57 protein-coding genes and 2 pseudogenes (1 of these 59 only partly in view) are annotated in these 54,365 nt (G+C 62.2%); 32 read left to right on the top strand and 27 right to left on the bottom strand.

The annotated features are described in order from the left end of the window. From UW3_RS0122800 to UW3_RS0122765, 8 genes are all read left to right on the top strand, one after another. On the top strand, positions 1-519 hold the 3' end of the coding sequence (locus UW3_RS0122800) for an MFS transporter (RefSeq protein ID WP_010225948.1). The gene continues 771 nt to the left of window position 1, outside the view; 519 of the gene's 1,290 nt are visible here — the last part of the coding sequence; the start codon falls outside the window, past its left edge; its stop codon occupies positions 517-519. Between the two features lie 161 nt (positions 520-680). Further along, the gene (locus tag UW3_RS0122795) at positions 681-1,679 is read left to right on the top strand and encodes a phosphate ABC transporter substrate-binding protein PstS (protein ID WP_010225946.1); all 999 of its coding nucleotides are present in this window, start codon (positions 681-683) and stop codon (positions 1,677-1,679) included. 139 nt (positions 1,680-1,818) lie between these two features. Then, on the top strand, positions 1,819-4,107 hold the full coding sequence (locus tag UW3_RS0122790) for an ABC transporter permease subunit (RefSeq protein WP_026001473.1): 2,289 nt from the start codon (positions 1,819-1,821) through the stop codon (positions 4,105-4,107). Positions 4,108-4,178: 71 nt separating this feature from the next. Further along, positions 4,179-5,795: a phosphate ABC transporter permease PstA gene (gene pstA, locus UW3_RS0122785; RefSeq protein ID WP_174242345.1), complete on the top strand. Its 1,617-nt coding sequence runs from the start codon at positions 4,179-4,181 to the stop codon at positions 5,793-5,795. A 97-nt stretch (positions 5,796-5,892) separates the two neighbouring features. Continuing rightward, positions 5,893-6,726, top strand: coding sequence for a phosphate ABC transporter ATP-binding protein PstB (pstB, locus tag UW3_RS0122780; RefSeq protein WP_010225943.1), 834 nt, complete (start codon positions 5,893-5,895; stop codon positions 6,724-6,726). A 121-nt stretch (positions 6,727-6,847) separates the two neighbouring features. Further along, a complete protein-coding gene (gene phoU / locus UW3_RS0122775) occupies positions 6,848-7,606 on the top strand; it encodes a phosphate signaling complex protein PhoU (RefSeq protein ID WP_010225942.1) in 759 nt (252 codons plus the stop codon). Positions 7,607-7,758: 152 nt separating this feature from the next. Beyond that, complete coding sequence (locus UW3_RS0122770) at positions 7,759-8,655, top strand: response regulator (protein ID WP_010225941.1); 897 nt, start codon at positions 7,759-7,761, stop codon at positions 8,653-8,655. A gap of 244 nt (positions 8,656-8,899) precedes the next feature. After that, positions 8,900-9,796, top strand: coding sequence for a peptidoglycan DD-metalloendopeptidase family protein (locus UW3_RS0122765; protein WP_010225940.1), 897 nt, complete (start codon positions 8,900-8,902; stop codon positions 9,794-9,796). A 6-nt stretch (positions 9,797-9,802) separates the two neighbouring features. Here UW3_RS0122765 and UW3_RS0122760 read toward each other — a convergent pair whose 3' ends face one another. The 3 genes from UW3_RS0122760 to phoB all read right to left on the bottom strand — a co-directional run bounded on the left by UW3_RS0122760 (position 9,803) and on the right by phoB (position 13,358). After that, the gene (locus UW3_RS0122760) at positions 9,803-11,143 is read right to left on the bottom strand and encodes a hemolysin family protein (protein WP_010225939.1); all 1,341 of its coding nucleotides are present in this window, start codon (positions 11,141-11,143) and stop codon (positions 9,803-9,805) included. Between the two features lie 113 nt (positions 11,144-11,256). Beyond that, the gene (gene phoR, locus UW3_RS0122755; RefSeq protein ID WP_232531903.1) at positions 11,257-12,531 is read right to left on the bottom strand and encodes a phosphate regulon sensor histidine kinase PhoR; all 1,275 of its coding nucleotides are present in this window, start codon (positions 12,529-12,531) and stop codon (positions 11,257-11,259) included. A 137-nt stretch (positions 12,532-12,668) separates the two neighbouring features. Continuing rightward, positions 12,669-13,358 (bottom strand): phosphate regulon transcriptional regulator PhoB, encoded by a 690-nt coding sequence (gene phoB / locus UW3_RS0122750; RefSeq protein ID WP_010225936.1) that lies wholly within the window; start codon positions 13,356-13,358, stop codon positions 12,669-12,671. A 146-nt stretch (positions 13,359-13,504) separates the two neighbouring features. On the opposite strand from phoB, the gene UW3_RS0122745 reads away from it, so the two are divergent. Beyond that, on the top strand, positions 13,505-13,879 hold the full coding sequence (locus UW3_RS0122745; RefSeq protein ID WP_010225933.1) for a COG4315 family predicted lipoprotein: 375 nt from the start codon (positions 13,505-13,507) through the stop codon (positions 13,877-13,879). A 57-nt stretch (positions 13,880-13,936) separates the two neighbouring features. Here UW3_RS0122745 and ubiA read toward each other — a convergent pair whose 3' ends face one another. Next, on the bottom strand, positions 13,937-14,824 hold the full coding sequence (gene ubiA, locus UW3_RS0122740) for a 4-hydroxybenzoate octaprenyltransferase (protein ID WP_010225931.1): 888 nt from the start codon (positions 14,822-14,824) through the stop codon (positions 13,937-13,939). Next, positions 14,824-15,387: a chorismate lyase gene (locus UW3_RS0122735; RefSeq protein ID WP_026001472.1), complete on the bottom strand. Its 564-nt coding sequence runs from the start codon at positions 15,385-15,387 to the stop codon at positions 14,824-14,826. The genes ubiA and UW3_RS0122735 overlap by 1 nt, the downstream gene beginning before the upstream one ends. Positions 15,388-15,554: 167 nt before the next feature. Here UW3_RS0122735 and rubA point away from each other — a divergent pair, with 167 nt between their 5' ends. The 10 genes from rubA (at position 15,555) to UW3_RS0122685 (ending at position 20,876) form a co-directional block, all read left to right on the top strand. Next, the gene (gene rubA / locus UW3_RS0122730) at positions 15,555-15,722 is read left to right on the top strand and encodes a rubredoxin RubA (RefSeq protein WP_010225928.1); all 168 of its coding nucleotides are present in this window, start codon (positions 15,555-15,557) and stop codon (positions 15,720-15,722) included. Between the two features lie 32 nt (positions 15,723-15,754). Further along, positions 15,755-16,903: an NAD(P)/FAD-dependent oxidoreductase gene (locus UW3_RS0122725; RefSeq protein ID WP_010225926.1), complete on the top strand. Its 1,149-nt coding sequence runs from the start codon at positions 15,755-15,757 to the stop codon at positions 16,901-16,903. Between the two features lie 188 nt (positions 16,904-17,091). Continuing rightward, entirely contained in the window at positions 17,092-17,367 is a 276-nt protein-coding gene (locus UW3_RS0122720) for an HU family DNA-binding protein (RefSeq protein WP_003213368.1), read from the top strand. Positions 17,368-17,548: 181 nt separating this feature from the next. After that, complete coding sequence (locus UW3_RS0122715; RefSeq protein ID WP_010225925.1) at positions 17,549-17,767, top strand: hypothetical protein; 219 nt, start codon at positions 17,549-17,551, stop codon at positions 17,765-17,767. Continuing rightward, on the top strand, positions 17,764-18,096 hold the full coding sequence (locus tag UW3_RS0122710) for a hypothetical protein (protein ID WP_010225924.1): 333 nt from the start codon (positions 17,764-17,766) through the stop codon (positions 18,094-18,096). The genes UW3_RS0122715 and UW3_RS0122710 overlap by 4 nt, the downstream gene beginning before the upstream one ends. Next, positions 18,093-18,473 (top strand): hypothetical protein, encoded by a 381-nt coding sequence (locus UW3_RS27525; RefSeq protein WP_010225923.1) that lies wholly within the window; start codon positions 18,093-18,095, stop codon positions 18,471-18,473. The genes UW3_RS0122710 and UW3_RS27525 overlap by 4 nt, the downstream gene beginning before the upstream one ends. Next, entirely contained in the window at positions 18,470-19,000 is a 531-nt protein-coding gene (locus UW3_RS27520; protein WP_010225922.1) for a hypothetical protein, read from the top strand. The genes UW3_RS27525 and UW3_RS27520 overlap by 4 nt, the downstream gene beginning before the upstream one ends. Continuing rightward, on the top strand, positions 18,997-20,004 hold the full coding sequence (locus UW3_RS0122695) for an SEL1-like repeat protein (RefSeq protein WP_010225921.1): 1,008 nt from the start codon (positions 18,997-18,999) through the stop codon (positions 20,002-20,004). Before UW3_RS27520 ends, UW3_RS0122695 begins: the two co-directional genes overlap by 4 nt. Beyond that, positions 19,995-20,384: a hypothetical protein gene (locus UW3_RS0122690; RefSeq protein ID WP_010225920.1), complete on the top strand. Its 390-nt coding sequence runs from the start codon at positions 19,995-19,997 to the stop codon at positions 20,382-20,384. The genes UW3_RS0122695 and UW3_RS0122690 overlap by 10 nt, the downstream gene beginning before the upstream one ends. Before the next feature lie 117 nt (positions 20,385-20,501). Then, positions 20,502-20,876 (top strand): helicase, encoded by a 375-nt coding sequence (locus tag UW3_RS0122685; RefSeq protein WP_010225918.1) that lies wholly within the window; start codon positions 20,502-20,504, stop codon positions 20,874-20,876. Between the two features lie 22 nt (positions 20,877-20,898). On the opposite strand, the gene UW3_RS0122680 is transcribed toward UW3_RS0122685, so the two are convergent. The 6 genes from UW3_RS0122680 to exbB all read right to left on the bottom strand — a co-directional run bounded on the left by UW3_RS0122680 (position 20,899) and on the right by exbB (position 27,626). Further along, complete coding sequence (locus tag UW3_RS0122680; protein ID WP_010225916.1) at positions 20,899-22,299, bottom strand: aminoacyl-tRNA deacylase and HDOD domain-containing protein; 1,401 nt, start codon at positions 22,297-22,299, stop codon at positions 20,899-20,901. Between the two features lie 78 nt (positions 22,300-22,377). Continuing rightward, positions 22,378-24,453 carry an ATP-dependent DNA helicase RecG gene (gene recG, locus UW3_RS0122675; protein WP_010225915.1) on the bottom strand — a complete coding sequence of 692 codons (2,076 nt, stop codon included), beginning with the start codon at positions 24,451-24,453 and terminating at the stop codon, positions 22,378-22,380. 9 nt (positions 24,454-24,462) lie between these two features. Next, the gene (locus UW3_RS0122670) at positions 24,463-25,383 is read right to left on the bottom strand and encodes a hydrogen peroxide-inducible genes activator (RefSeq protein WP_010225913.1); all 921 of its coding nucleotides are present in this window, start codon (positions 25,381-25,383) and stop codon (positions 24,463-24,465) included. A 93-nt stretch (positions 25,384-25,476) separates the two neighbouring features. Then, entirely contained in the window at positions 25,477-26,214 is a 738-nt protein-coding gene (locus UW3_RS0122665; RefSeq protein ID WP_010225912.1) for an energy transducer TonB, read from the bottom strand. Continuing rightward, complete coding sequence (gene exbD, locus UW3_RS0122660) at positions 26,211-26,636, bottom strand: TonB system transport protein ExbD (RefSeq protein ID WP_010225911.1); 426 nt, start codon at positions 26,634-26,636, stop codon at positions 26,211-26,213. Before exbD ends, UW3_RS0122665 begins: the two co-directional genes overlap by 4 nt. A 3-nt stretch (positions 26,637-26,639) precedes the next feature. Next, on the bottom strand, positions 26,640-27,626 hold the full coding sequence (gene exbB, locus UW3_RS0122655) for a tonB-system energizer ExbB (protein ID WP_010225910.1): 987 nt from the start codon (positions 27,624-27,626) through the stop codon (positions 26,640-26,642). Between the two features lie 195 nt (positions 27,627-27,821). Here exbB and UW3_RS0122650 point away from each other — a divergent pair, with 195 nt between their 5' ends. Then, positions 27,822-28,679: an SDR family oxidoreductase gene (locus tag UW3_RS0122650; RefSeq protein WP_010225909.1), complete on the top strand. Its 858-nt coding sequence runs from the start codon at positions 27,822-27,824 to the stop codon at positions 28,677-28,679. Positions 28,680-28,682: 3 nt separating this feature from the next. On the opposite strand, the gene UW3_RS0122645 is transcribed toward UW3_RS0122650, so the two are convergent. From UW3_RS0122645 to UW3_RS0122625, 5 genes are all read right to left on the bottom strand, one after another. Further along, complete coding sequence (locus tag UW3_RS0122645; RefSeq protein ID WP_010225908.1) at positions 28,683-29,420, bottom strand: hypothetical protein; 738 nt, start codon at positions 29,418-29,420, stop codon at positions 28,683-28,685. Between the two features lie 61 nt (positions 29,421-29,481). Continuing rightward, positions 29,482-29,862: a RidA family protein gene (locus UW3_RS0122640; RefSeq protein ID WP_003229509.1), complete on the bottom strand. Its 381-nt coding sequence runs from the start codon at positions 29,860-29,862 to the stop codon at positions 29,482-29,484. Positions 29,863-29,885: 23 nt separating this feature from the next. Beyond that, entirely contained in the window at positions 29,886-31,994 is a 2,109-nt protein-coding gene (gene spoT, locus UW3_RS0122635) for a bifunctional GTP diphosphokinase/guanosine-3',5'-bis pyrophosphate 3'-pyrophosphohydrolase (protein ID WP_010225903.1), read from the bottom strand. Positions 31,995-32,054: 60 nt separating this feature from the next. Continuing rightward, the gene (gene rpoZ, locus UW3_RS0122630; RefSeq protein WP_010225901.1) at positions 32,055-32,321 is read right to left on the bottom strand and encodes a DNA-directed RNA polymerase subunit omega; all 267 of its coding nucleotides are present in this window, start codon (positions 32,319-32,321) and stop codon (positions 32,055-32,057) included. 160 nt (positions 32,322-32,481) lie between these two features. After that, entirely contained in the window at positions 32,482-33,360 is an 879-nt protein-coding gene (locus tag UW3_RS0122625; RefSeq protein WP_010225899.1) for a LysR family transcriptional regulator, read from the bottom strand. A 246-nt stretch (positions 33,361-33,606) separates the two neighbouring features. Here UW3_RS0122625 and UW3_RS0122620 point away from each other — a divergent pair, with 246 nt between their 5' ends. From UW3_RS0122620 to UW3_RS0122605, 4 genes are all read left to right on the top strand, one after another. Next, positions 33,607-34,989, top strand: coding sequence for a glutamine synthetase family protein (locus tag UW3_RS0122620; protein WP_010225896.1), 1,383 nt, complete (start codon positions 33,607-33,609; stop codon positions 34,987-34,989). Positions 34,990-35,006: 17 nt separating this feature from the next. Then, positions 35,007-36,500, top strand: coding sequence for an aldehyde dehydrogenase (locus UW3_RS0122615; protein WP_010225894.1), 1,494 nt, complete (start codon positions 35,007-35,009; stop codon positions 36,498-36,500). Between the two features lie 14 nt (positions 36,501-36,514). Then, on the top strand, positions 36,515-37,294 hold the full coding sequence (locus UW3_RS0122610) for a gamma-glutamyl-gamma-aminobutyrate hydrolase family protein (protein WP_010225892.1): 780 nt from the start codon (positions 36,515-36,517) through the stop codon (positions 37,292-37,294). A gap of 112 nt (positions 37,295-37,406) precedes the next feature. Beyond that, on the top strand, positions 37,407-38,927 hold the full coding sequence (locus UW3_RS0122605) for an APC family permease (RefSeq protein WP_010225890.1): 1,521 nt from the start codon (positions 37,407-37,409) through the stop codon (positions 38,925-38,927). Between the two features lie 21 nt (positions 38,928-38,948). On the opposite strand, the gene gmk is transcribed toward UW3_RS0122605, so the two are convergent. Both gmk and UW3_RS0122595 read right to left on the bottom strand, forming a co-directional pair. Beyond that, a complete protein-coding gene (gene gmk, locus UW3_RS0122600; protein ID WP_010225888.1) occupies positions 38,949-39,569 on the bottom strand; it encodes a guanylate kinase in 621 nt (206 codons plus the stop codon). Between the two features lie 13 nt (positions 39,570-39,582). Beyond that, positions 39,583-40,446, bottom strand: coding sequence for a YicC/YloC family endoribonuclease (locus UW3_RS0122595; RefSeq protein WP_010225886.1), 864 nt, complete (start codon positions 40,444-40,446; stop codon positions 39,583-39,585). A 236-nt stretch (positions 40,447-40,682) separates the two neighbouring features. Here UW3_RS0122595 and rph point away from each other — a divergent pair, with 236 nt between their 5' ends. Together rph and UW3_RS0122585 are read left to right on the top strand one after the other, a co-directional pair. Beyond that, positions 40,683-41,405, top strand: a complete 723-nt coding sequence (gene rph / locus UW3_RS0122590; protein WP_010225884.1) for a ribonuclease PH — start codon at positions 40,683-40,685, stop codon at positions 41,403-41,405. A gap of 24 nt (positions 41,406-41,429) precedes the next feature. Beyond that, complete coding sequence (locus UW3_RS0122585; RefSeq protein ID WP_010225882.1) at positions 41,430-41,798, top strand: DUF4870 domain-containing protein; 369 nt, start codon at positions 41,430-41,432, stop codon at positions 41,796-41,798. Positions 41,799-41,864: 66 nt separating this feature from the next. Here UW3_RS0122585 and UW3_RS0122580 read toward each other — a convergent pair whose 3' ends face one another. Further along, the gene (locus UW3_RS0122580) at positions 41,865-42,644 is read right to left on the bottom strand and encodes an exodeoxyribonuclease III (RefSeq protein WP_010225880.1); all 780 of its coding nucleotides are present in this window, start codon (positions 42,642-42,644) and stop codon (positions 41,865-41,867) included. 80 nt (positions 42,645-42,724) lie between these two features. On the opposite strand from UW3_RS0122580, the gene pyrE reads away from it, so the two are divergent. Further along, the gene (pyrE, locus tag UW3_RS0122575; RefSeq protein WP_010225878.1) at positions 42,725-43,366 is read left to right on the top strand and encodes an orotate phosphoribosyltransferase; all 642 of its coding nucleotides are present in this window, start codon (positions 42,725-42,727) and stop codon (positions 43,364-43,366) included. Between the two features lie 106 nt (positions 43,367-43,472). Here pyrE and argB read toward each other — a convergent pair whose 3' ends face one another. From argB to coaBC, 5 genes and pseudogenes are all read right to left on the bottom strand, one after another. After that, complete coding sequence (gene argB / locus UW3_RS0122570; protein ID WP_010225876.1) at positions 43,473-44,378, bottom strand: acetylglutamate kinase; 906 nt, start codon at positions 44,376-44,378, stop codon at positions 43,473-43,475. A 29-nt stretch (positions 44,379-44,407) separates the two neighbouring features. Then, positions 44,408-45,784, bottom strand: a pseudogene (locus UW3_RS0122565) (phosphomannomutase/phosphoglucomutase); the annotation flags it as partial. A 149-nt stretch (positions 45,785-45,933) separates the two neighbouring features. After that, a complete protein-coding gene (locus UW3_RS0122560; protein ID WP_148276810.1) occupies positions 45,934-46,746 on the bottom strand; it encodes a hypothetical protein in 813 nt (270 codons plus the stop codon). Beyond that, positions 46,743-47,198, bottom strand: a complete 456-nt coding sequence (dut, locus tag UW3_RS0122555; protein WP_010225872.1) for a dUTP diphosphatase — start codon at positions 47,196-47,198, stop codon at positions 46,743-46,745. The genes UW3_RS0122560 and dut overlap by 4 nt, the downstream gene beginning before the upstream one ends. Positions 47,199-47,204: 6 nt before the next feature. After that, a complete protein-coding gene (gene coaBC / locus UW3_RS0122550) occupies positions 47,205-48,413 on the bottom strand; it encodes a bifunctional phosphopantothenoylcysteine decarboxylase/phosphopantothenate--cysteine ligase CoaBC (RefSeq protein ID WP_010225871.1) in 1,209 nt (402 codons plus the stop codon). A gap of 133 nt (positions 48,414-48,546) precedes the next feature. Between coaBC and radC the strand changes: the two genes are divergently transcribed. Further along, complete coding sequence (radC, locus tag UW3_RS0122545; protein ID WP_010225870.1) at positions 48,547-49,221, top strand: RadC family protein; 675 nt, start codon at positions 48,547-48,549, stop codon at positions 49,219-49,221. Here the strand turns inward: radC and UW3_RS0122540 are convergent. After that, positions 49,218-50,807, bottom strand: a complete 1,590-nt coding sequence (locus tag UW3_RS0122540) for an ABC transporter substrate-binding protein (protein WP_010225869.1) — start codon at positions 50,805-50,807, stop codon at positions 49,218-49,220. The genes radC and UW3_RS0122540 overlap by 4 nt on opposite strands. Before the next feature lie 362 nt (positions 50,808-51,169). Between UW3_RS0122540 and rpmB the strand changes: the two genes are divergently transcribed. Further along, complete coding sequence (gene rpmB / locus UW3_RS0122535) at positions 51,170-51,406, top strand: 50S ribosomal protein L28 (protein ID WP_010225868.1); 237 nt, start codon at positions 51,170-51,172, stop codon at positions 51,404-51,406. A gap of 11 nt (positions 51,407-51,417) precedes the next feature. Then, positions 51,418-51,573, top strand: a complete 156-nt coding sequence (gene rpmG / locus UW3_RS0122530) for a 50S ribosomal protein L33 (protein ID WP_010225867.1) — start codon at positions 51,418-51,420, stop codon at positions 51,571-51,573. Between the two features lie 96 nt (positions 51,574-51,669). Here the strand turns inward: rpmG and UW3_RS0122525 are convergent, their stop codons facing one another. Then, positions 51,670-51,873 carry a hypothetical protein gene (locus UW3_RS0122525; RefSeq protein WP_010225866.1) on the bottom strand — a complete coding sequence of 68 codons (204 nt, stop codon included), beginning with the start codon at positions 51,871-51,873 and terminating at the stop codon, positions 51,670-51,672. 81 nt (positions 51,874-51,954) lie between these two features. Further along, positions 51,955-52,314 carry a cupin domain-containing protein gene (locus UW3_RS0122520; RefSeq protein WP_010225865.1) on the bottom strand — a complete coding sequence of 120 codons (360 nt, stop codon included), beginning with the start codon at positions 52,312-52,314 and terminating at the stop codon, positions 51,955-51,957. 197 nt (positions 52,315-52,511) lie between these two features. Here UW3_RS0122520 and UW3_RS0122515 point away from each other — a divergent pair, with 197 nt between their 5' ends. After that, positions 52,512-54,005 (top strand): aldehyde dehydrogenase, encoded by a 1,494-nt coding sequence (locus UW3_RS0122515; RefSeq protein WP_010225864.1) that lies wholly within the window; start codon positions 52,512-52,514, stop codon positions 54,003-54,005. 86 nt (positions 54,006-54,091) lie between these two features. Then, positions 54,092-54,365, top strand: a pseudogene (locus tag UW3_RS29890) (MFS transporter); the annotation flags it as partial.

Here is a 54,365-nt window from a genome sequence, read left to right as displayed (position 1 = left end):
TGGCTGCTGTCGGCCGGCATCGTCGTGGTGATCCTGATGACTCCGGCGCTGTTGCAGAGCCTCTATCAGGTCAGCCCCACCGATTCGCTGAAGGCCAATAGCCTGGCCATCGTCCTGCTCAGCCTGGGGTGCATCGGCACCGGGACACTGGCCGACCGTTTTGGCGCTGGCCGGGTGTTTATCGTCGGTAGCCTGGCGTTGCTGGTGACCTCCTGGACCTTCTATCACACCTTGCCCACCCATCCCGAATGGCTGTTCCCCCTGTATGCCCTGACCGGCCTGTGTGTCGGCATTGTCGGCGCCGTGCCTTACGTCATGGTCAAAGCCTTTCCGCCTGTAGTCCGTTTCAGCGGCCTGTCGTTTTCCTACAACCTGGCCTACGCGATCTTTGGCGGTCTGACGCCAATGGTGGTCACCGCGCTGCTCAAGCTCAGCCCGATGGCGCCTGCCTATTATGTCGCTGGCATCTGCGCCATTGGTCTGTTGGTGGGAATTTATCTGACGGCGAAAAAGCGCTGAAAGCGCTCTAAAACAAGCCTCGCAACATTTTGCAAAGGCCATCACCGCTCGCCGGTGATGGCCTTTCATCTAATTGTCACATTCGATTCATAGAGTAGTCATACGGCCTGCAGATACTTGGGCCCGATCCATCTCACCCCAATTCCTGCTAGGAGCAAGGCATGAAACTGAAGCGTTTGATGGCGGCCCTGACTTTCGTCGCCGCTGGCGTTGCCACCGCCAATGCGGTTGCCGCTGTTGACCCTGCTATTCCGACCTACACCAAGACCACCGGTGTGTCGGGCAACCTCTCCAGCGTCGGTTCCGATACCCTGGCCAACCTGATGACCCTGTGGGCTGAGGCCTACAAAAAGGAATATCCGAACGTAAACATCCAGATTCAGGCTGCCGGCTCCTCTACTGCGCCACCCGCGCTGACTGAAGGTACCGCCAACCTCGGCCCGATGAGCCGTAAGATGAAGGACGTCGAGCTGCAGGCCTTCGAACAGAAGTATGGCTACAAGCCAACCGCCATCCCGGTTGCCGTCGACGCCCTGGCCGTGTTCGTGCACAAGGACAACCCGATCAAAGGCCTGACCATGGCCCAGGTCGATGCCATCTTCTCCTCGACCCGCCTGTGCGGTGCCAAGGCCGACGTGAAAACCTGGGGCGACCTGGGCGTGACCGGCGACCTGGCCAACAAGCCAGTGCAGCTGTTCGGCCGTAACTCGGTGTCCGGCACCTATGGCTACTTCAAGGAAGAAGCCCTGTGCAAAGGCGACTTCAAGCCGAACGTCAACGAACAACCGGGCTCGGCTTCGGTCGTACAGTCGATCAGCAGCTCGCTGAACGGCATCGGTTACTCGGGCATCGGTTACAAGACCGCCAGCGTCAAGACCGTGCCTCTGGCCAAGAAAGAAGGCGGTGCCTTCGTTGAAGACAACGAAGCCAACGCCCTGAACGGTACTTACCCGCTGTCGCGTTTCCTCTACGTCTACGTCAACAAGGCGCCGAACAAGCCTCTGGCCCCGCTGGAAGCCGAGTTCGTCAAGCTGGTCCTGTCGCAAGCCGGCCAGCAAGTCGTGGTCAAGGACGGTTACATCCCGCTGCCTGCCAAAGTGGTTGATAAAGCCCTGGCGGACCTGGGTCTGAACCACAACGGCAACGTTGCGAAGAAGTAAGTGAAAGACCGGCGGGGTCGGGTTTTGTCCCGGTCTCGCCACTCATTGCGAGTCCGCTGCCAGGGGTATCTGCGCGGCGGGCTTTTTTGCGTCACTGCATTGTCATGTTTTTGTCATACGGGACCGCTAGGGTGTGCGCATGAATGATCTGGCCAACTCCACAATGACCCAAAATTCTCCCCCCGTGCGGATTGACTTCAATACGCCCGAACTGCAACGCAAGCGGCGCATGCGTGCGCTCAAGGACCGCCTGACCCGCTGGTATGTACTGGTGGGCGGGCTTGCCGTGCTGGCGGCAATCACCCTGATCTTCTTCTACCTGGCCTACGTGGTCGTGCCGCTGTTCCAGGGCGCGACCCTGACCAGCAAGAAGGCCCTGGAGCCGACCTGGCTGCAGCAGGACGCCGGCAAGCCACTGATGATTGCCCTTGAAGAGCAGAACCTGGTCGGCATGCGGGTTTCCGACAAGGGCCAGGCGCTGTTCTTCGACACCAAGACCGGTGCCGAGCTCAAGCGTGTGGATCTGCCGGTGCCTGCCGGTACCCAGGTGACTTCGATCGGTGCCGATCAGCCGGGCAACCCGTTGGTGGTGCTGGGCCTGTCCAACGGCCAGGCGCTGGCGTTCAGCCACAGCTACAAGATCACCTACCCGGACAACAAGAAAACCATCAGTCCGGCCATCGACTTCCCGTATGGCCAGGAGCCGTTCACCCTGGACGACCAGGGCCGCGCGCTGGAACATGTCAGCCTCAACGTCAATGGCGAGACCCTGGTAGTGGCCGGCTCTACCGGTGCGCACCTGCAGGTGGTGTCGCTGAGCCGTGAAGAAAACATGATGACCGGCGAAGTCACCAGCGAGCAGAGCCGCATCGACCTGCCGCAGATGACCGAACCGGTCAAAGCCATCTTCATCGACCCACGTCAGCAATGGCTGTATGTAATCAACGGTCGCGCCCAGGCCGACGTTTTCAGCCTGCGCGACAAGAGCCTCAACGGTCGCTACAAGCTGCTCGACGACGGCAATGCCGAAGTCACTGCCAGCACCCAGCTGGTGGGCGGTATCTCGCTGATCATCGGTGACTCCAAAGGCGGCCTGGCCCAGTGGTTCATGGCTCGCGACCCGGATGGCGAGCAGCGCTTCAAGCGCATTCGCGAATTCCAGATGGGCAAGGCGCCGATCGTGCAGATCGATGCCGAAGAACGCCGCAAGGGTTTCGTCGCCCTCGATGCCGACGGCAAGCTCGGGGTGTTCCACAGCACCGCGCACCGTACCCTGCTGGTCGAACCGGCCGCGGAAGGCGCGGGCATCCTGGCGCTGTCGCCGCGGGCCAACCGCATCATCATCGAAGAAGGCGGCAAGCTGCTGCCGCTGAGCCTGAAGAACCCGCACCCGGAAGTGTCCTGGAGCGCGCTGTGGAGCAAGGTTTGGTACGAGAACTACGACGAGCCCAAGTACGTTTGGCAGTCGACCGCCTCGAACACGGACTTCGAACCCAAGCTGAGCCTGTCGCCGCTGACCTTCGGTACTCTCAAGGCTGCGTTCTACGCGATGATCCTGGCCGCGCCGCTGGCCATTGCTGCCGCCATCTACACCGCCTATTTCATGGCTCCGGGCATGCGCCGCAAGGTCAAGCCGGTGATCGAGCTGATGGAAGCGATGCCGACGGTGATTCTCGGCTTCTTCGCCGGCCTGTTCCTGGCGCCATTCCTTGAAGGTCACCTGCCAGGTGTGTTCAGCCTGTTCCTGTTGATGCCGCTGGGCATCCTGGTCGCCGGCTTCACCTGGAGCCGTCTGCCCGAGTCGCTGCGCCTGCGGGTGCCGGATGGCTGGGAAGCGGCGATCCTGATCCCGGTGATCCTGTTCACCGGCTGGTTTGCCCTGTACATGAGCCCGTTCATCGAGACCTGGTTCTTCGACGGTGACATGCGCCTGTGGATCACCAACGATCTGAAGATTACCTATGACCAGCGCAACGCCCTGGTCGTGGGCATTGCCATGGGCTTCGCGGTGATCCCGAACATCTACTCGATCGCCGAAGACGCCGTATTCAGCGTGCCGCGCAGCCTGACCCTGGGGTCGCTGGCGCTCGGTGCCACGCCGTGGCAGACCCTGACCCGCGTGGTCATCCTGACCGCAAGCCCGGGGATCTTCTCCGCGCTGATGATCGGCATGGGCCGCGCCGTGGGTGAAACCATGATCGTGCTGATGGCCACCGGCAACACCCCGGTCATGGAAATGAACCTGTTCGAAGGTATGCGCACCCTGGCGGCCAACGTTGCGGTGGAGATGCCCGAATCGGAAGTCGGTGGCAGTCATTACCGCGTGCTGTTCCTCGCCGCGCTGGTGCTGCTGATGTTCACCTTCGTGATGAACACCTTGGCCGAGCTGATTCGCCAGCGTCTGCGCAAGAAATACTCGTCGCTTTGATAGAAAGGTAGCGATCCGTGAAAAAGGATTCCCTCAAAAGCTGGTTCAAGAGCGGCGCCCCTGGCGTCTGGATGAGCGGTGGCGCGGTCGCCATCGCGGTGATCATGACCATTGGTCTGCTCGCCGTGATCGCCGTGCGCGGCCTTGGCCACTTCTGGCCGGCCGACCTGCTGCAAGCCAGCTACAACGTGCCTGGCCAGGCCAACCACATCGTCGTCGGCGAAGTGGTGCAGAAGGAAGAAGTACCTCGCGCGCGTCTGAAGGGTGCCGGCTTGCCGGTGCCTGACGAAGGCCCTGAGTTCATGACCCGCGAGCTGATCAAGATCGGTAACCGCGACCTCAACGGCAGCGACTTCACCTGGGTGGTTGGCGAATGGCTGACCGACCAGCAGAAGCCGGTCGACCTGATCGCCCTGGAGCGCCGCGAGTGGGGCAACTTCTACGGCTACCTGGTCAGCGTCAAGGAGAACGGCAAGGTGGTCGCCGAAGGCCAGGCCGCCTGGAGCGAACTGCAGAACCGCCTCAAGCGTGCCGACAAGCTGGCCGGCGAGCTGCAGAGGCTTGAGAAGAAAGACATCGGTGCGATCAACTACGGCCTTGAGCGCCTGCGCCTGCAGACCCGCAAGCTGGAACTGGATGGCAAGCTGGATGCCGCTGCCCAGGCTGATATCGAAGCCGAGCGCGCCGAGCTGAACAACCGCTACAAGGCCATCGAAGAGCGCCTGGGCGGCCTGCACCAGGACTTCGGCCGCGACAGCCTGGTAGCCAAGGACGGTAATGGTCGTGAGGTGGAAATCAACCTGAGCAAGGTGGTGCACGCCTACCAGCCAAACGGCATGGGCGTATTCACCAAGCTGGGTGTGTACTTTGCCAAGGTCTGGGAATTCCTCAGCGACGACCCGCGTGAAGCCAACACCGAAGGCGGGATCTTCCCGGCGATCTTCGGTACCGTGATGATGACCCTGATCATGGCCGTGATCGTCACCCCGTTCGGCGTACTGGCGGCGGTGTACCTGCGTGAGTATGCGCGTCAGGGCCCGGTGACCCGCTTGATCCGTATCGCGGTGAACAACCTGGCGGGTGTTCCGGCAATCGTTTACGGCGTGTTCGGCCTGGGCTTCTTCGTCTATGTGCTGGGTGGCTCGCTCGACCGGTTGTTCTTCCCCGAAGCCTTGCCCGCGCCGACCCTGGGTACCCCGGGCCTGCTCTGGGCTTCGCTGACCCTGGCGCTGCTGGCGGTGCCGGTGGTGATCGTGGCCACCGAAGAAGGCCTGGCGCGAATTCCGCGCACGGTCCGTGAAGGCTCGTTGGCGCTCGGTGCGACCAAGGCCGAGACTTTGTGGAAGATCGTCCTGCCGATGGCCAGCCCGGCGATGATGACCGGCATGATCCTCGCCGTGGCCCGCGCCGCCGGTGAAGTGGCGCCGCTGATGCTGGTGGGGGTGGTGAAGCTTGCGCCTTCGCTGCCGGTGGACGGCAACTACCCGTACCTGCACCTGGACCAGAAGATCATGCACCTGGGCTTCCACATCTATGACGTCGGCTTCCAGAGCCCCAACGTCGAGGCCGCGCGGCCGCTGGTGTACGCCACCGCGTTGCTGCTGGTGCTGGTAATCGCCACGTTGAACCTCTCGGCGGTCTGGATTCGTAACCACCTGCGCGAGAAGTACAAGGCGCTGGATAGTTGACTGAAAGCTATTAGCCATAAGCGGCAAGCTACACGCCGCTTTTGCTCAAACTTGCAGCGTGCAGCTAGAAGCTTGCAGCTACAAACGGAGTGAAATCATGCAACATGAAACCCATTCTCACGGTATCGACATGTCGGCCCTGGGTCGCGACAAACAGAGCCTGCGCCTGGCTGAAGAAACCGTAGCCATCGAAGTGCCTGGCCTGAGCCTGTACTACGGCGACAAGCAAGCCCTGTTCGATGTCAGCATGAACATCCCCAAGCAGCGCGTGACCGCCTTCATCGGCCCGTCCGGCTGCGGTAAATCGACCTTGCTGCGTACGTTCAACCGTATGAACGACCTGGTTGACGGCTGCCGCGTCGAAGGTGCGATCAACCTCTACGGCAACGACATCTACCGCAAGGGCGAAGACGTGGCCGAGCTGCGCCGCCGGGTTGGCATGGTGTTCCAGAAGCCCAACCCGTTCCCCAAGACCATCTACGAGAACGTGGTCTACGGCCTGCGCATCCAGGGCATCAACAAGAAGCGCGTGCTCGACGAAGCGGTTGAGTGGGCGTTGAAGGGCGCGGCACTGTGGGATGAGGTCAAGGACCGCCTGCATGAGTCGGCGCTGGGTCTGTCCGGTGGCCAGCAGCAACGTCTGGTGATTGCCCGCACCATCGCCGTGGAGCCAGAAGTGCTGCTGCTCGACGAGCCCTGCTCGGCACTCGACCCGATCTCGACGCTGAAGGTTGAAGAGCTGATCTACGAGCTCAAGTCCAAGTACACCATCGTCATCGTTACCCATAACATGCAACAGGCGGCGCGGGTCTCCGACTACACCGCGTTCATGTACATGGGCAAGCTCGTCGAGTTCGGTGATACCGACACATTGTTCACCAATCCGGCGAAGAAGCAGACCGAAGACTACATCACTGGCCGTTACGGTTAACGGCAGTTGCAAGTTTAAAGCCGCAAGCTGCAAGAAAGTGGCGAGCGTGAAGCCCGGGAACGACACGAACAAACTTGAAGCTTGAAGCTTGCTACTTGAAGCTTTTTCGCGGAGCGAAAGCATGATCGATAAAGACAGCCTTACCCACCATATCTCCCAGCAGTTCAACGCCGAACTCGAAGAGGTTCGCAGCCACCTCCTGGCGATGGGCGGCCTGGTCGAGAAGCAGGTCAACGACGCGGTTACCGCGCTGATCGAGGCCGATTCTGGCCTGGCCCAGCAGGTGCGCGAAGTCGACGAGCAGATCAACCAGATGGAGCGCAATATCGACGAAGAGTGCGTGCGCATTCTTGCCCGGCGCCAGCCGGCGGCGTCCGACTTGCGTCTGATCATCAGCATTTCCAAGTCGGTGATCGACCTGGAGCGCATCGGCGACGAGTCGACCAAGATTGCCCGCCGCGCCATCCAGCTGTGCGAGGAAGGCGAGTCGCCGCGTGGTTATGTCGAAGTGCGTCACATCGGTGACCAGGTGCGCAACATGGTCCGTGATGCCCTCGATGCCTTTGCCCGTTTCGATGCCGACCTGGCACTCTCGGTCGCTCAGTACGACAAGACCATCGACCGCGAGTACAAGACCGCGCTGCGCGAGCTGGTCACTTACATGATGGAAGATCCACGCTCGATCTCGCGTGTTCTCAGCGTGATCTGGGCCTTGCGTTCGCTGGAGCGTATCGGCGACCACGCCCGTAATATCTCCGAACTGGTGATCTACCTGGTACGCGGCACCGATGTGCGTCACCTGGGCCTCAAGCGTATGCAAGAAGAGGTTCAGCGCAGTGGTGAAAGCGCTAATGTTCCGGGCAAATCTGACGATAACTAAGACTGCCCGAGAATGAACGCCCGGCCTTGGCCGGGCGTTTTCGTTTGCGGGTGAGGCAGCCGCGAACGAAACAACGAGTCCCGGCGTGACCCAATGTTTGGCAAATGGCCATCAGTCAGCGTTATGCTAGTCGGGATTCAATAGGAGTGGCGATGAGTAAAGTCAGTGTGTTGGTTGTGGATGATGCGCCGTTCATTCGCGACCTGGTCAAGAAGTGCCTGCGTAACTACTTCCCCGGTATCGTCATCGAAGACGCGGTCAACGGTCGCAAGGCCCAGACCTTGCTGAGCCGTGAGACTTTCGACCTGGTCCTGTGCGACTGGGAAATGCCGGAAATGTCCGGTCTTGAACTGCTGACCTGGTGCCGCCAGCAGGAGTCGATGAAGACCTTGCCGTTCATCATGGTCACCAGCCGCGGCGACAAGGAGAACGTCGTCCAGGCGATTCAGGCCGGGGTTTCGGACTTTGTCGGCAAGCCATTCACCAACGAGCAACTGCTGACCAAGGTGAAGAAAGCCCTGACCAAGGTTGGCAAACTCGACACCTTGCTGGCCAGTGCGCCGACCCGCGCCAGTTCGGCCTTTGCCAACGACTCGCTGAGCGCCCTGACCGGCGGCCGTGCCGAAACGGTCAAGCCGACAGCGCCAGCGGCCCCCGTGGCAGCGGCCAAACCGTTGGTGAGCGCTCCCAAGCCTGGCGCTGCGGCACCGGCAGGTCGTGGCCAGGGCCAACTGCGTTTGCCAAGCGGCGTTCAGCCGTGCGTGATCAAGGCGCTGAGCCTCAAGGAGGCGCTGCTGGTGGTGCGTCGTGGCGAAACCCTGCCACAGGTACTGGAAGGTGCGGTACTCGACCTGGAGCAGGGCGAGAACGCCGAGATCGCGCGTCTTAACGGCTACCTGCATGCGATTGCCGCGCTGGAGCCCAAGCCGGACAGCGACTGGCTGCAACTGACCTTCAAGTTTGTTGACCAGGATGCGCAGAAGCTCGACTACCTGTCGCGCTTGATCGCCCGCGGATCGGCGCAGAAGCACTTCGTACCGGGGGCCTGACGGCCCTGTGGGAGCGGGCCTTGCCCCGCGATCGAGCGCGCAGCGGTCGCAATCCAGACAACACCTGATGTATTGACTGGGCTGGCCTCCTCGCGGGGCAAGCCCGCTCCTACAGGAGCCGGCCTTGCCGGCGATCAATGCACCGCTCGTCTCCTGGCACACCCCTGAAACACTCTCGCCGCATCCCCGCCAAAATCTGCTGCTAGGCTTCGACAGACCATCAACTGTCAAAAAGCCACTACTCATGCCTGCACGCACGCTGCTGTTCTGCGCCTTGCTCACGGCTTGCAGCCCTGTGCTGGGCATCACCCTGTACAAAAGTACCGACGCTTATGGCGTGGTGTCTTATTCCGATCGCCCGATTCCCGGCAGCCGGGCATTTGTCTTTGGCGACAGGATGGTCGAACAGCTGGACACCCAGGTGCAGTTGCAGGTCAGCCGGTTTGCCGGTGGTGTGCGCTTCAGTGCGCGCAACGACACTTACGCGCCAGTCGAGGTGGAGCTGCGTTTGCAGCGCATGGGCAATGTGCAGGGTGGGGCGTCACGGCTGGTACGGGGGGTAATACCGGCGCGCACGACGATGCCGTTGACCCTGCTAAGTGCGCGGCAGCCCGGCAGGCCGGTGAGCTACAAGGAGAAATTCTCTTACGCCCTGGGCAACCCGGGCCAGCGCCAACTGGCCTTCCGCTACCCCTTGCCCTGGCGTGGCGGGCCCTTTCGCCTGTCCCAGGGGCCCAATGGCCGCTACAGCCACTTCGGGCCCAAGGGTCGCTATGCCATGGACATCGCCATGCCCGAGGGCACGCCGATCATCGCCGCCAGGGCAGGGGTGGTAATCAAGACTGAAAACAGCCAGAGCGGCCGTGGCAGCCATCCTTCGGGCAATTTCGTACGGATCCTCCACGAAGACGGCACCATGGGCGTGTATCTGCACCTGATGCGCGGCTCGGTGGTGGTCAGGGAAGGGCAGCGGGTGGTGTATGGCACGCCGCTGGCCAAGTCCGGCAATACCGGCAACAGCAGCGGGCCGCATCTGCATTTTGTGGTGCAGCGCAACGTCGGGCTGGCGCTGGAGTCGATTCCCTACCAGTTCAACCAGCCCGTCGGTGGGTTGCCGAATTTTACCGCCGGCAACCCCTGAGGCGGCTCAATCGAGCTTGAGCACCTTGGCCAGGACGATCTTCGGGCCTTTCATCTTCTTGATGATGATGCGCAGGCCTTCGACTTCCAGCAGCTCTTCCTCTTCCGGCACCCGCTTGAGGGTCTCGTAGACCAGGCCGGCGAGGGTTTCCGCTTCGATATGGTCAAGGTCCACGCCGAGCAGGCGCTCGACCTTGAACAACGGGGTGTCGCCGCGCACCAGCAGCTTGCCCGGCTGGTAGGCAAGGATGCCGCGTTCGGCCTTGCGGTGTTCGTCCTGGATATCGCCGACCAGCACTTCCAACACGTCTTCCATGGTCAGGTAGCCGATGACTTTGCCGTCGGCTTCCTCGACCAGGGCGAAATGCGCGCCGCCCTTGCGGAACTGTTCGAGCAGATGGGCCAGCGGCATGTGCCGCGACACGCGCTCCAGCGGACGGGTCAGCTCGGCCAGGTTGAACGACTCGGGGATATGGTCGAGGTCGGCCAGCTCCAGCAGCAGGTCCTTGATGTGCAGCAGGCCGATGAACTCCCCGCGCTCGGCATCGAGCACCGGGTAGCGGCTGAATTTGTGCCGGCGGAACATCGCGAGGATTTCCTTGAGCGGCGCATTGGCATCGAGGCAGACCATGTCTTCACGGGAGTTGGCCCAGTCGACGACTTCCAGCTCGCCCATTTCCACCGCGGACGCCAGCACCCGCATACCTTGGTCGCTGGGGTCCTGGCCACGGCTGGAGTGCAGGATCAGCTTGAGCTCTTCACGGCTGTAATGGTGTTCGTGGTGCGGCCCGGGCTCACCTTGGCCTGCGATACGCAGGATGGCGTTGGCGCTGGCGTTGAGCAGGTAGATCGCCGGGTACACCAGCCAGTAGAACAGGTACAGCGGCACCGCCGTCCACAACGACAGCAGTTCGGGCTTGCGGATCGCCCAGGACTTGGGCGCCAGCTCGCCGACGACGATGTGCAGGTAGGAGATGACGAAGAAGGCACTGAAGAACGAGATGGCCTTGATGACTTCCGGCGATTCGACGCCGACCGCACCCAGCAGCGGCTCGAGCAGGTGGGCGAAGGCTGGTTCACCAACCCAGCCCAGGCCCAGCGAGGCGAGGGTGATACCCAGTTGGCAAGCGGACAGGTAGGCGTCCAGCTGGCTGTGCACGGTGCGCAGGATTTGCCCGCGCCAGCCATGCTGCTCGGCAATCGACTCGACCCGGGTCGAGCGCAATTTGACCATGGCGAACTCGGCGGCAACGAAAAAGCCGTTGAGCAGAACCAGCAGCAGAGCAAAAAGAATCATGCCGAAATCGGCGAAAAGTGCAGCGAGGTTGAAACCAGGGGAAGGGTCCATGATGGAGTTTTACGGGGTCCGTCTTCTAAGAAAGGGAGTACAGCAATGCCAGCACGTGCTGGCGCGAGTCAGCCAATGTAGCGGCTGACTGCGCAAATTTAAAGGGCGGCGGCTCAGGAGGCCTGGCGCACCGCCATCTGGGCAGGGGCGAAATGGCAGGTAAAGGTGCTGCCATGGCCCGGCACGCTGCTGATTTCCAGGCGCGCCCGATGGCGCAACAGCACATGCTTGACGATTGCCAGGCCCAGGCCGGTGCCGCCGGTATTGGAGGCGCGGCTGGAGTCGACCCGGTAGAAGCGTTCGGTCAGGCGTGGCAAATGCTTGGGGTCTATGCCGATGCCCGAGTCCTGCACGCTCAGGTGCGCGCCTTGCTCGTCGGCCCACCAGCGGATGCGGATCTGGCCTTCATCCTGGGTGTACTTGACCGCATTGAACACCAGGTTGGAGAAGGCGCTGCGCAGCTCCGCCTCGCTGCCCTTGAGGCGGATACCCGGCTCGGCTTCCAGGCTGATGCGCTGGTTGCGTTGCCCGGACAGCGCCTGGGCGTCGCCCTTGATCGATTGCAACAGGGTATCGACGGCCACCGGCTGGTTGTCCGAGGGGTAATCGGTGGCTTCCAGCTTGGCCAGCAACAGCAGGTCATTGAGCAGGGTCTGCATGCGTCCGCCTTGCTGCTGCATCTGCTGCAGCGCGCGAACCCAGCGTGGGTTCACCTCTTCGACGTTGTCGAGCAGGGTTTCCAGGTAGCCGGCAATCACCGTCAGCGGCGTGCGCAGTTCGTGGGAGACGTTGGCGACGAAGTCTTTGCGCATTTGTTCCAGCTGATGGATGCGGGTGACATCGCGCACCAGCATCAGGTGCTCGTTGTTGCCATAGCGGGTGATATGCAGCTGCACACGCATGCGGTCATTGATCGGCGAGGGGATTTCCAGTGGTTCGAGGTAGTTCTCCTGTTCGAAGTACTCCTTGAAACGCGGGTGGCGCACCAGGTTGGTCACTGGCTGGCCGCTGTCCTGTGGGGTCTTGAGGCCCAGCAGGGTTTCCGCCGCGCGGTTCCACCACTCCAGGTTGCCATCGCTGTCGAGCATGATCACCGCATCCTTGAGTGCGGCGGTGGACTCCTGCACCCGGTCGATCACCGCCTGCAGGCGCCCGCGCACGCGCTGGTCGCGGCGTTGCAGGTGATAGATGCTGTCGAACACCTCGCCCCACAGGCCATAGCCGTCGGGCGGTGCTTCATCGGGTTTGTGCAGACGCAGCCATTCGTGCAGGCGCAGCAGTTGCTTGAGGGTCCAGCCCAGGTAGATCGCCAGGCCCAGGGCCAGGCTCCAGCCATAGTAGCCGCTGATCAGGCCGGCCAGCAGGCAGACAGTGATCAGCAACAGCATGTGGCGAATCAGGGTGCCATGCCAGTTCTGGTTCAATTGGGATCCTTAGCGGATCAGCCGCACGTTGCAAGCTACAAGCTGCAAGGTTGAAGCGGATCTGCGTTTGCTTTTGCTCTTTCTTGCAGCTTGCAGCGTTCTCAACTCTTGGTAGAGAAGCGGTATCCAGTGCCGCGGACGGTTTGTACCAGATTTTCGTAGGCATCACCCAGCGCCTTGCGCAGGCGGCGGATATGCACATCGACGGTGCGCTCTTCGACATAGACGTTACCGCCCCAGACCTGATCCAGCAGCTGCCCACGAGTGTAGGCGCGTTCCTGGTGGGTCATGAAGAACTGCAGCAGGCGGTATTCGGTCGGGCCCATTTCGGCCGGCTTGCCGTCGATGGTCACCCGGTGGCTGATCGGGTCGAGCAGCAGGCCGCCGACTTCGATCGGCGCCTCGCCATCGCTTGGGCCTGCGCGGCGCAGCACGGCCTTGAGCCGGGCCACCAGCTCGCGCGGCGAGAATGGCTTGGTGATGTAGTCGTCGGCACCGACTTCCAGGCCCTGGATCTTGTTGTCTTCCTCACCCTTGGCGGTGAGCATGATGATCGGGATGTCGCCAGTCAGCTCATCACGCTTGAGACGCCGGGCCAGTTCTATGCCGGACGTGCCCGGGAGCATCCAGTCGAGCAGGATCAGATCGGGTTTGCGGTCGACGATGATGGCATGGGCCTGCTGGGAATTCTCGGCTTCCAGGCAGTCATAGCCGGCCATTTCCAATGCAACGGCGATCATCTCGCGAATTGGCGCTTCGTCGTCAACGATCAGAATGTTTCTGCCAACCATGCTTAAACCTCTTCCATTAAAGGTGTCTTGGCCCGCATTAGATAACGGAATTATTGCAGTCGTGTGACAGCTCGGGGGCCGTTGCAGCAACATTCTGTTACTGGGCTAGGCTTAAATTCCCTTTCCCGAGCTTTACGGTGAATCCAATGACACGACATACGCTGAACTGGATGGCTCTATTCACTGCAGTTGTCTTGGCGCTGCCGGGAGTGGCTCTGGCTGATCATGCCATGGAGAAGAACGGCATGCTGGTCGATCATTCCGACATGACGCTTTACACCTTTGACAAGGATACCGGAGGCACATCCATGTGCAGTGGCGAGTGTGCCAAAAACTGGCCGCCATTGATGGTCAAGGCAGGAGAAAAAGCCGAGGGCAAGTGGACGCAGATCAAGCGCGATGACGGCTCGATGCAATGGGCCTACGACGGCAAGCCGTTGTATACCTTCGTTAAAGACAAGAAGGCGGGGGATACCATGGGCGATGGCATGAAAGATGTCTGGCACGTTGCCAAACCCTAGTGGCTTCATCGCGGGGTAAACCGGCTCCTGTAGGAGCAGGCTTGCCCCGCGAAACAATCAGAAGCTGTAATCCAGCACGATGCCAATAAAGATCAGCAGCCCCGCCCAGTGGTTGTGCAGGAAGGCCTTGAAGCACGACTCGCGGTCCAGCTTGCGCGTTGACCAGAACTCCCAGGCAAAGCACAGCAACGCCGCCACCAGCCCCAGGTGGAACCAGCCGCCCAGTTCGAAGCGGTTGCCGGCCAGCAGCAGGCAGCCCAGCGACAGCACCTGCAAGGTCAGAATGATCACCCGATCGGCTTCGCCGAACAGGATGGCAGTGGATTTGACCCCGATCTTGAGGTCGTCATCGCGGTCGACCATGGCGTAGTAGGTGTCGTAACCCACGGTCCACAGCAGGTTGGCGATGTACAGCAGCCAGGCAATGGCCGGCAGCTCGCCGGTGGCGGCGGTGAAGGCCATGGGGATGCCCCAGGAATAGGCCGCCCCCAGTACTACCTGTGGGTAGTAGGTGTAGCGCTTCATGAACGGGTAACAGGCCGCCAGCGCCACGGCACCGAACGACAGCCACACCGTGGTGGCGTTGGTGCACAGCACCAGCAAGAAGCTCACCCCGACCAGCGTGGCAAACAGAATCAGCGCCTCGCGGGCATTGACCCGCCCAGCAGCCAGCGGACGGTCGGCGGTGCGTTTGACGTGGCCATCGACCTTGCGGTCGGCAAAGTCGTTGATTGCGCAACCTGCGGCACGCATCAGTACCACGCCGAGGGTGAAAATCAGCACGTTGGCGACGGTCGGCGTGCCCTTGGCGGCAATCCAGACTGCCGAGAGGGTCGGCCACAGCAGCAGGTAGATGCCGATCGGGCGGTCCATCCGGCTCAGCTGGATGAAGTCCCAGGCCCGGGGATGCAGACGATTGAACGACTTGAGCAGCTGCAGGTACATCAGCGGTTCTCCGAGGGTTTATCGGCAGCAATCCACAGCGTAGGCAAGAACACTTCAGCCACCAGCACGCTCAAGGTGCCACGGTCGAAGCGTGAGCGACGTCCCCACAAGCCTTCATGGCGTTGCTCCGCCGGCAGCCAGGCGTGTGGGTAGTGACAGACCTCGATGGGCCGCCGAGCAAATCCCTTTTCGCAGAACAGCAGTTCACCCAGTGAGCGGCTGCCCAGTGCTGCCAGGTCCAGGCCGCCGCTTTCCAGCGAGCTGCGCGCGGCCACGCTGCGGGCAAACACCCAGGGCTGGCCATGGCCGCGCAGGTACACCTCGCGCACCCAGCCTTCGCTGCCCAGGGGCAGATCGAGGGCCAGGCATTCATCGTCGCGCAAGCGCTGCCAACCCTCGCAAAGAGGTGTAACAGAAAAGTGATCGGCGGATAATTGAATCAGGCGGCGGGTCAGGGAGCCCTGGTCGAACAACCAGTCGAGGGTCGCGGGCGGGGTGTTGTCTGCCACGTCAGGGTGCTGCAGCCAGAATGCAGCGGGCGCTTGCAATGTTTCGTACGGCACGGCGGTATCGAATAACAGGCCAGAGAGACGCCGAGCTTAGCATGATTGCCCGATCCGGCTTGCATGCTGGCACCTCGCTCCAGTACAAAGCCCCTCTTTGATGGTCGCCATTGTAATGTTCACCAGAGCGGCCACTCCAAAGCCTGAGTTCTTTGAGGAAGTGCGTAATGAAAAAGTGGCAATGTATCGTCTGTGGCCTGATCTACGATGAGGCCGAGGGCTGGCCGGATGACGGTATCGCTCCAGGGACCAAGTGGGAAGACGTACCCGCAGACTGGCTGTGCCCGGACTGCGGCGTCGGCAAAATGGACTTCGAAATGATCGCCATCGGCTGATCCCCTCCAAACAGATTCAAGGAAAGCAGCGCATGACGGCTCCAGTGGTGATTGTCGGTACAGGTCTGGCGGGTTACAACCTGGCCCGCGAATTTCGCAAGCTCGACGGCGAAACGCCGTTGCTGCTGATCACTGCCGACGACGGCCGCTCCTATTCCAAGCCGATGCTCTCCACCGGTTTTGCCAAGAACAAGGATGCCGACGGCCTGAGCATGGCCGAGCCCGGCGCCATGGCCGAGCAACTCAAGGCCGAAGTGCGCACCCACACCCGCATCAGCGGCATCGACCCCGGCCACAAGCGCCTGTGGATCGGCGAGGAGCAGGTGCCCTATCGGGACCTGATCCTGGCCTGGGGCGCCGAAACCGTGCGGGTGCCGGTCGAAGGCGACGCTGCCGACCTGATTTTCCCGATCAACGACCTCGAAGACTACGCCCGTTTCCGTGTCGCGGCAGCCGGCAAGCAACGGGTGCTGATCCTCGGTGCCGGCTTGATTGGTTGTGAATTTGCCAATGACATGAGCCTGGGCGGCTATCAGGTCGCGCTGGTGGCGCCGTGCGAGCAGGTCATGCCGACCTTGCTGCACCCGGCGGCCGCTGCCGCCGTACAGCTTGGCCTGGAGGGGCTGGGCGTGCGTTTCCACCTGGGGCCGGTGCTGACCCGCCTGCAGCGGCTGGAGCAGGGCCTGGAGGCGCACTTGTCAGACGGCAGCGTGATCGCTTGCGACCTGGTGGTTTCGGCGGTCGGCCTGCGACCACGCATCGACCTGGCCTCGGCAGCGGGGCTGCAGGTCAACCGCGGCGTGGTGGTCGACCGTCAGATGCGCACTTCTCACGACAATATCTTCGCCCTGGGCGACTGCGCCGAAGTCGATGGCCTCAACCTGCTGTACGTAATGCCCTTGATGAGCTGCGCCCGGGCATTGGCGCAAACCCTGGCCGGTAACCCGACAGCGGTTGCCTATGGGCCGATGCCGGTCACGGTGAAAACCCCGGCCTGCCCGCTGGTGGTTTCGCCCCCGCCCCATGGCCGCGAAGGCCAGTGGAGCGTTGAAGGGCTGGGTGCGGACCTCAAGGTGCTCTGTCACGATGCGGACGGCCAGTTGCTGGGCTATGCCCTGACCGGCACTGCGGTCATGGAGAAGCTGGCTCTAAATCGGCAACTTCCGGCGCTGATGGCGTAAATAACCGGCGTTCTGTCGGATTTCCCCTGCCTTTGCCCCAACAATGGCCGCCCAGAGACTGGCGCGGCCCCTGAGGGCATGCCATTCTCACTCCCGTCTGCCGCAGTTTAGAGCCTGCGGTGCCTTGGGCGCTGTTCTTGAAGAGCAGCACGGCATAACAACAAAAAAACCGTCAAAGAGGCTTCACTATGCGTAAACCAGAACTCGCCGCCGCCATTGCGGAAAAGGCCGATCTCACCAAAGAGCAAGCTAACCGCGTGCTCAACGCCGTGCTCGAAGAAATCACTGGCGCCCTGCATCGCAAGGACAGCGTGACGCTGGTCGGCTTCGGTACCTTCCTGCAGCGCCACCGCGGTGCCCGCACTGGTAAAAACCCGCAAACCGGCGAACCGGTCAAGATCAAGGCCAGCAACACCGTTGCTTTCAAACCAGGCAAATCCCTGAAGGACAGCGTCAATCCGTGATGCCTCGCACAGATCGATTGCAGTAAAAAACGGGCACCGTACAAGGTGCCCGTTTTTTATTGCCGCCGCCCTGGCATCTGGCTAGCATACGCGGCCCCCGTCGCAAGGACGGGGAAGTGTCCAGGGAGGGCCGTGATGAAGATCGAAGGATTCGCAGTAACCGCTAGCGCAGGGCAACGCCATGTATGACGGTCTGACCTTGCCCAACTACCTGGCGAGTGTCGCCGACAGCAACCTGTTCGGCAGCCTGGCCTTTGTCTGCCTGATATTGATACTCACCGGCCTGCACCGGCGCTGGCGTGACCAGCTCTGGCATCGCCTGCTGACGTTCATTTGCCTGACCACCGTGGTGGTCATGGAACTGGTGGGCTCCTACTACGCGAACCTGCCACCGGCATGAGCAAAGGCAGATGGTTCGCTCTGGCGTTGCTGGTACTCCTGCTGCTGCCAGGCGTTACCACGCAGTTGTACTGGAACGCGCTGCTGCTATGGATGGAACCTGACAACTTCATCCCCGCCGAGTCCTCAATGCTGACCTTCGAGCCCTACCAGATTTCCCAGGGCTCCTCGTCGTACTGGCTGTACGGTCAGGATAAGCACAACTACTACCACTTCACCTACGAAACCGCGCACCCCTATCGCTATATCGCCCGCGACAACAACTGCCCCGGCTTCGACAGGAACGATGTGCGCAGTTGGTGCCAGGCCTTACAAGGAAATGCCCGATGACCCGCCGCTGGCTGATTGCCCTGGTCGCGCACGCGCTGGCCTGTTTGCTGTTCCTGCTGCTCAACGACATCGGGGTCGATTACTACAAGCAGGTCTACGGCGGCTTCACCGCCCGCGGCGTGGCGTCTGGCGCCATTGTCTGGTTGGTGTTCGACGTGATGGTGATCTTCAGCCTGGTGATTGCCCATGTGCCGCAGCTCAAGCACAAACTCATGCTCAATGCCGCGCTGGTGGCGCTGATCATCTACTGGCTGATGCCGGACCACCCGGTGCGCACGATGTTCTTCAGCCCCCTGGCCGGTGGCCTGACCTTGCTGGCGATACTGATCACCCATTGGCTGGGCCCGCTGCCAGCGGCCAAAGAGGTGCAGTCTTGAATCGTCGGCGCTATTTCGTCCTGGCGGCGGTCGGGGCATTGGTCCTGTGGGTGGGGTACAACATTCAGGTGCTGATCGACCGGCCCAGTGCATACGGAGTGGTCAGTGAGTCTGGCCGCTATCGCATGGAGAACATACCGGTGGGTGGCTGGCTGGTGCCTTTCGATGACCTGGCCTACCTGCGCATCACTGACCGCAGCAACGGCCATCAGGTCTATCGCACCCCCCTGTACTCACAGACCCCCCTGGACATGCGCGACTATGAAGACAGCGGCACCGTCGGCATTGTCTGGATCAGATTCTTCAAGGCCGATCAGCACTTCGAGATCGAAATGCCCAACTGGGAGCCCCATTGGCTCAACTATTTCATCAGCAATACGCCCTACGAGGTGGCCGACGAACAGGCCGATTGCCGCAAGCCGGAACATGCCTTGCGCTTTATCTGGGATGTGCTGAGTTACTGGCTGGGGTTCAGTGATTACTGGTGCACTCAAACCCAACAGCTGATCGACAGAGGAAAATCATGAAAGGCTTTGCGATGGCCTGGTGTCAGCGGCTCTGTTCGCTTCTGCTGCTGGCCGGTGCAACAACCTGCGTGGCCGCGCCGGCGGACATGCCGGATTGCTCCGACAATGACTTCGTCGCCTTCTTCGCCGCTTTTGCCAAGAGCGAAGCGCTGCAGCAGTCGCTGGTGAGCGACCCGCTGATCGAGCAACGGGTGTATCCCGGGCGCAAGCAGCCGCGTGTGTCGATTCGCAAGCTGACCCCGGAGCAGCGCCCGTCCCTGGCGTTGCTGCAGCCGGCCAAGCGTGCCGAACTGGGCCTGGTGGTCGAGCAGGAGGGCATACGGCAAGTGGTGTTGCACGACACCAAGGGCGAACTGCTCAAGGTCTACACCTTTTCCCGTGGCCAGTGCTGGGTGTTGCAGCGGATCGACGACTGGTCCCTGGAAGGCTTCTTCACCGGGCGCAAGGAGAAGGTCGCCGGCGAGCTGGATGTCGAGCGTGCCAGGCTCTATGAGGACCTGGGCAGGGCAGGGCTCTACGACAACCCTGGGCAACTGATGAACGCCGCCCTCAACAGCCTGCTCAGTGCCGCTGCCAAGGGCAACAACGAAGCGGCGGTGCAGGCGGTCATCCTGATTTTTTCGGGAGAGGCCGAACGGCTGCCGGACGCGACCATCGTGCAACTGCTGGAATCGGCCATGAGCACTGAACGCGACGCCGGCGCCATGCTGGCGCACTTTGTTTGCTACGGCGAAGAGTATGCCGAGAACTTGACCTGCCAAAACCCGGGCAAAGCGCTACAAGCCTTGCAGCAATCGGCGAAACTGGAGTCGCCGAGGGGGCTGGTGGACCTTGGTTACGCCTATGAGAATGGCAAGCTTGGCCAGCAGGACAATGCCCGCGCCATGGCTTGCTACCAGCAAGCTGCGCTTGAGGCGAGCGGTTACCGCGATAGCGCCGTGGACGGCATCAAGCGCCTGAGCGACAAAGGCGTGGTCGAGGATGTGGTGCAGAAATGCCTGTAACTCGCCCCTATCGCCTGGCAATCGCCCTGACTGTGCACGTGTTGGCCATTGTCACTTACCTGTTGCTGCACAATACCGGCATGACGATGTACAGGCAGATGGCCGGTGGGTTGATGTCACGCGGGGTCGCGATTGGCATGGGCATGTACCTGATCTTCTACTTCGTGGTGCTGATGAACCTGGTGATCGCGCTGGTGCCTCGGCTCAAGTGGCGGTTGCTGCTGGCGGCCGCCATTCCTGCTGCGATCCTCTTGTACCTGCTGCCGCAGCATCCGCTGCGCGCGCTGTTTTGCAGCGTGCTGGGGTTTTTCACGGCATTGGCGGCAATCGGCGCGAACCAGCTGGTTTTGCACCTGCTGAGCAAGGTCAGGCGCCAGTGAACAACCCGGTTGCAAGGCAATCAGCGGCTATCATCGGGTAAAGCGCAGAGAACTATGGCGTTTTTGTAGCGAGACTATAAACTGCTTCGCCAGTCACTTTTTAGCCGAGGCGTGCACATGAAGTTTCGCTTTCTCCTTTGGGCCATGGGCTTGCTGATGGCCAAGGCCAGCCGCAACAACCCTGCCTTCCAGCAGCAACTGGCCGACAAGGACCTGGTGTTCCAGCTGCAGACCCTCGATGGCAAGGCGGCGCGCCATTTCATCGTCAAGGACCTGCGCATCAGCAGCAAGTCCGGCAGCCACCCTGCGCCGGCCTTTGCCATCGCCTTCAAGGATGCTGCGTTCGGCTTTGCCACCCTGCAGGCCAAGAACAAGCAGTTGGCTTTCATGCAGGGGATTCAGGACAAGAGCATCCAGATCAAGGGCAACCCGGCGCTGGTGATCTGGTTCCAGGGGCTGATGAAGTACCTGAAACCGAAAAAGAAGGCCTGACCGCCAGGGTCAGGCTCATGCCTCAGTGCTGGCTGAACTGCGAGGCCAGCTCACGCAGCATGGCTTCGGCTTCCAGTACCTTGTTGACGACATCCTCGGCCTTCTCACGGGTCAGGTTCAGGCGCTCGAGCAGCTCATCGGGGATGCTTTCCTGCGGCCCCGAGCCGATCCCGCGCGAACGCAGCAGGCGCACCGCCAGGCATACCAGGTTGGGGAAGGCGGCGTAGTCGCCGGCGTAGGTCGGGTCGTGCTGGAAGCGCAGGGCGGTGGACAGCTCCTCCGGCATGTCCCAGTAGCGCATCAGCCAGGCGCCGATCTGCTCGCGGCTGATGCCCAGCAGGTGCTGCTCGACGTAGCTGTGGCACAGGTGCGGATTGACCTCCAGGTGCCGGCAGATCAGCGAGAAATGCGGCGGGAACACATGTGCCAGCAACAGGTAACCGAAGTTGTGCAGCAGCCCGGCCAGGTAGGTCAGGCCTGATTCCGGGCGCTCGGCCCGGGGCATGGCGCGGGTCAGGCCTTCGATCACCGCAGCGGTGTAGATCGATTGCTGCCAGTAAGGCGTGGTCTGTTGCGGGTGGTCCTTGGGCAGGCTCAGGGTCTTGCCCAGCGCCAGGCCCAGGGCCAGGTTGATCACCAGGTCAAAGCCCAGCACGCGAACGATAGCGTCTTCCACCGAGCGGATCTTGCCCGGTGACGCGTAATAGGGCGATGCCGCCCAGCTGACCACTTGCGCGGCCAGTGCCGGGTCGGTTTCGACCACGCCAGTGATGTCGTCGATGGTGGCGTTGGGGTCGACCCGCAGTTTGATGATTTTCTGTGCGGTTTCCGCCAGCGGCGGGATCTCGATGGTGCTTTCCAGGCGCTGCTGGATACGCCTGGCGGTGAACGCCTGGACGGCCTGGGAGATCTCCTCGCGGTCGTCATGGGGGCGGTCAAGGTTGGGGCGGATGCTGCTCAGCAATTCGCCGAAGTTGCCGGCGCTGGCTTTGCTGAGCATCTTCTTGAAGTCGTCGCGCTCGATTTCCAGTAACAGGCCGGCTTCGCCAGAATGAATCAGCAGGCGCTCGGGCCGTAGCAGGTTCTCTTCGTACAGGCACGGTGAGCTGGTCAGCGCCGGAATCCCCGGGAGCAGCTTCAGGCCGTGCTTTTCCAGCATGTGCCGCAGGCGTTCCAGCGGCACGGCGGCCAGCTTGCGCCCGGTCAGCTCGGTCAGGCGGCTGAGGTCCAGCAACTGGTTCTGCGGGAACAGCACCATCAGCGCGCCGATTTCGTCATCCAGCAGTACGGCCTGCACTTTGGCGGCGGCCGGCAGCTGCGGGTGTTCGCTCACTTCGCGGTAGGCGATGCCGAGCTTGTCGAGCAGCAACCGGATAACAGACGGAGCGTGGGGGGTTGCGGTGTCCAGAGCAACTTCAGTCATGGTCTGTATCCAAAATTTTTTCAATCGCATGAGTATAACCAGCTTGAACCTTGGGCTGGCTGCAATCTGGGACGGCCGTCACACTTGGCCATATTGCTGGCCGTGACGCAGCCAGCGCTCCAGCAACGGGCTCACGTGCGACGGCCAACGCGCCAGCAGGGCCTGGGCGGCATCGCGCACGGCGGGCAGCAGATCGGCATCGCGCATCAGGTCGGCGACCTTGAATTGCAGCAGGCCGGTCTGGCGGGTGCCGAGCATTTCGCCGGGGCCGCGCAGCTCCAGGTCCTTTTCGGCGATGATGAAGCCGTCGTTGGTTTCGCGCATGATCCCCAGGCGTTCGCGGCCGATCTGCGACAGCGGCGGGTGATACAGCAGCACGCAGTGGCTCACCGCGCTGCCGCGGCCAACCCGGCCGCGCAGCTGGTGCAACTGTGCCAGGCCCAGGCGCTCGGGGTTCTCGATGATCATCAGGCTGGCGTTGGGCACGTCGACCCCCACCTCGATCACCGTGGTCGCCACCAGCAGTTGCAGGTTGCCCTGCTTGAACTCGGCCATCACCGCGGCTTTTTCCGCAGGCTTCATGCGCCCGTGAATCAGGCCGACGCGCAATTCGCCCAAGGCGCTGCTGAGCTCCTCGAAGGTGGTCTCGGCGGCCTGGCAGGTGAGCTCTTCGGACTCTTCGATCAGGGTGCATACCCAGTAGGTCTGACGCCCTTCGGCACAGGCCGCACGGACCCGCTCGACCACCTCGAAACGCCGGCTGTCAGCCACCAGCACGGTATTGACCGGGGTGCGGCCTGGCGGCAGCTCGTCGAGGATTGACGTATCCAGGTCGGCATAGGCGCTCATTGCCAGGGTGCGCGGGATCGGCGTGGCGGTCATGATCAACTGGTGTGGGCAAAGTTGGCCGCCCACGCCTTTCTGGCGCAGGGCCAGGCGCTGTTGCACGCCGAAGCGGTGCTGTTCGTCGATGATCGCCAGGGCCAGGTTGTTGAACTTCACCTCTTCCTGGAACAAGGCATGGGTGCCGACCACCATCGGTGCGCCGGCGGCGATCTGCTCCAGGGCGCTGGCGCGCGCCTTGCCCTTGAGCTTGCCGGCCAGCCAGGCGACTTCGATGCCCAGCGGCTCGAGCCAGCGCTTGAAGGTGATGAAGTGTTGTTCGGCGAGGATCTCGGTGGGCGCCATCAGCGCCACCTGGTAACCGGCCTCCAGCGCCTGCAGCGCGGCCAGGGCGGCGACCACGGTCTTGCCCGCGCCAACGTCTCCCTGGACCAGGCGCAGCATTGGCTCCGGCTGGCTGAGGTCGTAGGCAATCTCGTTGCCGACCCGCTGCTGTGCGCCTGTCGGCGCAAAACCGAGGTTGGCCAGGTACTGCTGTGGCAAGCGGCTGGCCTTGGGCAGTACCGGCGCACGCTGGGCACGCAGGCTTTCGCGCAGGCGCTGCTGGGACAGCTGGTGGGTCAGCAGTTCTTCGAATGCCAGGCGGTGCTGGGCCCAGTGCTGGCCTTCGGCAAGCTCGTCGACATCGGCATCGGCGGGTGGGTGATGCAGGTAGCGGATCGCGTCGTCCAGCGGTGCCAGTCGATAGTCCCGGGCCAGTTCTTCCGGCAGCCAGTCCGGCAGGCTGCGCGGGCCCAGCAGCGCCAGGCTCTGTTGGCACAGCTGGCGCAGGCGCTGCTGGGTCAGGCCTTCGGTGGTCGGGTAGATCGGTGTCAGGGTCTGTTCCACCGGGGCCGGCTCGTCGCCGGTCAGCGCGCGGTACTCCGGGTGGTAGATTTCCAGGCCCGAGGCACCTGGGCGGGCTTCACCGTAGCAGCGCAAGTGGGTGCCACGCTTGAGGCCTTCCTTCTGGGCGTTGCTGAAATGGTAAAAACGCAGGCTGAGCACGCCGCTGCCGTCGCCCAGGCGCACCAGCAGGCTGCGGCGCTTGCCCATGACCACGTCGGTGCCACTGACCACGCCTTCGATCACTGCATCCTGGCCCGGACGCAGGGCGCCGATGGGCACCACGCGAGTACGGTCCTGATAGCGCAGCGGCAGGTGGAACAGCACGTCCTGAAGGTTTTCCAGGCCGACCTTGGCGAGCTTCTCGGCCATGGCCTCGCCGACACCCTTGAGCGCGGTCACCGAGACCTGGGACAACTCCGGCATGGCGCTTTCCTACTGGCTCGCGGCGGGTTTGGCGACCGAGCACAAGCGGATCGAGTCAGCGAGGATCTCGATCGCCTTGGGCCGCGGGAAGCTGGCGCGCCAGGCGATGGCGACGGTACGAAACGGTGCCGGTGGGCTCAGGGGGCGCACTTCGATCACGCCCGGGGCGTAATGATGGCTGTGCACTGCCGACAGCGGCAGGATCGACACACCGAGGCCTGAAGCGACCATGTGACGAATGGTCTCCAGCGAGCTGGATTCGACCGTGGTGTGCTTGGCGCCGTCGCTGCCCTTGGCCAGGGTCGGGCAGGCCTCGAGCACCTGGTCACGGAAGCAGTGGCCTTCACCGAGCAGCAGCAGGCTCTTGTCGTTGAGCAGGCCGGCGTCGATGGTTTCTTTCTGGGTCCACGGATGCTCGCTGGGCATCAGCACGTAGAAAGGTTCGTCGTACAGCGGCAGGGTCAGGACATCGGCTTCGTTGAACGGCAGGGCGATGATCACTGCATCCAGCTCGCCATTGCGCAGCTTGTCGCGCAGTACGTGGGTGAAGTTCTCTTCGATGTACAACGGCATCTGCGGGGCGACCCGGTGCAGTTGCGGGATCAGGTGCGGGAACAGGTAGGGGCCGACGGTGTAGATCGCGCCGACTTTCAGCGGGGCGGTCAGCTGGTTCTTGCCGGCCTGGGCCAGCTCGCGAATGCCCTGGGCCTGCTCAAGCACCTTTTGCGCCTGGGCAACGATGCCTTCGCCGACCGGGGTCAGGCGCACCGCGCTTTTGCTGCGCTCGAAGATCAGTACACCCAGCTCGTCCTCAAGCTTCTTCACGCCGACCGACAGCGTCGGCTGACTGACGTGGCAGCGCTCGGCGGCATGGCCGAAGTGCTGCTCCTGGGCGAGGGTGACGATGTAGCGCAATTCTGTGAGGGTCATAACGTGCGTCCATGAAGTTGCGGCCCCAGCATAGCGGCTGCAATCGATAGACGCACGTTATCAGACTTGCTCGTTTGTGACAGAAACAAAGCGTTAGCGTTTGTCCAGCGAGTAGACGAAAGGCGCGATCACTTCAATGCTGCCGTTGTTGAGCAATTCCTTTGGTGGCGGTGGTACCGGTTGCGCGCGGCGGATCATCTCCAGGGTCGCCCGATCCAGTGCCGCGCTGCCCGAACCACCGGCCAGGGCGTAGGAAAGGATCTTGCCCTCGCCATCGACCACAAAGCGCAGACGGTTGATGCCTTCCATACGCAGGCGCCGGGCGTTTTCCGGGTAGCGCTTGTACTTCGCCAGGTGACGCAGCAGGTCGCTTTGCCAGGTCGGCAAGGCATTGCTGTTGGTGGCGATGCTCGGTGCCGGGGCCGCCGATTTCTGTGTCGGCGCGGTAGTTGGCGGTGTATCGACCACTTCCTCGTCGGCGGGCTTCTCCTGCGGCGGCTCAGGCTTTTTCTCAGGCTTGGGCGGCTGCGGTTTGGCCTTCGGCTTGACCGGCTTGGCGATGGCGATTTTCGGTTTTGGCGCCTCGGCCAGTTTCGGCAGCGGCGGTTCTTCGACCGGCGCTGGCGGCTGTGGCGGTGTGACCACCTTCGGTGGAGGTGGCGGTGCCGGTTCGGGCATCGGTGCCATTTCGATCATCATTGCCGCAGGCGGCAACTCGATCGCTTGGGGTACCGACCAATTGAGCGTCAGCAACACGGCAACGGCATGGATACCCAGCACAATCGCCAGACTACTGCTGTAACGCGCCAGCTTATGCCGCGTCTTGATCATTTCTTGGCTGCCGTCTCAAGGCCGACCAGACCGACTTTCAGGTAACCGGCCGCGCGCAGCGTGTTCATGACTTCCATCAGATCGCCGTAATCCACGCCTTTGTCAGCCTGGAAGAAGATCGTGGTGTCCTTGTCGCCCTTGGTCTTGGCGTCGAGAATCGCCCCGAGCTGGTCAGGCTGGACCTGATCGTCGCCGACGTAGAGTTTCTGGTCAGCCTTGACGCTGAGGAACACCGGTTTCTCGGGCCTCGGCGCAGGTTTGGCGGTCGAGGCTGGCAGGTCGACCTTGATGTCGACGGTTGCCAGTGGCGCTGCCACCATGAAGATGATCAGCAGGACCAACATCACGTCGATGAACGGCGTAACGTTGATTTCGTGGTTTTCGGCGAGGTCGTCGCCACCTTCGTTCAGATGCAGGCCCATGGCTTAGCCCACTTTGACCATGTGAGGTGCAACTGCGCGTTCGCCTGGCTGGTGATCCAGGTCGCGGCTGACCAGCAGCAGGACCTCGGCCGAGGCATCGGACACCTGGGCCTTGTAGCCGGCGATGGAGCGGGCGAAGACGTTGTAGATGACCACGGCAGGAATTGCTGCAACCAGGCCCAGGGCGGTCGCCAGCAATGCTTCGGCGATACCTGGGGCAACCACGGCAAGGTTGGTGGTCTGGGTTTTGGCGATGCCGATGAAGCTGTTCATGATGCCCCAGACGGTACCGAACAGACCGACGAACGGTGCGGTGGAACCGATGGTGGCCAGCACGCCGGTGCCGCTGCTCATGTTGCGGCCGCTGGCGGCGACCAGGCGCTCGAGGCGGAAACTGACGCGCTCCTTGATGCCTTCTTTCTCGCGGGAATTGGCCGAGAGGCGCATTTCATCCAGGGCATCGTGGACCAGGACATGGGCCAGGGTGCCTTCTTTGCTGGCACTGTCGCTGGCTTCCTTGAGGGTGGTCGCGCGTTTGAGTGCAGCGATCTCGCCCCGCAGGCGGCGCTTGGCGCCCAGCAGCTCGAAGCCTTTGGCGATCCAGATGGTCCAGGTGATGATCGAGGCGATAGCCAGGCCGATCATGACGATCTTGACCACGATGTCGGCGTTTTTGTACATGCCCCACGGCGACAGGTCGTGGGCCATGCCCAGGCTGGTGTCTTCAACCAGTGCTTCAACGCTTTCGTCGGCAGGGTTGGCTACCTGGCCATCGATCGGTGCAGGGGCAGGCGCGGCAGCCGAGTCGGTCGCTGCAGCCTGTTCGGCGCCTGGCGCGGCCGGTGCTACAGCAGCGGCTGGAGTGGCGGGAGCGGTAGTTGGCTCATCGGCCAGAGCGACGGGTGCCATCACCAGGCTGAACATCAGCGCGGCAATGGCGCGCCATGCGCGCGACATGGTTGGCGAAGCGGAAGGTTGGATACGTGTCATGCTGGCCTGACCTGATGAAGAAGAAAGAGGTGGTTGTCCTTCCAGGCCTCGAGACAGGCCGAGAACAAAATTGGGTAGCCATTATTGCAAGTAATTCTTGTTAGCAGAAGTAATAAAGTTACTTTTTTTCCACCATAGCTAGCCGCCTATCGATTTATTTGGATAGGCTGGGCCTTTGATTTACGGAGTTTCGGGATGTCTGCGCCCTCAGTTCTGATCGTCGGTTGTGGCGATGTCGGTGGCCGTCTGGCCAAGCAATTGCTGGCTTCTGGCTGGCCGGTGAGCGGCCTGCGCCGCAGTGTTGGCCAATTGCCAGAAGGGGTGGCGGCCATCGCGGCCGACTTGAACGATCCGCGCTGTCCGGCCGCCTGGCCGGTTGACGCGCCGGATTACCTGGTCTACAGCGTCGCGGCGAGCCAGCATGACGAAGCCGGCTATCAAGCTGCTTATGTTGACGGCCTGCGCAACGTGCTGGGCTGGCTGGCCGAGCGCAAGCAAGCGCCGCGGCGTCTGCTGTTTGTCTCGAGCAGCAGCGTGTATGCGCAGAAGGACGGTGAGTGGATTGATGAAAGCGCTGCCGTGGAGCCTGAAGGCTATTCGGGCAAGGTCATGCTCGAAGCCGAGCGCCTGGCTTTGGCCAGCGGTATTCCCGCTACCATCGTGCGCCTCACCGGCATCTACGGGCCGGGCCGCGAATGGTTGCTGAGCCAGGTCCGCCAGGGCTATCGGGTGACGGAAGAGCCACCGCTGTACGGCAACCGCATTCATGCTGAAGATGCGGCCGGGCTGCTGGCTTTTCTGCTCAAGGCCGATCACCGGGGCGATGCCCTGGACGATTGTTACATCGGCGTCGACGACGCGCCGGCGCCATTGTTTGACGTGGTCGCCTGGCTGCGTGAGTACATGGGCGTTACCCAGTGGTCGGAACAGGAGCGGGTGCGGCGCACCGGCAGCAAGCGTTGCAGCAACGCCCGGGCCCGGGCACTGGGCTGGGCGCCACAGTACCCAAGCTACAAGGAAGGCTATGCCGCCATCCTTGCCGGCAGCCTTTAACCCTTACTGACGCTCAAGCAGCCAGCGACGGGTGCCAGGATGCAGATCCGGCATCTCGTCGGCCTTGGCCTGGTTGACGGCCTGGAAGATTTCCAGTTGTTTGCCGTCACGCTTGAAGATCCACGGATTGCCCTGCTGGTTGCGTTCCAGCCACAGGCTGTCGTACTCGCCGCTCATGGCCGCGCAATCGCCGGCCAGGCACAGGGCGTAGCGATCCAGGCCGGGCAGGCCATCGAGGCTGCCGTTGGCGCGAAAATGTGCCACCGCTCCCTGTCCCGGGCCCTCGACAATCTTCCAGTCGCCACCCAGGTAGGCGCTATAAAGCGCAGTTTCAAAGGTGGTGCCGACGGGGGCGTCGATGGGGGCCGGTGTTTCAGCGCGCTGGAAACTCTGCTGGCCATTGGCGTCGCTGGCGGCTTGCACCAGTTCATCGCCATCCAGGTTCAGGGTTTCGGCGTAGTTGCCGTAGAAATCAACTTCCCACTGGCCGTCCTTGAGCGCCTTGAGCTTGCCATCGCCGGCTTCGAAGCCATTGCTGTAGGCGGCCTGGCCAGCAGCGATATTGACCTTCCACTCAAGGTTCGGGCCATTGGCGAGCAGGGCCTGGCGCAAGTTGGAGCCTTTGGCGGCGGCGTCGATGGCGTTTTGATTGATCCAGGTACCGTTGAGGTCTTCCGGGCTGTGGCTGGCGCAGCCGCTCAACAGGGTGGCGAGCAGCGACAGGGCGAGCGCGTAGCGCATGGCGGGGGTCCTTGCAGGGGCGGGGGATGAAGGCGCGCCGGGCGACGCGCCTTCGCAGGTGTTACTCGATGACCAGGATGGCATCCATTTCAACCTGCGAACCCTTCGGCAGGGCAGCAACGCCGATGGCGGCGCGGGCCGGGTACGGCTGGTCGAAGTACTTGCCCATGATCTCGTTGACCTTGGCGAAGTGGCTCAGGTCGGTGAGGAAGATGTTCAGCTTGACGATGTCCTTGAACGAACCGCCAGCAGCTTCAGCAACGGCCTTGAGGTTTTCGAAGACCTGAACGGTCTGGGCTTCGAAGCCTTCGACCAGCTCCATGGTTTTCGGGTCCAGCGGGATCTGCCCGGACATGTACACCGTGTTGCCGGCCTTGATCGCCTGGGAGTAGGTGCCGATGGCGGCCGGGGCCTTGTCACTGGTGATGACGGTCTTGGTCATGATGACTCCTTGCTGTTATTGGGCTACGCACGCATGCGGGTGATTCGGATCACACCGGCCAGGGCGCGCAGTTTCTTGATCACGCGTGCCAGGTGCACGCGGTCGTGCACGCTGACCACCAGTTGGACCACGCTGATGCGACCATCGCGTTCATCCATGCTGATTTTCTCGATATTGCCGTCGGCGGCGTTGACGCTGCTGGCCAGCAGGGCGATCAGGCCGCGCTGGTGCTCAAGCTCCACGCGCAGCTCGACGTTGAATTCGCCAGTGACATCCTTGGCCCAGGACAGCTGGATGCACTTTTCCGGGTTGTGGCGGATTTCGCTGATGTTGCGGCAGTTTTCCAGGTGCACCACCATGCCTTTGCCGGCCGACAGGTGGCCGACAATCGGGTCGCCCGGGATCGGGGTACAGCATTTGGCGTAGCTCAGCACCAGGCCTTCGGTGCCGCGGATCGCCAGCGGGCCTTCCGGGCTTGGCAATTGCTCGCCCTCGGTGGACAGCAGGCGGCGGGCCACCACGTAGGCCATGCGGTTGCCCAGGCCGATGTCTTCGAGCAGGTCTTCGATCAGCTCCAGGCGGTATTCGCCGAGCATGGCCTGGATGCGTTCCTGGGGGATCTTGTCCAGGGCGCTGTCGAAACCGTTGAGGACCTTGTTCAGCAGGCGTTCGCCCAGGCTGATGGATTCCGAGCGGCGCTGCAGCTTGAGCGCATGGCGGATGTGCGTGCGGGCCTTGCCGGTCACCACGAAATTGAGCCAGGCCGGGTTCGGTCGCGCGCCCGGGGCGCTGACGATCTCGACCGTCGAGCCGCTTTGCAGTGGCTCGGACAGCGGTGCCAGGCGGCGGTTGATGCGGCAGGCGATGCAGCTGTTGCCGACGTCGGTGTGCACCGCGTAGGCGAAGTCGACCGCCGTGGAGCCTTTGGGCAGCTCCATGATCCGGCCCTTGGGCGTGAACACGTAGACCTCGTCCGGGAACAGGTCGATCTTCACGCTCTCGATGAATTCCAGGGAGTTGCCTGCGCGTTGCTGCATTTCCAGCACGCCTTTGACCCACTGGCGCGCCCGGGCGTGGGTGCCCTTGGGCTGTTCGTCGTCACTGGACTTGTACAGCCAGTGGGCGGCGATGCCGTTGTTGGCCATCTCTTCCATTTCGCGGGTGCGGATCTGGATCTCGATGGGCACGCCGTGCATGCCGAACAGCGTGGTATGCAGCGACTGGTAACCGTTGGCCTTGGGGATCGCGATGTAATCCTTGAAGCGCCCCGGTAGCGGCTTGTACAGGTTGTGCACGGCGCCGAGCACGCGGTAGCAGGTGTCGACCTTGTCGACGATGATGCGAAACGCGTAGACGTCCATGATCTCGTTGAAGGCCCGGCGTTTGCCGCGCATCTTCTTGTAGATGCCATAGAGGTGCTTCTGCCGGCCGCTGACTTCGCCCTCGATGCCGTCGACCGCCAGGCAGTGAGCCAGCGATTCTTCGATCTTGTTGACGATTTCCTTGCGGTTGCCGCGGGCGCGCTTGACCGCCTGGTAGATGCGCGCCGAGCGCATCGGGTGCATGGCCTTGAAACCGAGGTCTTCGAACTCTACGCGCACACTGTGCATGCCCAGGCGGTTGGCGATGGGCGCGTAGATTTCCAGGGTCTCTTTGGCGATGCGCCGGCGTTTTTCGCCGGACAGTACCTCGAGGGTACGCATGTTGTGCAGGCGGTCGGCCAGCTTGACCAGGATCACGCGGATATCCCGGGCCATGGCCATGGCCATTTTCTGGAAGTTCTCCGCCTGGGCTTCGGCCTTGGTTTCGAAGTTCATCTGGGTCAGCTTGCTGACGCCGTCGACCAGTTCGGCCACGGTTTCGCCAAATTGCGAGCTGAGCGCTTCCTTGGCGATGCCGGTGTCTTCGATCACGTCATGCAGCATGGCCGCCATCAGGCTCTGATGGTCCATGTGCATGTCGGCAAGGATGCTTGCCACCGCCAGCGGATGCGTGACGTAGGCTTCGCCGCTGCGACGGCGCTGGCCGTCGTGGGCTTGTTCGGCGTAGAAATACGCCCGGCGCACCAGGTTGACCTGGTCGGCGCCGAGGTAGGTCGACAAGCGATCGGCGAGGGCGTCTATGCTCGGCATGGGGTTACCTCCTGCCGAGGGACGGGGACCGGCGCCGTACTACGTCGACCAGGCATGGGCTTAGACCGCCTCGTTGGCCTCTTCCTCACCGAATGCGGCGAAGACCGGCTCTTCGTGACGGATCTCTTCTGCGGCCATGAACTCTGGAGTGCAGATGCCTTCAGCGATTTCGCGCAGGGCGACGACGGTAGGCTTGTCGTTTTCCCATGCCACTTTCGGCTCTTTGCCGCCGGTGGCCAGTTGACGAGCACGACGAGTCGAGAGCATGACCAGCTCAAAACGGTTATCCACGTGTTCTAGGCAGTCTTCAACGGTTACGCGGGCCATGGTCTTCCTCAAGTAGCAAATGCGGTGTTCAGCCCGAATGGGCGAGCGGACTCGATAGTTTAAAAAATCACCAGCCTTTAGGGAAGCGTTGATTTCATTTCCAGTCCTTGATACCTCGACGATACCTAGTTAAAGGCCTCTAACACAACTGTCTTGAATTTTACTGTCGGCCCAGGGCATCCCGCAGGCGTGGGGTCAATTCGTCGAACAGCGTCTGCACCGAACGCAAAGCCCGACAATCCGGACGGGTCAGCAGCCACAGTTCGGTGTCGCAGCCAGGCAGCGGATCGCTCAGTCGCTCCACCCCCGGCAGGGTATGGGCCATGTAGTCGGGCAGGGCGGCAACGCCCAGGCCGGCGCTGACCAGTTGGGCTATCGCCGAGATGCCACTGCAGCGGTACTTGGGCATCACGCCGGGCATGTGCTCGCTGCGCCAGACCACCGTTGGGTGATCCTGCATGGCATCGTCCGGGGCGATCCACGCAACGCTGGTGGGGTTTTCGGCCAGGCGTTGACGAAACTCCTCGCGACCGCAGATCACATAAGACGCCGCGCCCAGGCAGCGTCCTACCAGGTGTTCCGGCGGCGTATTGGTCAGGCGCAGGGCCAGGTCGGCATCACGCCGGCTGAGGTTGGCAAAGGTGTTGGAGGTCGCCAGCTCCAGCGATAGCGCCGGGTAGGCCGGCATGAACTCGGCCAGCGCCGGCAGCAGCAGGCTGTGCAGCACGGCGTCGGTGCAGGTCAGGCGCACCGTGCCGCTGACCACTTGCTCACCGTGCTCCAGCGCCACCCGCGCGGCATCCAGCGCCTGCTCGGCGCGCTCGGCCTGTTCGGCCAGGGCCTGGGCGGTGCCGGTGGGGATGTAACCCTTGCGGCTTTTGACGAACAACGCGGTACCCAGGGCGGCTTCCATGCGCCGAATCGAACGAAAAACAGTCGATACATCGACCTTCAGCAGCTCGGCTGCCTTGGCCAGGGAGCGGCCGCGAACCAGTGCGAGCACCAGAGAAAGGTCGGCGTGGCTGATCTGATATTGCATGGATGCACTCTTTACTTGCCTAAATGCCAATGTCTGTTGCGTGGGGGCCATTCTATAGTGAGGCGGCAGTCGCGAATCAAGTCACGATGTTTACAGAAGAATCTGGAACGTCCGTGCGAAGCCGCGGCGCCCAGCTGTTCCCCACGATGGGACCACTTAAAAGAACAAATGAAACCATCGCCGCTCCCGATAGCGCAGTAGTACCTCCTCCATGTCGTTCGATAAAAAATCAAAGGATGCCTAGCCATGACGTCGGTCTCCCCGTGCGCCATCCCTCTCGATGAGATGGGTGAATTTCTCCAGGCCCACCCTGAGGTGCAATTTGTCGATCTGCTGATTGCAGACATGAACGGCGTGGTGCGTGGCAAGCGCATCGAGCGTGCAAGCCTGGTCAAGGTCTACGAAAAAGGCATCAATCTGCCGGCTTCACTGTTTGCCCTGGACATCAACGGCTCGACTGTCGAAAGCACCGGTCTGGGCCTGGACATCGGCGATGCCGACCGCATCTGCTATCCGATCCCCGGCACCCTTGCTTATGAGCCCTGGCAGAAACGCCCGACCGCGCAATTGCTGATGACCATGCACGAGCTGGACGGCACGCCATTCTTTGCCGACCCGCGGGAAGTGCTGCGTAGCGTGGTGGAGAAGTTCGACGCGCTGGGCCTGGACATCTGCGCGGCGTTCGAGCTTGAGTTCTATCTGATCGACCAGGACAACCTCAATGGCCGTCCGCAACCACCGCGCTCGCCGATCTCCGGCAAGCGCCCGCAGTCGACCCAGGTGTACCTGATCGACGATCTTGATGAATACGTCGATTGCCTGCAGGACATGCTCGAAGCCGCCAAGGAGCAGGGCATTCCGGCGGATGCGATCGTCAAGGAAAGCGCCCCGGCACAGTTCGAGGTCAACCTGCACCACGTCGCCGACCCGATGAAGGCCTGCGACTACGCGGTGTTGCTCAAGCGCCTGATCAAGAACATCGCCTACGACCATGAAATGGACTCCACCTTCATGGCCAAGCCCTACCCGGGCCAAGCCGGCAACGGCCTGCATGTGCACATTTCGTTGCTGGACAAGAAAACCGGCAAGAACATTTTCACCAGCGAAGACCCCGAGCAAAGCGAAACCCTGCGCCACGCCATCGGTGGCGTGCTGGAGACCATGCCGGCGTCGATGGCCTTTCTGTGCCCGAATATCAACTCCTACCGGCGTTTCGGTGCCCAGTTCTACGTGCCCAATGCGCCAAGCTGGGGCCTGGACAACCGTACCGTAGCGGTCCGCGTGCCGACCGGCAGCAGCGATGCCGTGCGCATCGAGCACCGTGTCGCCGGCGCTGACGCCAACCCCTACCTGATGATGGCGGCGATTCTCGCCGGTATCCATCACGGCCTGACCAACCAGATCGAGCCGGGAGCGCCTATCGAAGGCAACTCCTACGAGCAGTTGGAGCAGAGCCTGCCGAACAACCTGCGCGATGCGCTGCGTGAGCTCGATGACAGTGAAGTGCTGAACAAATACATCAGCCCGGACTACATCGATATTTTTGTCGCCTGCAAGGAAAGCGAGATGGCTGAGTTCGAAGTGTCGATTTCCGACCTCGAATACAACTGGTACCTGCACACGGTGTGACGCCGGAGAGAACAACAATGACAACAGCACCACGCCAATACTGGGAACAGCTTTTCCAGAGCCTGACCATCGAAGGCCGCGCCTTTATCGACGGCCAGTACTGCGCCAGTGTGTCCGGCGAGACCTTCGAGTGCGCAAGCCCGGTCGACGGCCGCCAACTGGCACAGATCGCCAGCTGTGACAGCGCCGACGCCGAACGTGCGGTGGCCGCTGCCCGGCGCAGTTTCGACAGCGGCATCTGGGCTGAGCAGGCCCCGGCCCAGCGCAAGCGGGTGCTGATCGCCTTTGCTGATTTACTTCTGGCAAATGCCGAAGAACTGGCATTGCTGGAAACCCTGGACATGGGCAAGCCGATTGCCGATTCCCTGAGCATCGACATTCCGGCCGCGGCCAACGCCATCCGCTGGAATGCCGAAGCTATCGACAAGATTTACGACGAAGTTGCTGCGACCCCGTCCGACCAGCTGGGTTTGGTCACCCGCTCGCCGGTCGGCGTGGTCGCGGCCATTGTTCCGTGGAACTTTCCACTGATGATGGCCTGCTGGAAACTCGGCCCGGCCCTGGCCACCGGTAACTCGGTGATCCTCAAGCCGTCCGAAAAGTCGCCGCTGACCGCCATTCGCATCGCCCAATTGGCGATCGAAGCGGGTCTGCCGGCCGGTGTACTCAACGTGCTGCCAGGCTACGGCCATACCGTCGGCAAGGCCCTGGCCCTGCACATGGATGTCGACACCCTGGTGTTCACCGGCTCCACCCGTATCGCCAAGCAACTGATGGTCTACGCCGGTGAGTCGAACATGAAGCGGGTCTGGCTCGAAGCCGGTGGCAAGAGCCCGAACATCGTCTTCGCCGACGCGCCGGACCTGCAGGCGGCCGCCGAAGCCGCGGCCAGCGCTATCGCCTTCAACCAGGGCGAGGTGTGCATTGCCGGTTCGCGCCTGCTGGTCGAGCGCAGCATCAAGGCGCGCTTCCTGCCAATGGTGGTCGAGGCTCTCAAGGCCTGGAAGCCTGGCCATGCGCTGGACCCGGACACCCGTGTCGGTGCCCTGGTGGACACCACTCAGCTGGATACCGTGCTCGGTTACATCGAAGCCGGCAAGGCTGACGGTGCCACCCTGGTCACCGGCGGTGAGCGAGTACTGGAAGACACCTGCGGCGTGTATGTGCAGCCGGCGATCTTCGACGGCGTCACCAATGCCATGCGTATCGCCCGCGAAGAAATCTTCGGCCCGGTGCTGTCGGTGATCACCTTCGACAGCCCTGACGAAGCCATCGCCATCGCCAACGACTCGCCTTTCGGCCTGGCTGCGGCGGTATGGACCAGCAACATTTCCCGTGCCCACAACACCGCTCGCGCCCTACGTGCTGGCAGCGTCTGGGTCAACCAGTACGATGGCGGCGACATGACCGCCCCGTTCGGCGGCTTCAAGCAGTCGGGCAATGGCCGGGACAAATCGCTGCACGCTCTCGACAAATACACCGAACTCAAGGCGACCTGGATCAAGCTGTAAGGGAGGGTGAACCCATGCAAACTACCGCCGCAATGTCGCCTTTGATTGGCGTTTCCGCTTGCCGCCAGCAACTGGGCAAGAACTCGTCGCACACCGTTGGCGACAAATATGTCGAGGCCGCAGGCTTTGCCGGGATCCCCCTGATCCTCCCGGCAAGGGCAGAGCCCAGCGACCCGCGCCGTGTGCTAGAGCGGCTCGATGGCATTCTTTTTACCGGTTCGCCTTCAAATGTCGAGCCGCATCATTACAATGGCGCCCCCAGCGTGGAAGGGACCAAGCACGACGTGTTTCGCGATCGGCTGCCCCTGCCGCTGCTGCAGGCCGCGATTGCCGACGGCGTGCCGGTGTTCTGCATCTGCCGTGGTTTCCAGGAACTCAACGTGGCCCTCGGCGGTACCTTGCACCAGCGCGTGCAGGAGCTGCCGGGCTACCTGGATCATCGCGAGCCGCAGGATGCCCCGCTGGAAGAACAGTACGGCCCCCGTCACCTGGTCATTGTCCAGCCCGGCGGGCTGTTCGAGCGCCTGGGGATGGAGCACAGCTTCATGGTCAATTCGCTGCACGGCCAGGGTATCGATCGCCTGGCCGACGGCTTGCGAGCCGAAGCATTGGCCCCCGATGGACTGGTCGAAGCGGTGTCCATGGATGACGCCCCAGGCTTTGTGGTCGGTGTGCAATGGCACCCCGAGTACCGCTTTGCCGACAACCCGGTCTCGCTGCGCCTGTTCCAGGCGTTCCGTGAGGCATGCCTGGCCCGTGCCACGGGTGAGCAGATCCGGGAGAAGACCCTATGAGGTCAGCCGGTTGATCCGGGCTTGAAGTACCACGCAACAGGTTTCAGTGAGTGAAAGCGGACATCCCGCGGGGTGTCCTGAAAAACAATACCAATATTGGCGGCAACTACTCATGAGTGAACACAAAGCAGGCCTGTCTCCAGGTGAGGGCGGGCGATCCAAGGGGCTGGCCAAGGGCCGGCTCGGACTGCTGGCCAGCATCGTGCTGGGCATTTCCACCATTGCCCCGGTCTATACCCTGACTGGCGCACTTGGCCCGACCGTGCGTGAAGTCGGGGCTCATCTGCCGGCGGTATTCATCGTTGGCTTCCTGCCGATGCTGCTGGTGGCCCTGGGTTATCGTGAGCTGAATGCGGCCGAGCCGGACAGCGGTACTTCCTTTACCTGGTCGGCGCGGGCATTCGGCCCGATGATCGGCTGGATCGGCGGCTGGGGGCTGGTCACCGCGACCACCATCGTGCTGTCAAACCTGGCCGGGGTGGCCGTCGACTTCTTCTATTTATTCCTTGGGCAGATCTCCGGCAGCCACGAGGTGGCTGCGCTGAGCGACAACCTGCTGGTCAATGTGGTCACCTGCTGCGTGTTCATCGCCATGGCGGTGTGGATCTGCTGTCGCGGCATCGCCACGACCATGACCGTGCAGTACGGTCTGGTGGCGTTGCAACTGGTGGTGTTGGTGGGCTTTGCCATGGCCGCGTTTGGCGAGTCTTCGGCGACGCCGCCGCTGGCGTTCGATCTGGACTGGTTCAACCCCTTCGGTGTTGAGTCGTTCTCGGCTTTTACCGCCGGCCTGTCGCTGTCGATTTTCATCTTCTGGGGCTGGGACGTGTGCCTGAGCATCAGTGAAGAATCGGTGGGCAGCGGTGATACCCCCGGCCGCGCGGCGACCCTGACGGTGCTGCTGATCCTGGGGTTGTACCTGGTCACGGCGATTGCCACGCTGCAGTTTGCCGGTATCGGTGATATCGGCCTGGGCCTGAACAACCCGCGCATCCAGGAAAACGTCTTCGCCCACCTGGCCGGTCCGGTGATGGGGCCGTTGGCGATCCTGATGTCGATCGCCGTGCTGGCCAGTACTGCTGCTTCACTGCAGTCCACCTTCGTGTCGCCGGCGCGTACATTGCTGGCCATGGGGTATTACGGCGCTGTGCCGGAGCGCTTCGCCAGCGTCTGCCCGCGCTCGAAAACCCCGCGGTACGCCACCATCTGCGCTGGCATGGCAGCAGGGGTGTTCTATGTGACCATGCGGACCCTGAGCGAAAACGTTCTGGCCGACACCATCACCGCCCTGGGCATGATGATCTGCTTCTACTATTCGCTGACCGCCTACGCCTGCGTCTGGTACTTCCGCCACAGCCTGTTCGACAGCCTGCGGCACTTCCTGATGCGTGGCCTGTGCCCATTGCTCGGTGGCGGCATTCTCTCGGTGATCTTTCTGCAGACAGCCATCGACAGCGCCTCGCCGTCGTTCGGCAGCGGTTCACATGTGGGTGGGTTGGGCCTGGTGTTCGTGATCGCGATGATCATCACCGTGCTCGGCCTGGTGCTGATGCTGCTGTCACGCCTGCGTGCGCCGGCGTTTTTCCTGGGCATGACCCTGCATCGTCACGCCACGGTCTCCAGCCGCCGCTAAGCGGCTGGAGTGGCCGGTTGCTCAGGCAAGCAGTTGCTTGAGCAGCTGGCCATGACGCTGCTGCTGGTTGGCCTGCAGCAAGCGATTGGCGCGGAACACCGCCTTGAGGTCTTCCAGTGCCGTGGCGAAGTCATCATTGATGATGACGAAGTCATACTCGTCGTAGTGACTCATCTCGCTCACCGCTTCACGCATCCGTCCTTCGATGATCTCGTCGCTGTCCTGGCCGCGGTTGGTCAGGCGTTGGCGCAGGGCCTCCTGGGTCGGTGGCAGGATGAAGATCGAGCGCGCCCCGGGCATCAGCTTGCGCACCTGCTGGGCGCCTTGCCAGTCGATCTCGAGGATCAGGTCCTGGCCCTGGTCGAGCGCCTGTTGCAGCGCGCTGCGCGAGGTGCCGTAGAAGTTACCGAAGACCTCGGCCTGTTCGAGGAAGTCGCCTTGCTCGATCATCAGCTTGAACGCGGTGTGCTCGACGAAGTGATAGTTCACGCCGTGCACTTCGCCTGGGCGCATGGCCCGGGTGGTGTGCGAGACCGAGACCTGGATGTTGCTGTCAGCGTCGATCAGGGCTTTGACCAGGCTGGTCTTGCCGGCGCCGGAGGGGGCCGAAACGATGTAGAGGGTGCCGCTGCTGTGATTCATGGTCGGGGTGGCCTTACTCAATGTTCTGTACTTGTTCACGCATCTGCTCGATCAGTACCTTGAGGTTGACCGCGGACTGGGTGCTGCGTGGGTCGAAGGCTTTGGAGCCCAGGGTGTTGGCTTCTCGGTTGAGCTCCTGCATCAGGAAGTCCAGGCGCCGGCCGGCGGCGCCGCCGGACTTGAGCACCCGGCGCACTTCGGTGACGTGGGTGCTCAAACGGTCGAGCTCTTCGGCAACGTCGCTCTTTTGCGCGAGCAGGACCATTTCCTGTTCCAGTCGCTGCGGGTCGAGCTCGGCCTGCATGTCGGTGAAGCGGTCGAGGATCTTCTGCCGTTGCGCGGCGAGCATCTGCGGTACCAGCGCGCGCAAGGTGGTGACCTCGCTGGCCATGCTGTCCAGGCGCTCGTTGATCAACCGGGCGAGCTCGCTGCCTTCGCGGTTGCGGCCGTTCTTCAGCTCGTTCAGGGCTTCTTCGAACAGGGTCATGGCCTCGTTGTTGAGCGCCTGCGGGTCGCTGGCATCGGCCACCAGTACACCAGGCCAGGCCAGTACTTCGAGTGGGTTGAGCGGCGCCGGCTGCTTGATCAGGCTGGCCACCGTCTCGGCGGCGGCAACCAGTTGCGCGGCCCGCTCGCGGTCGACCTGCAAGGCCTTGCCGTTGTTCTCTTCGTTGAAGCGCAGGGTACACTCGACCTTGCCGCGCGACAGGCCCTGGCGCAGGCTTTCGCGTACGGCGCCTTCGAGGTCGCGGAAGGCTTCCGGGAGGCGCAGGTGCGGCTCCAGGTAGCGATGATTGACCGAGCGCAGTTCCCAGATCAGGGTGCCCTGGCTACCGGCGCGCTCGACACGAGCAAAAGCGGTCATGCTGTGCACCATGGGAAGTACCTCGCGCAATAGATGAAAGAAAGCCAACGGCTGAAGGCGCAGGATTGTAGCGCAGTGCGGCGCTGGCTCCCAATCCACTGATGTTACAAACAGTCAGGGCGCCTCTGGAAAAACCTGACCTGCGGCCCTGGGCCCCCTGTTTCGGGCCCTGCGACAATAGGCGTGTCCTCAGCGCCCGGCGCGCTCTATAATGCTGGGCAGATTCAAGTCCAGTACAGGTATCCCAAATGAAACGTCCAAGTGGTCGCGCTGCCGATCAGCTCCGCTCGATCCGCATCACCCGCAACTACACCAAACACGCCGAGGGGTCAGTACTGGTCGAGTTCGGTGACACCAAAGTCATCTGCACCGTCAGTGTCGAGAACGGTGTCCCGCGCTTCCTCAAGGGCCAGGGCCAGGGCTGGCTGACTGCCGAGTACGGCATGCTGCCGCGCTCTACCGGTGAGCGTAACCAGCGCGAAGCCAGCCGCGGCAAGCAAGGCGGCCGCACCCTCGAAATCCAGCGCCTGATCGGCCGCTCCCTGCGCGCTGCGCTGGACATGAGCAAGCTGGGCGACATCACCCTGTACGTCGACTGCGACGTGATTCAGGCCGATGGCGGCACCCGTACCGCTTCGATCACCGGCGCCATGGTCGCCCTGGTCGACGCCCTGCGCGTGGTCAAAAAGCGTGGTGGCCTGAAGGGCGGTGACCCGCTCAAGCACATGATCGCTGCCGTTTCGGTGGGCATGTACCAGGGTGAGCCGGTGCTCGACCTGGACTACCTCGAAGACTCGGCCGCCGAGACCGACCTGAACGTGGTGATGACCAGCCAGGGTGGCTTCATCGAAGTACAGGGCACCGCCGAAGGCGCGCCATTCCAGCCTGAAGAGCTCAATGCCATGCTGGCGCTGGCGCAAAAGGGCATGATCGACCTGTTCGAACTGCAGAAGGCCTCGCTGGCCGACTGATCCGCACATGGCAAGGAGCAGAGCATGACCGAGCAACCGTTGCAGTTGCCCACCCCCAACACCGAGATCCGGCAATGGGCAATGTTCTGCCACCTCGCTGCCTTGCTCGGCCTGGTCTTTCCGCTGGGCAACCTGCTGGGACCGTTGGTGATGTGGATCTGGAAGAAAGACCTGGATCCGTTCATCGATGCCCAGGGCAAGGAAGCGCTGAACTTTCAGATCACCGTGTTCCTGGCCTCGATCATCTGCTTTGCGCTGATGTTCGTGCTGGTGGGTATCGTACTGTTCGGCATGCTGATGGTTGCCGTGCTGATCCTCACTATTGTTGCCGGGGTCAAAGCCAACGAAGGTCAGCCGTATCGCTACCCGCTGACCTGGCGGCCGATCAAATAATGATCAGCTAAAAGTTCCAGCCACAAAAAAGCCGACGCGAAGTCGGCTTTTTTGTGGCTGGAACCATCAGATGGTCAGCGTCCAGTCGTAGTCCACGATCAGCGGCGCATGCTGGGAGAAGCGCGGCTGGCGTGGCAGACGTGCGCTGCGCACGAAGCGGCGCAGGCCTGGCGTCAGCAACTGGTAGTCGAAACGCCAGCCCAGGTTGAGCATCTCGGCCTGTTCGTTGTCTGGCCACCAGCTGTACTGGTCGCCTTCACGGCTGACTTCGCGCAGGGCATCGACATAACCCATGTTGCCGACAATCTCGTCCATCCAGGCGCGTTCCGGCGCCAGGAAGCCTGGAGACTGCTGGCCATCGCGCCAGTTCTTGACGTCGAGCTTCTGCTGCGCCACGTACAACGAGCCGCAATAGATGTATTCACGACGTTTGCGCCGTTGCTTGTCCAGGTACTTGGCGAAGTCGTCCATCAACTTGAACTTCTGGTTCAAGTCTTCATCGCCGTTCATTCCCGAAGGTAGCAACAGGGTTGCGATACTTACCTTGTCGAAATCGGCCTGCAGGTAACGTCCGTAGCGGTCGGCTGTCTCGAAGCCCAGGCCGCTGATGACTGCCTTGGGCTGCAACCGCGAATAAAGTGCCACGCCGCCTTGGGCGGGAACTTCTGCGTCGCAGGCATAAAGGAAGTAGCCATCGAGCTGGAAAGCTGGGTCGTCGAGTTCAAAGGCCGAGGCGCGGGTATCCTGAAGGCAGATGACGTCAGCATTCTGGGCTTGTAGCCAGCTGAGCAAACCACGCTCAACGGCAGCCTGAATGCCATTAACGTTCACACTGATGATCCGCATAAATGGCCCCAAAAATCTCGTGCGTGTATGATACCCGAGCTGTACTCAATTAGCTAAATCCGTGGTATCCGGGACTCTTCATGCAGCCGTATCAGCGCGACTTCATTCGTTTTGCCATCGACCGCGGGGTTCTGCGCTTCGGTGAGTTCACCCTCAAGTCCGGGCGCACCAGCCCGTACTTCTTCAATGCCGGCCTGTTCAACAGTGGTTCGGCCCTGGCTCAGCTCGGGCGTTTCTATGCTGCGGCGATCGTCGACAGCAAGATTCCCTTCGACGTGCTGTTCGGCCCGGCCTACAAGGGTATCCCCCTGGCGGCGGCTACTGCCGTGGCCCTGGCCGAGCACCATGACCTCGACCTGCCATGGTGCTTCAATCGCAAAGAGGCCAAGGCCCATGGTGAAGGCGGCAGCCTGGTGGGCGCACCGCTGACCGGTGATGTGCTGATCATCGACGATGTGATCACTGCCGGCACTGCCATCCGCGAAGTCATGCAGATCATCCAGGGCCAGCAAGCCAAGGCTGCTGGCGTACTGATCGCATTGAACCGCCAGGAGCGCGGCAATGGCGAGCTGTCAGCCATCCAGGAAGTGGAGCGTGACTTCGGCATTCCGGTGGTGAGCATCGTCTCGCTGACCCAGGTGCTGGAGTTCCTCGCCGACGACCCGGCGCTCAAGCAGCACTTGCCGGCCGTCGAGGCCTACCGGGCGCAGTACGGTATCTGAAGCCAATAAAAAAAGGCGACCATAGAGTCGCCTTTTTTTGTGCCTCATCGCGGGTCAAGCCCGCTCCCACAGGCTCTGTAGGAGCGGGTTTGAGCCGCGAAAGGGTTTAACGCGGCTTGTGATTGGTAATCAAAGTACCCACACCGCTGTCGGTGAAGATCTCCAGCAGTACCGCGTTCGGCACCCGGCCATCGATGATGTGCGAGCTGTTGACGCCGCCTTGCACCGCTTCCAGGGCACAGCGGATCTTCGGCAGCATGCCGCCGTAGATAGTGCCATCAGCGATCAGTTCGTTGACCTGTTCGGTGGTCAGGCCGGTGAGCACGGTGCCTTGCTTGTCCATCAGGCCGGCGATGTTGGTCAGCAGCATCAGCTTTTCAGCCTTCAGTGCTTCAGCCACCTTGCCTGCCACCAGGTCAGCGTTGATGTTGTACGACTCGCCGTTGGCGCCCACGCCGATTGGCGCGATTACCGGGATGAAGTCACCTTTGACCAGCATGTTGAGCAGGTCGGTGTTAACCCCGACCACTTCGCCGACATGGCCGATGTCGATGATTTCCGGGGTGGTCATTTCTGGTGTCTGGCGGGTGACGGTGAGCTTTTTCGCGCGAATCAGCTCGGCGTCCTTGCCGGTCAGGCCGATGGCGCTGCCGCCGTGACGGTTGATCAGGTTGACGATGTCTTTGTTGACCTGGCCGCCGAGGACCATTTCTACCACGTCCATGGTTTGCGCGTCGGTAACGCGCATACCATCGACGAAGCGGCTTTCGATCGACAGACGCTTGAGCAGGTCACCGATCTGCGGGCCGCCACCGTGCACCACCACCGGGTTGATACCCACGGCTTTCATCAGCACCACATCGCGGGCAAAACCGGTTTTGAGCTCTTCGCTCTCCATCGCGTTGCCGCCGTATTTGATCACCAGGGTCTTGCCGACAAAGCGGCGAATGTAAGGCAGCGCTTCGGACAAAACCTGGGCGACATGGGTGGCGGCATCGCGATCGAGGGTCATGCAGGGCTCCAATTGGAACAGATAGTCGGTCAGAACTTGGGTTGCAGGTCAGGGGCAACGCGCTTCAGCTGGGCGCGGAATACCTCTTGGATACGCTGCAGTTCGGCGTCATTGTCGGCCTCGAAGCGCAATACCAGCACCGGCGTGGTGTTGGAGGCGCGAACCAGGCCCCAGCCGTGGGGGTAGTCGACCCGTACACCATCGATGGTGGTCAGGTTGGCGTTGTCGCCCCAGTCGGCGTCGCGTTGCAGTGCATCAATGATGCTGAATTTACCCTCGTCGGTCACATCAATATTGATTTCCGGCGTGGAAATATCGTTTGGGAACGCAGCAAACAGCTGTTCAGCATCGGTTTTGGCCTTGCTGAGGATCTCCAGCAGGCGCGCAGCGCTGTAGATGCCGTCGTCAAAACCATACCAGCGTTCCTTGATGAAGATGTGGCCGCTCATCTCTCCGGCGAGCAGGGCGCCGGTCTGCTTCATCTTCTTCTTGATCAACGAGTGACCGGTCTTCCACATTAGCGCGCGGCCGCCATATTGCTCGATCAGCGGGGTCAGGCGGCGGGTGCATTTGACGTCGAAGATGATCTCGGCACCCGGATTGCGCTCCAGCACGTCCTGGGCGAACAGCATCAGCAGGCGGTCGGGGTAAACGATGTTGCCGGTGTTGGTGACCACGCCGACGCGGTCACCATCGCCATCGAAGGCCAGGCCCAGGTCGGCGCCGGTTGCCTTGACCTTGGCGATCAGGTCGACCAGGTTCTCAGGCTTGCCCGGGTCCGGGTGGTGGTTGGGGAAGTTGCCATCGACCTCGCAGAACAGCGGGATCATTTCGCAGCCCAGGGCTTCGATCAGCTGCGGGGCAATCACACCAGCCGCGCCGTTGCCGCAGTCCACCACCACCTTGAGCTTCTTCGCCAGCTTGATATCGCCGGTGATCTGCTTGAAATAGCGCTCGAGGATTTCGACTTTCTCGACGCTGCCTTCGCCGCGGCTCAGGTCGTTGGTTTGCAGGCGGGTCAACAGTGCCTGGATCTGCTCGTTGGCCAGGGTGTCGCCGGCGATGACGATCTTGAAGCCGTTGTAGTTCGGCGGGTTGTGGCTGCCGGTGAGCATCACCCCGGACTTGCCGGCCAGTACGTTGGCGGCGTAGTACAGGGCGGGGGTCGGTACCAGGCCAACGTCACTGACCTTGCAGCCGGCTTCGACCAGGCCCTTGATCAGTTGCTCGACCAGCATTGGCCCTGACAGGCGCCCGTCGCGGCCGACCGAAATGTTCGGCTCGCCTTGGGCGAGGGTCTGTGCGCCAATGGCGCGACCAATCCAGTAGGCGGTTTCGGCAGTGAGGGTTTCGCCGACCACGCCACGGATGTCATAAGCGCGGAAGATACTGGCGGGAAGGTTCGGGGTCACTCGTTCCATGCTGGTCACCTGGGAAACTCCAATCTGAAAGGGTTGCTGAATGCGTCAGCGGCAGCCACTGCGCGAGTCAATATGTCCGCCTTTGACGGCATTTTCGCGACAGAGTTCGCGGATACAGTTTGTTCTGTCTGCATTCAGCTGTTGTTTACCGCTCCATTCTTGGACCGTCTGGCGGTTAACCATAAGCCGCCGACCAGGCCGGTTAACGCCAGAAAGGCGGCGAGCAGCAACCAGGGGTTGAGCCTGAATGCCGAGGCGTTCTCGATCAAGGGGCCGGGCTGAAACCCCAAGGCCCAGGTGGCGTTGGCAGTACCCAGCTGGTGCAGTGCCGGCGCCTGGCTGTGGCCGTGGCTGAAAAGCTCGACGGGTGGGTCGTTGAACACCAATTGTGTCAGTCGCATCTGACCAAGCGTACCCGCATCGCGCTGCAGTGGGTCAGTGAAGCGTGAGAGCGCGAATGTGAGCACCAGAATGGCTTGTACGGGGGCGTCAGCGGACTCACGCAGTGCGGTGACGCTGTAAACCCGTTGCTGTCCAGCCTCAGGATAGGCTTCAAGGGCAGGCGCTACGCCGCGCTCGGCGCGCCGGACCATGTCGAGCACGGGCTCGCTCATGGGTGGGCTCGAGGCGGCCTGTCCAGGTTTGAGCAACTGTGCCGCCACCAGGCCGTCGAGGTGGGCGAATGCGCCGAGCAGCTTTTGTGGGTCAGGTGACTGTACCAATGCCAGTACCACCGGGCTTCTGATCAGGGCGTCCACCTCGCGGGTGACGCCAATGATCGAGGCGTCCAGGTGCGATACGAGTGCACCGGCCTGGGCGTAAGCCAGGTTGTTACGGTGGTCACGCTGGCCAGGCAGCACTGCGGTGAACCAAGTCAGTAGTACGCCCGCAAGCAGGCCAGCCAGGGCAATCAGTAGCCCCGGTAGCACCTGCTGGAAGTGCCTCAATGGCTACCGGAATGACCGAAGCCGCCAGCGCCACGCTGGCTTTCGTCGAAGGTTTCGACGATATCGAAGTGCGCCTGTACCACTGGTACCAGCACCAGCTGCGCGATGCGCTCGCCGATGGCGATGGTGAATGGGGTCTGGCCGCGGTTCCAGCACGAGACCATCAGCTCGCCTTGGTAGTCGGAGTCGATCAGGCCGACCAGGTTGCCGAGGACGATGCCATGTTTATGGCCAAGGCCCGAGCGCGGCAGGATCAGTGCCGCCAGGCCCGGATCGCCGATGTACACCGACAGGCCGGTAGGGATCAGCAGGGTCTGGCCTGGCTCGAGGACGGTGTCTTGCTTGAGCATGGCGCGCAGGTCGAGACCGGCCGAGCCTGGGGTGGCGTACTGCGGCAGCGGGAACTCGCTGCCGATGCGTGGATCGAGAATCTTGGCTTGTAGAGCGTGCATGCGAAGTTAAACCTGGTTAAGACGTTCGGCAATGAAGGCTACCAGCTGGCGGGCAATCTTGCCCTTGCTGGTCTGCGCGAAAACTGTTGCGTGAAGTTGACGGTCGATGACGCTGCAGGCGTTCTCCTCGCTGTTGAAGCCGATGCTGGGGTTGGCCACATCGTTGGCGACAATCAGGTCGAGGTTCTTGTCCTTGAGCTTGCGCGCGGCGTAATCGAGCAAGTGTTCGGTCTCGGCGGCAAAGCCGACGCTGAACGGGCGGTCAGGACGGGTGGAGATGCTGGCGAGAATGTCCGGGTTGCGGACCATCTGCAGCAGCAGGCCGTCACCTGTCGTAGGGTCTTTCTTGAGTTTTTGCGGGGCCACCACTTCTGGGCGGTAGTCTGCGACTGCTGCCGAGGCGATGAACACATCGCAGGGGATGGCGGCTTCACAGGCGGCGAGCATGTCGCGGGCGCTGACCACGTCGATGCGGGTGACGCGATCGGGTGTCGGCAGGTTCACCGGGCCGGTCACCAGCGTCACCTTGGCGCCAGCCTCCACGGCGGCTTCAGCCAGGGCAAAGCCCATTTTCCCCGAGCTGTGGTTGGTGATGTAGCGCACCGGGTCGATGTTTTCCTGGGTCGGGCCGGCAGTGATCAGCACGTGTTTGCCGGTCAGCGACTCGCGCTTGAAGGTCTCGGCGGCGCACCAGGCCAGGTCAGTGGCTTCGAGCATGCGGCCCAGGCCCACATCGCCACAGGCCTGGCTGCCGGAGGCCGGGCCGAACACCTGGATATCACGACTTTGCAGCAGCTCAAGGTTGGCCTGGGTGGCCGGGTCGCGCCACATCGCCTGGTTCATCGCCGGGGCCACGGCCACGGTGGCATCGGTAGCCAGCACCAGGGTGGTCAGCAGATCGTCGGCGACACCCTGGGCCAGGCGCGCGAGCAGGTCGGCGGTGGCTGGGGCAATCAGCACCAGGTCGGCCCACTTGGCCAGCTCGATATGGCCCATCGCCGCTTCGGCAGCAGGGTCCAATAGGTCCATGTGCACCGGGTGGCCGGACAGGGCCTGCATGGTCAGCGGGGTGATGAATTCGGCCCCGCCACGGGTCATGACGACGCGCACTTGGGCGCCGTGTTCCAGGAGTCGGCGAACCAGCTCGGCACTCTTGTAGGCGGCGATGCCGCCGCCGACGCCGAGAACGATGCGCTTCCGATACAGCCGCTGCATAGGCTTGCCTTTTGCTCAGTGATTACACGCGGCGACGACGCCTCCCCAGGCCGGTTCGTCGCGTAAAAATGAGCGGCTAATGTAGCACAGGGCTCAAACCGGGAGCAGTAACCGAAAGACAGAGGGAATTGTCATGAGTATCAGGGATTGGCCTGCGGCGGAGCGGCCGCGGGAAAAACTGCTGGAGTCGGGGGCGGGCAACCTGTCGGATGCCGAGCTGCTGGCGATTTTTTTGCGCACCGGAGTGCGTGGGCGTAGCGCGGTCGACCTTGCCAGGCATCTGCTCGGGCGCTTCGGCAGCCTGCGCGGGCTGCTGGAGGCAGACAGCCGCAGCTTCAATGGCGAGCTCGGCCTGGGCCCGGCAAAGTTCGCCCAATTGCAGGCCGTGCTGGAAATGTCCCGGCGCCACCTGGCCGAGGGCCTGCGGCGCGATTCAGCCCTGCAGAGCCCCCAGGCGGTCAAGGACTACCTCAAGGCGCGCCTGCGCCACGAGCCGCATGAGGTTTTCGGTTGCCTGTTTCTCGACAGCAAGCACCGGGTGCTGGCCTTCGAGGCGTTGTTTCAGGGCTCGATCAACAGCGCCAGCGTCTATCCCCGGCAGGTGATCAAGCGCGCCCTGGCACATAACGCCGCGGCGTTGATCCTCTGCCACAACCATCCTTCAGGCGTGAGCGAGCCTAGCGATGCCGACCTGGTCCTGACCCGGCGCCTGACCAAGGCGCTGGACATGATCGAAGTGCGCGTGCTCGACCACTTCGTCATCGGCGACGGCGAGCCGCTGTCGATGGCCGAGCACGGCTGGCTCTAGCGCGAGGTGCTGACCCCGGCGAAGTCCTGGCGACCGAACGGGCTGACCTGGTAACCCTGGACATCCTTGCGCGCCAGCACGGCCGCCGTCGGGTGGGCCAGGGGCAGCCACAAGGCCTGTTGCTGAATCAGCGTCTGCGCCTGTTGGTACAGGCGGCTGCGCACGCTCTGGTCGTTGGTGGTCTTGCCGGCGCTGATCAACTGATCGAGGCGCTGGTCGCAAAAGCGTGCGAAGTTGGTGCCGGACTTGACCGCCGCGCAGGAAAACTGCGGGCTGAGGAAGTTGTCCGGGTCGCCGTTATCCCCGGCCCAGCCCATGAACAGCAAGTCATGCTCACCCGCCTTGGCCCGGCGAATAAGCTCACCCCATTCAATCACGCGGATCTCGGCCTTGATGCCGATCTTGCCCAGGTCCGCCTGCAGCAATTGTGCGCCCAGGCTCGGGTTGGGATTGAGCAGGCTGCCTTGCGGGCGGGTCCAGATGGTGGTGCTGAAGCCGTCCTTGAGGCCGGCCTTGGCCAACAGTGCCCGGGCTTTGTCGAGGTTGGCCGGATAGCCGGGCAGGTCCTTGGCGTAGCTCCAGGTATTGGGCGGGTAGGGGCCATTGGCAGCCACCGCGGTGTCTTCGAACACCGCCTTGAGGTAGCTGGTCTTGTCGAACGCGAGGTTGATGGCCTGGCGTACCTCCGGCTTGTCCAGTGGTGCATGCTGGCTATTGATGGCGACGAACGCGGTCATGAAGGCTTCGGTCTTTTCTACCTTCAGGGTCGGATCCTCGCTGGCCGCGGCGATATCCAGCGGTTTTGGCGACAGGGCGATCTGGCACTCGTTGCGCTTGAGTTTTTGCAGGCGCACGTTGGCGTCGGGGGTGATGGCGAAGATTAACGGGTCGACACCCGGTTTGCCGGCAAAGTAATCAGCGTTTGCCCGGTAGCGGATCACGGCATCCTTCTGAAAGCGATTGAAGACGAACGGCCCGGTGCCGATTGGCTGGCTGTTGAGCTTCTCCGGAGTGCCGGCCTTGAGCAGTTGGTCGGCGTACTCGGCGGAGTAGATCGAAGCAAAGCCCATGCTCAGCGTGGCCAGGAAAGTGGCGTCGGGGTGGTCGAGGGTAAAGCGCACGGTCAGCGGGTCTGGGGCCTCGATCTGCTTGATCAGGCTTGGCAGTTGCAACGATTGGGCGTGCGGGTAACCGTTCTGGGCGATCTTGTGCCAGGAATGGGCGGGGTAGAGCATGCGCTGGAAGCTGAACAGCACGTCGTCGGCGTCCAGCGTGCGATTGGGCTTGAAGTAGCCGGTACTGTGGAATTTCACCCCCGGACGCAGCTTGAACTCGTAGATAAGGCCGTCCGGCGATACCGTCCAGCTTTCGGCCAGGCTCAGCACTACCTGGCCCTGGCGCGCGTCGAACTCGACCAGGCGGTTCATCAGCACGTCGGCCGAGGCATTGGTGGTACTCAGCGAGTTGTACTGGACCACGTCAAAGCCTTCGGGGCTGGCTTCGGTGCACACGCTCAGCGCAGCCGCCTGGGCGAAAGCCGGGCCGAGCAGGGTGGCGAACAACAGGGGTAGAACGGCAGCGCGCATGGGGATTCCTTGGCTGATCGGTGGCCCATCTGCCAGTGCAGTCTGGAAAAGTCCTACCCTAGTGCGCTGGGGCGCAAATGACCATATCCTTTTTTGCCGATCGAGCGACGAGCGGTCGACAGCTTGCCGGGCCAGTGGTTATGCTGCTCCGGCGTGTCGAACAGCAAGTCAAAGCACATCTTCTGTTGTTGTGCTCTGGTCTTTCTGGTATAAAGCAGCGCTCTTTTCTAGGGGCTCGGCTTGTCGCATCTGCTGACCGAGTCGATAAGACCCTGAAGAAACACGGCGCCTGGCGCCAAAGACTGAGAGATTAAGCGGCCAACCCATGCCGGGTTGGGCATGTGGTTTTAGAGGGCTGAGGCATGTCGAGAGTCTGTCAAGTTACCGGTAAGGGTCCGGTAACCGGGAATAACATTTCCCACGCAAACAACAAAACCCGTCGTCGTTTCCTGCCGAACCTGCAGCATCATCGCTTCTGGGTCGAGTCCGAGAAGCGTTTCGTGCGTCTGCGCGTATCTGCCAAAGGCATGCGCATCATCGACAAGCGCGGCATTGATGCCGTTCTGGTCGACATTCGCCGTAACGGCGCTAAGGTCTAAGGGAGAGAATCATGCGTGAATTGATCCGTCTGGTGTCGACCGCTAATACCGGCCACTTCTACACCACCGACAAGAACAAGCGCACCACTCCGGACAAAATCGAAATCAAAAAATTCGATCCGGTTGTTCGCAAGCACGTGATCTACAAGGAAGCCAAGATCAAGTAATTGATCCGGCTGACGAAAAAAGGGCCCGTATCTCTGGATACGGGCCCTTTTTTTTATGCTGCTTTTTCTGCACCCGGGCCTAAACCCGGCCGTCGATCAGTTGAAGGCGAACGCTTCAATCCTGCCGTCCGCATCCCCCTCGATCTGAATCCGCTCTGGATCATACTCGCGAGTCGAGCGTTCATCGATGCCGACGACGCGGTCACGACCGGTCAGCTCGCTGACGTAGGCCTTGACGCTGGTCACATAGCGGCTACCGATAAGGTGATCGATCTGTTGCAGGGCTTCTTCATTGGTCATGACGTTGCTTCCTTCGTGATTGAATGCCCGGTTGGGCAACGCCATGCTCGGTTGGGCAAGCCCTGCTCGAGCGGTAGTTATCTATTTTTGCTCGAACATCACATAGATCTTGCGGCACGGCTCCAGCACTTCCCAGGTACCCTTGAAGCCCGCCGGAATCACGAAGCGGTCGCCAGCGCGCAGGGTTTTCGCCTCGCCCGCCTCATCACGCAGCACCGATACCCCTTGTACGATTTCGCAATACTCGTGTTCGGTGTAATTGACGGTCCACTGCCCGACCGCCCCTTCCCAGACGCCTGCATGAAACTGTGCGCAGGGGCTGGAGTAATGGTTGAAGACCGCCTGCTCGGGGTCGCCCTTGAGTACCTTTTCCGCCGCGGGGCGGTAGCGTTCCGCCTCGGTCAGCACCTGGGCAAAGTCGATGATTTGGTTAATGCTCATGGTCGGGCCCCTTTTGTTGTTTAATAAAATGAACATCAGTAGGTGTTTGATGTGATTATGTCAAATATATTGAAAATTAGGGTGCCGGTGGTTTAGGGTGACAGGTGCCTGTGCGCCTGTGTCGCCCAGCCAGAATTTTCGCCAGTGCCCCCAAGCCCTCGTGCGGCACTGCACCTTAACAAGAGGAGGAGTTTCGTATGACCACCCTGACTCGTGCGGACTGGGAACAGCGTGCCCAGCAATTGAAGATCGAAGGCCGTGCCTTCATCAATGGTGAATACACCGCGGCCGTTTCCGGCGCCACGTTCGAGTGCCTCAGCCCGGTCGACGGACGCCTCCTGGCGCAGATCGCCAGCTGCGACGAGGCCGATGCCAAGCGCGCGGTAGAAAATGCCCGCGCCACGTTTGCCTCTGGCGTCTGGTCGCGCCTGGCTCCGGCCAAACGCAAGGCCACCATGATTCGTTTCGCCGGCCTGCTCAAGAAGAACGTCGAAGAGCTGGCCCTGCTGGAAACCCTGGACATGGGTAAGCCGATCAGCGACTCGCTGAACATCGACGTACCGGGTGCCGCCCAGGCCTTGAGCTGGAACGGTGAAGCGATCGACAAGATCTACGACGAAGTCGCCGCCACCCCGCACAATCAACTGGGTCTGGTGACGCGCGAGCCGGTGGGTGTAGTTGCCGCCATCGTGCCGTGGAACTTCCCGCTGCTGATGGCCTGCTGGAAACTCGGCCCGGCCCTGGCCACCGGTAACTCGGTGGTGCTCAAGCCTTCGGAAAAATCGCCACTGACCGCCATCCGCATCGCCCAGCTGGCGATCGAGGCCGGTATCCCGGCCGGTGTGCTCAACGTGCTGCCAGGTTATGGCCACACCGTCGGCAAGGCCCTGGCCCTGCACATGGATGTCGATACTCTGGTGTTCACCGGTTCGACCAAGATCGCCAAGCAACTGATGATCTATGCCGGTGAGTCGAACATGAAGCGGGTCTGGCTTGAAGCCGGTGGCAAGAGCCCGAACATCGTCTTCGCCGACGCTCCGGACCTCAACGCCGCCGCCGAAGCTGCTGCCAGCGCCATCGCCTTCAACCAGGGCGAAGTCTGCACCGCAGGTTCGCGCCTGCTGGTCGAGCGCTCGATCAAGGACAAGTTCCTGCCGTTGGTGCTTGAAGCGCTCAAGGCCTGGAAGCCGGGCAACCCACTGGACCCAGCCACCACCGTGGGTGCCCTGGTCGATACCCAGCAGATGAACACTGTGCTGTCCTACATCGAAGCCGGCCACAGCGATGGCGCCAAGCTGCTGGTGGGCGGCAAGCGGATCCTCGAGGAAACCGGTGGCACCTACGTCGAGCCGACGATTTTCGACGGCGTCAGCAACGCCATGAAAATCGCCCAGGAAGAGATCTTCGGCCCGGTACTGTCGGTCATTACCTTCGACAGCGTCGAGGAGGCGATCAACATCGCCAACGACACCCCGTACGGCCTGGCTGCCGGTGTGTGGACCGCTGACATCTCCAAGGCGCACCTGACCGCCAAGGCCCTGCGCGCCGGCAGCGTGTGGGTCAACCAGTACGATGGCGGCGACATGACCGCACCGTTCGGCGGCTTCAAGCAGTCGGGCAACGGCCGCGACAAGTCGCTGCATGCGCTGGACAAGTACACCGAGCTGAAAGCCACCTGGATCAAACTGTAAGTCCTGGGTGCCCTTATCGCGGGACAAGCCCGCTCCCACAGTGTGGGAGCGGGCTTGTCCCGCGATTGTTTCTGGAGGAAGACAGCGTGCGCTGGGGAACCTATTTCGCCGTGCTGGCGGCCGTGCTCAGTGTCGGCCTGGCCTTGGGCGTCAGCATGCCGCTGGTGTCGTTGCGCCTGGAAGGCTGGGGCTACGGCAGTTTTGCCATTGGCGTGATGGCGGCGATGCCGGCCATCGGCGTGCTGGTCGGTGCCAGTCTGTCCAGCCGTCTGGCCGCACGCTTCGGTACGCCGGGGTTGATGCGCTTGTGCCTGTGGGCCGGGGCGTTTTCCATTGGTTTGCTGGCACTGCTGCCCAGCT

Source organism: Pseudomonas donghuensis (assembly GCF_000259195.1).
In the GTDB taxonomy this organism is placed as follows: domain Bacteria; phylum Pseudomonadota; class Gammaproteobacteria; order Pseudomonadales; family Pseudomonadaceae; genus Aquipseudomonas; species Aquipseudomonas donghuensis.
The sequence above is the reverse complement of the archived record's forward strand: the minus strand, read 5'-3'. Positions and strand labels throughout refer to the sequence as shown.

Excerpts from the sequence above, each read along its gene's own strand:
- rph (WP_010225884.1), top strand. The coding sequence starts at position 40,683 with ATGAAACGTCCAAGTGGTCGCGCTGCCGATCAGCTCCGCTCGATCCGC.
- pstA (WP_174242345.1), top strand. The coding sequence starts at position 4,179 with ATGAGCGGTGGCGCGGTCGCCATCGCGGTGATCATGACCATTGGTCTG.
- exbD (WP_010225911.1), bottom strand. The coding sequence starts at position 26,636 with ATGGGCCTGCATCTGAACGAAGGTGGCGACGACCTCGCCGAAAACCAC.
- exbB (WP_010225910.1), bottom strand. The coding sequence starts at position 27,626 with ATGACACGTATCCAACCTTCCGCTTCGCCAACCATGTCGCGCGCATGG.
- UW3_RS0122610 (WP_010225892.1), top strand. The coding sequence starts at position 36,515 with ATGCAAACTACCGCCGCAATGTCGCCTTTGATTGGCGTTTCCGCTTGC.
- UW3_RS0122690 (WP_010225920.1), top strand. The coding sequence starts at position 19,995 with ATGCCTGTAACTCGCCCCTATCGCCTGGCAATCGCCCTGACTGTGCAC.
- UW3_RS0122720 (WP_003213368.1), top strand. The coding sequence starts at position 17,092 with ATGCGTAAACCAGAACTCGCCGCCGCCATTGCGGAAAAGGCCGATCTC.
- UW3_RS0122725 (WP_010225926.1), top strand. The coding sequence starts at position 15,755 with ATGACGGCTCCAGTGGTGATTGTCGGTACAGGTCTGGCGGGTTACAAC.
- UW3_RS0122640 (WP_003229509.1), bottom strand. The coding sequence starts at position 29,862 with ATGACCAAGACCGTCATCACCAGTGACAAGGCCCCGGCCGCCATCGGC.
- UW3_RS0122515 (WP_010225864.1), top strand. The coding sequence starts at position 52,512 with ATGACCACCCTGACTCGTGCGGACTGGGAACAGCGTGCCCAGCAATTG.
- UW3_RS0122540 (WP_010225869.1), bottom strand. The coding sequence starts at position 50,807 with ATGCGCGCTGCCGTTCTACCCCTGTTGTTCGCCACCCTGCTCGGCCCG.
- UW3_RS0122685 (WP_010225918.1), top strand. The coding sequence starts at position 20,502 with ATGAAGTTTCGCTTTCTCCTTTGGGCCATGGGCTTGCTGATGGCCAAG.
- rpmG (WP_010225867.1), top strand. The coding sequence starts at position 51,418 with ATGCGTGAATTGATCCGTCTGGTGTCGACCGCTAATACCGGCCACTTC.
- dut (WP_010225872.1), bottom strand. The coding sequence starts at position 47,198 with ATGCACGCTCTACAAGCCAAGATTCTCGATCCACGCATCGGCAGCGAG.
- rpmB (WP_010225868.1), top strand. The coding sequence starts at position 51,170 with ATGTCGAGAGTCTGTCAAGTTACCGGTAAGGGTCCGGTAACCGGGAAT.
- UW3_RS0122525 (WP_010225866.1), bottom strand. The coding sequence starts at position 51,873 with ATGACCAATGAAGAAGCCCTGCAACAGATCGATCACCTTATCGGTAGC.
- pstB (WP_010225943.1), top strand. The coding sequence starts at position 5,893 with ATGCAACATGAAACCCATTCTCACGGTATCGACATGTCGGCCCTGGGT.
- UW3_RS0122770 (WP_010225941.1), top strand. The coding sequence starts at position 7,759 with ATGAGTAAAGTCAGTGTGTTGGTTGTGGATGATGCGCCGTTCATTCGC.
- UW3_RS0122595 (WP_010225886.1), bottom strand. The coding sequence starts at position 40,446 with ATGGTGCACAGCATGACCGCTTTTGCTCGTGTCGAGCGCGCCGGTAGC.
- rpoZ (WP_010225901.1), bottom strand. The coding sequence starts at position 32,321 with ATGGCCCGCGTAACCGTTGAAGACTGCCTAGAACACGTGGATAACCGT.
- argB (WP_010225876.1), bottom strand. The coding sequence starts at position 44,378 with ATGACCCTCGATCGCGATGCCGCCACCCATGTCGCCCAGGTTTTGTCC.
- UW3_RS0122605 (WP_010225890.1), top strand. The coding sequence starts at position 37,407 with ATGAGTGAACACAAAGCAGGCCTGTCTCCAGGTGAGGGCGGGCGATCC.
- UW3_RS0122745 (WP_010225933.1), top strand. The coding sequence starts at position 13,505 with ATGACACGACATACGCTGAACTGGATGGCTCTATTCACTGCAGTTGTC.
- gmk (WP_010225888.1), bottom strand. The coding sequence starts at position 39,569 with ATGAATCACAGCAGCGGCACCCTCTACATCGTTTCGGCCCCCTCCGGC.
- UW3_RS0122520 (WP_010225865.1), bottom strand. The coding sequence starts at position 52,314 with ATGAGCATTAACCAAATCATCGACTTTGCCCAGGTGCTGACCGAGGCG.
- phoB (WP_010225936.1), bottom strand. The coding sequence starts at position 13,358 with ATGGTTGGCAGAAACATTCTGATCGTTGACGACGAAGCGCCAATTCGC.
- UW3_RS0122790 (WP_026001473.1), top strand. The coding sequence starts at position 1,819 with ATGAATGATCTGGCCAACTCCACAATGACCCAAAATTCTCCCCCCGTG.
- UW3_RS0122625 (WP_010225899.1), bottom strand. The coding sequence starts at position 33,360 with ATGCAATATCAGATCAGCCACGCCGACCTTTCTCTGGTGCTCGCACTG.
- UW3_RS0122695 (WP_010225921.1), top strand. The coding sequence starts at position 18,997 with ATGAAAGGCTTTGCGATGGCCTGGTGTCAGCGGCTCTGTTCGCTTCTG.
- UW3_RS0122715 (WP_010225925.1), top strand. The coding sequence starts at position 17,549 with ATGTATGACGGTCTGACCTTGCCCAACTACCTGGCGAGTGTCGCCGAC.
- UW3_RS0122665 (WP_010225912.1), bottom strand. The coding sequence starts at position 26,214 with ATGATCAAGACGCGGCATAAGCTGGCGCGTTACAGCAGTAGTCTGGCG.
- phoU (WP_010225942.1), top strand. The coding sequence starts at position 6,848 with ATGATCGATAAAGACAGCCTTACCCACCATATCTCCCAGCAGTTCAAC.
- UW3_RS0122585 (WP_010225882.1), top strand. The coding sequence starts at position 41,430 with ATGACCGAGCAACCGTTGCAGTTGCCCACCCCCAACACCGAGATCCGG.
- UW3_RS0122580 (WP_010225880.1), bottom strand. The coding sequence starts at position 42,644 with ATGCGGATCATCAGTGTGAACGTTAATGGCATTCAGGCTGCCGTTGAG.
- UW3_RS0122620 (WP_010225896.1), top strand. The coding sequence starts at position 33,607 with ATGACGTCGGTCTCCCCGTGCGCCATCCCTCTCGATGAGATGGGTGAA.
- radC (WP_010225870.1), top strand. The coding sequence starts at position 48,547 with ATGAGTATCAGGGATTGGCCTGCGGCGGAGCGGCCGCGGGAAAAACTG.
- UW3_RS0122710 (WP_010225924.1), top strand. The coding sequence starts at position 17,764 with ATGAGCAAAGGCAGATGGTTCGCTCTGGCGTTGCTGGTACTCCTGCTG.
- UW3_RS0122670 (WP_010225913.1), bottom strand. The coding sequence starts at position 25,383 with ATGACCCTCACAGAATTGCGCTACATCGTCACCCTCGCCCAGGAGCAG.
- UW3_RS0122795 (WP_010225946.1), top strand. The coding sequence starts at position 681 with ATGAAACTGAAGCGTTTGATGGCGGCCCTGACTTTCGTCGCCGCTGGC.
- coaBC (WP_010225871.1), bottom strand. The coding sequence starts at position 48,413 with ATGCAGCGGCTGTATCGGAAGCGCATCGTTCTCGGCGTCGGCGGCGGC.
- pyrE (WP_010225878.1), top strand. The coding sequence starts at position 42,725 with ATGCAGCCGTATCAGCGCGACTTCATTCGTTTTGCCATCGACCGCGGG.
- UW3_RS0122615 (WP_010225894.1), top strand. The coding sequence starts at position 35,007 with ATGACAACAGCACCACGCCAATACTGGGAACAGCTTTTCCAGAGCCTG.
- phoR (WP_232531903.1), bottom strand. The coding sequence starts at position 12,531 with ATGCTGTTGCTGATCACTGTCTGCCTGCTGGCCGGCCTGATCAGCGGC.
- UW3_RS0122765 (WP_010225940.1), top strand. The coding sequence starts at position 8,900 with ATGCCTGCACGCACGCTGCTGTTCTGCGCCTTGCTCACGGCTTGCAGC.
- rubA (WP_010225928.1), top strand. The coding sequence starts at position 15,555 with ATGAAAAAGTGGCAATGTATCGTCTGTGGCCTGATCTACGATGAGGCC.
- UW3_RS0122680 (WP_010225916.1), bottom strand. The coding sequence starts at position 22,299 with ATGACTGAAGTTGCTCTGGACACCGCAACCCCCCACGCTCCGTCTGTT.
- UW3_RS0122760 (WP_010225939.1), bottom strand. The coding sequence starts at position 11,143 with ATGGACCCTTCCCCTGGTTTCAACCTCGCTGCACTTTTCGCCGATTTC.
- UW3_RS0122645 (WP_010225908.1), bottom strand. The coding sequence starts at position 29,420 with ATGCGCTACGCGCTCGCCCTGTCGCTGCTCGCCACCCTGTTGAGCGGC.
- ubiA (WP_010225931.1), bottom strand. The coding sequence starts at position 14,824 with ATGTACCTGCAGCTGCTCAAGTCGTTCAATCGTCTGCATCCCCGGGCC.
- recG (WP_010225915.1), bottom strand. The coding sequence starts at position 24,453 with ATGCCGGAGTTGTCCCAGGTCTCGGTGACCGCGCTCAAGGGTGTCGGC.
- spoT (WP_010225903.1), bottom strand. The coding sequence starts at position 31,994 with ATGCCGAGCATAGACGCCCTCGCCGATCGCTTGTCGACCTACCTCGGC.
- UW3_RS0122650 (WP_010225909.1), top strand. The coding sequence starts at position 27,822 with ATGTCTGCGCCCTCAGTTCTGATCGTCGGTTGTGGCGATGTCGGTGGC.
- UW3_RS27525 (WP_010225923.1), top strand. The coding sequence starts at position 18,093 with ATGACCCGCCGCTGGCTGATTGCCCTGGTCGCGCACGCGCTGGCCTGT.